Origin of the sequence: Mesobacillus thioparans (assembly GCF_965138835.1) — a bacterium.
GTDB classification, from domain to species: Bacteria; Bacillota; Bacilli; order Bacillales; family Cytobacillaceae; genus Mesobacillus; species Mesobacillus thioparans.
This window is the reverse complement of sequence record NZ_CBCSFH010000016.1, coordinates 1-57227: the sequence shown is the minus strand read 5'-3', so window position 1 is coordinate 57227 and position 57227 is coordinate 1. Positions and strand designations below refer to the sequence as shown.

The 57227-nt window shown below is 43.8% G+C and carries 59 protein-coding genes and 1 other RNA gene; 49 read left to right on the top strand and 11 right to left on the bottom strand.

Annotated elements, in window-relative coordinates; translation table 11 throughout:
• The first annotated feature begins 280 nt into the window (after positions 1-280).
• The 17 genes from ACNAZ4_RS20415 to ACNAZ4_RS20335 all read left to right on the top strand — a co-directional run bounded on the left by ACNAZ4_RS20415 (position 281) and on the right by ACNAZ4_RS20335 (position 15895).
• The gene (locus tag ACNAZ4_RS20415) at positions 281-1054 is read left to right on the top strand and encodes a CheR family methyltransferase (RefSeq protein ID WP_415817577.1); all 774 of its coding nucleotides are present in this window, start codon (positions 281-283) and stop codon (positions 1052-1054) included.
• A 230-nt stretch (positions 1055-1284) separates the two neighbouring features.
• Positions 1285-2457: a chorismate synthase gene (gene aroC, locus ACNAZ4_RS20410; protein ID WP_415817575.1), complete on the top strand. Its 1173-nt coding sequence runs from the start codon at positions 1285-1287 to the stop codon at positions 2455-2457.
• Positions 2457-3551, top strand: a complete 1095-nt coding sequence (gene aroB, locus ACNAZ4_RS20405; RefSeq protein ID WP_415817573.1) for a 3-dehydroquinate synthase — start codon at positions 2457-2459, stop codon at positions 3549-3551. Before aroC ends, aroB begins: the two co-directional genes overlap by 1 nt.
• Positions 3544-3900, top strand: coding sequence for a chorismate mutase (gene aroH / locus ACNAZ4_RS20400; protein ID WP_415817571.1), 357 nt, complete (start codon positions 3544-3546; stop codon positions 3898-3900). The genes aroB and aroH overlap by 8 nt, the downstream gene beginning before the upstream one ends.
• Before the next feature lie 104 nt (positions 3901-4004).
• Positions 4005-5108 (top strand): histidinol-phosphate transaminase, encoded by a 1104-nt coding sequence (hisC, locus tag ACNAZ4_RS20395; protein WP_415817569.1) that lies wholly within the window; start codon positions 4005-4007, stop codon positions 5106-5108.
• 13 nt (positions 5109-5121) lie between these two features.
• Positions 5122-6228 (top strand): prephenate dehydrogenase, encoded by a 1107-nt coding sequence (locus tag ACNAZ4_RS20390; RefSeq protein ID WP_415817567.1) that lies wholly within the window; start codon positions 5122-5124, stop codon positions 6226-6228.
• A gap of 17 nt (positions 6229-6245) precedes the next feature.
• Complete coding sequence (gene aroA / locus ACNAZ4_RS20385; RefSeq protein WP_415817565.1) at positions 6246-7538, top strand: 3-phosphoshikimate 1-carboxyvinyltransferase; 1293 nt, start codon at positions 6246-6248, stop codon at positions 7536-7538.
• Between the two features lie 135 nt (positions 7539-7673).
• The gene (locus tag ACNAZ4_RS20380; protein WP_415817563.1) at positions 7674-8579 is read left to right on the top strand and encodes a hypothetical protein; all 906 of its coding nucleotides are present in this window, start codon (positions 7674-7676) and stop codon (positions 8577-8579) included.
• 69 nt (positions 8580-8648) lie between these two features.
• A complete protein-coding gene (locus tag ACNAZ4_RS20375; protein ID WP_415817561.1) occupies positions 8649-9911 on the top strand; it encodes a tetratricopeptide repeat protein in 1263 nt (420 codons plus the stop codon).
• A gap of 39 nt (positions 9912-9950) precedes the next feature.
• Positions 9951-10505, top strand: a complete 555-nt coding sequence (locus ACNAZ4_RS20370; RefSeq protein ID WP_415817559.1) for a ReoY family proteolytic degradation factor — start codon at positions 9951-9953, stop codon at positions 10503-10505.
• A gap of 434 nt (positions 10506-10939) precedes the next feature.
• The gene (locus ACNAZ4_RS20365; protein WP_415817557.1) at positions 10940-11395 is read left to right on the top strand and encodes a YpiF family protein; all 456 of its coding nucleotides are present in this window, start codon (positions 10940-10942) and stop codon (positions 11393-11395) included.
• 155 nt (positions 11396-11550) lie between these two features.
• On the top strand, positions 11551-12057 hold the full coding sequence (locus tag ACNAZ4_RS20360) for a QcrA and Rieske domain-containing protein (protein ID WP_462937938.1): 507 nt from the start codon (positions 11551-11553) through the stop codon (positions 12055-12057).
• A 3-nt stretch (positions 12058-12060) separates the two neighbouring features.
• Positions 12061-12735 (top strand): menaquinol-cytochrome c reductase cytochrome b subunit, encoded by a 675-nt coding sequence (gene qcrB / locus ACNAZ4_RS20355; RefSeq protein WP_023627553.1) that lies wholly within the window; start codon positions 12061-12063, stop codon positions 12733-12735.
• 68 nt (positions 12736-12803) lie between these two features.
• Complete coding sequence (locus ACNAZ4_RS20350) at positions 12804-13562, top strand: menaquinol-cytochrome c reductase cytochrome b/c subunit (protein ID WP_415817555.1); 759 nt, start codon at positions 12804-12806, stop codon at positions 13560-13562.
• Between the two features lie 130 nt (positions 13563-13692).
• On the top strand, positions 13693-14295 hold the full coding sequence (gene lhaT / locus ACNAZ4_RS20345; protein WP_415817667.1) for a lipoprotein heptaprenylglyceryl N-acetyltransferase LhaT: 603 nt from the start codon (positions 13693-13695) through the stop codon (positions 14293-14295).
• Between the two features lie 69 nt (positions 14296-14364).
• A complete protein-coding gene (gene ypjB, locus ACNAZ4_RS20340) occupies positions 14365-15159 on the top strand; it encodes a sporulation protein YpjB (protein ID WP_415817553.1) in 795 nt (264 codons plus the stop codon).
• A 61-nt stretch (positions 15160-15220) separates the two neighbouring features.
• Positions 15221-15895: a zinc metallopeptidase gene (locus ACNAZ4_RS20335; protein WP_415817551.1), complete on the top strand. Its 675-nt coding sequence runs from the start codon at positions 15221-15223 to the stop codon at positions 15893-15895.
• Between the two features lie 203 nt (positions 15896-16098).
• On the opposite strand, the gene ACNAZ4_RS20330 is transcribed toward ACNAZ4_RS20335, so the two are convergent.
• Positions 16099-16971, bottom strand: coding sequence for a YitT family protein (locus ACNAZ4_RS20330; protein ID WP_415817548.1), 873 nt, complete (start codon positions 16969-16971; stop codon positions 16099-16101).
• Between the two features lie 327 nt (positions 16972-17298).
• On the opposite strand from ACNAZ4_RS20330, the gene ACNAZ4_RS20325 reads away from it, so the two are divergent.
• The 18 genes from ACNAZ4_RS20325 (at position 17299) to ACNAZ4_RS20240 (ending at position 33769) form a co-directional block, all read left to right on the top strand.
• The gene (locus ACNAZ4_RS20325; protein ID WP_415817546.1) at positions 17299-17628 is read left to right on the top strand and encodes a nucleotide pyrophosphohydrolase; all 330 of its coding nucleotides are present in this window, start codon (positions 17299-17301) and stop codon (positions 17626-17628) included.
• A 15-nt stretch (positions 17629-17643) separates the two neighbouring features.
• Positions 17644-18444 (top strand): 4-hydroxy-tetrahydrodipicolinate reductase, encoded by an 801-nt coding sequence (gene dapB / locus ACNAZ4_RS20320; RefSeq protein ID WP_415817544.1) that lies wholly within the window; start codon positions 17644-17646, stop codon positions 18442-18444.
• 10 nt (positions 18445-18454) lie between these two features.
• Positions 18455-18886, top strand: a complete 432-nt coding sequence (mgsA, locus tag ACNAZ4_RS20315) for a methylglyoxal synthase (protein ID WP_415817542.1) — start codon at positions 18455-18457, stop codon at positions 18884-18886.
• On the top strand, positions 18867-19583 hold the full coding sequence (gene bshB1 / locus ACNAZ4_RS20310) for a bacillithiol biosynthesis deacetylase BshB1 (RefSeq protein ID WP_415817665.1): 717 nt from the start codon (positions 18867-18869) through the stop codon (positions 19581-19583). The genes mgsA and bshB1 overlap by 20 nt, the downstream gene beginning before the upstream one ends.
• Complete coding sequence (bshA, locus tag ACNAZ4_RS20305; RefSeq protein ID WP_415817540.1) at positions 19580-20734, top strand: N-acetyl-alpha-D-glucosaminyl L-malate synthase BshA; 1155 nt, start codon at positions 19580-19582, stop codon at positions 20732-20734. The genes bshB1 and bshA overlap by 4 nt, the downstream gene beginning before the upstream one ends.
• Entirely contained in the window at positions 20715-21923 is a 1209-nt protein-coding gene (locus ACNAZ4_RS20300; protein WP_415817538.1) for a CCA tRNA nucleotidyltransferase, read from the top strand. The genes bshA and ACNAZ4_RS20300 overlap by 20 nt, the downstream gene beginning before the upstream one ends.
• Positions 21884-22879 (top strand): biotin--[acetyl-CoA-carboxylase] ligase, encoded by a 996-nt coding sequence (locus tag ACNAZ4_RS20295; RefSeq protein WP_415817536.1) that lies wholly within the window; start codon positions 21884-21886, stop codon positions 22877-22879. Before ACNAZ4_RS20300 ends, ACNAZ4_RS20295 begins: the two co-directional genes overlap by 40 nt.
• Positions 22880-23119: 240 nt before the next feature.
• Positions 23120-23956 carry a 3-methyl-2-oxobutanoate hydroxymethyltransferase gene (gene panB, locus ACNAZ4_RS20290; RefSeq protein ID WP_415817534.1) on the top strand — a complete coding sequence of 279 codons (837 nt, stop codon included), beginning with the start codon at positions 23120-23122 and terminating at the stop codon, positions 23954-23956.
• On the top strand, positions 23953-24801 hold the full coding sequence (panC, locus tag ACNAZ4_RS20285; protein WP_415817532.1) for a pantoate--beta-alanine ligase: 849 nt from the start codon (positions 23953-23955) through the stop codon (positions 24799-24801). The genes panB and panC overlap by 4 nt, the downstream gene beginning before the upstream one ends.
• Positions 24802-24824: 23 nt before the next feature.
• Positions 24825-25211, top strand: coding sequence for an aspartate 1-decarboxylase (panD, locus tag ACNAZ4_RS20280; RefSeq protein ID WP_079509528.1), 387 nt, complete (start codon positions 24825-24827; stop codon positions 25209-25211).
• Positions 25212-25528: 317 nt separating this feature from the next.
• Positions 25529-28321: an ATP-dependent DNA helicase DinG gene (gene dinG, locus ACNAZ4_RS20275; protein ID WP_415817529.1), complete on the top strand. Its 2793-nt coding sequence runs from the start codon at positions 25529-25531 to the stop codon at positions 28319-28321.
• 166 nt (positions 28322-28487) lie between these two features.
• The gene (locus ACNAZ4_RS20270; RefSeq protein ID WP_415817527.1) at positions 28488-29318 is read left to right on the top strand and encodes a ComEC/Rec2 family competence protein; all 831 of its coding nucleotides are present in this window, start codon (positions 28488-28490) and stop codon (positions 29316-29318) included.
• A 180-nt stretch (positions 29319-29498) separates the two neighbouring features.
• Positions 29499-29669, top strand: coding sequence for a YpmA family protein (locus ACNAZ4_RS20265; protein WP_415817525.1), 171 nt, complete (start codon positions 29499-29501; stop codon positions 29667-29669).
• Between the two features lie 77 nt (positions 29670-29746).
• Complete coding sequence (locus tag ACNAZ4_RS20260; RefSeq protein ID WP_415817523.1) at positions 29747-30232, top strand: cell wall elongation regulator TseB-like domain-containing protein; 486 nt, start codon at positions 29747-29749, stop codon at positions 30230-30232.
• 254 nt (positions 30233-30486) lie between these two features.
• Positions 30487-31668, top strand: coding sequence for a pyridoxal phosphate-dependent aminotransferase (locus ACNAZ4_RS20255; RefSeq protein WP_415817663.1), 1182 nt, complete (start codon positions 30487-30489; stop codon positions 31666-31668).
• A gap of 211 nt (positions 31669-31879) precedes the next feature.
• Positions 31880-32587, top strand: a complete 708-nt coding sequence (locus tag ACNAZ4_RS20250; RefSeq protein WP_415817520.1) for a DnaD domain-containing protein — start codon at positions 31880-31882, stop codon at positions 32585-32587.
• A gap of 159 nt (positions 32588-32746) precedes the next feature.
• Complete coding sequence (nth, locus tag ACNAZ4_RS20245) at positions 32747-33397, top strand: endonuclease III (protein WP_415817518.1); 651 nt, start codon at positions 32747-32749, stop codon at positions 33395-33397.
• Between the two features lie 36 nt (positions 33398-33433).
• Positions 33434-33769: a YpoC family protein gene (locus ACNAZ4_RS20240; RefSeq protein WP_415817516.1), complete on the top strand. Its 336-nt coding sequence runs from the start codon at positions 33434-33436 to the stop codon at positions 33767-33769.
• A gap of 49 nt (positions 33770-33818) precedes the next feature.
• Here ACNAZ4_RS20240 and ACNAZ4_RS20235 read toward each other — a convergent pair whose 3' ends face one another.
• Complete coding sequence (locus tag ACNAZ4_RS20235) at positions 33819-36461, bottom strand: PBP1A family penicillin-binding protein (protein WP_415817514.1); 2643 nt, start codon at positions 36459-36461, stop codon at positions 33819-33821.
• Between the two features lie 32 nt (positions 36462-36493).
• Positions 36494-37111, bottom strand: a complete 618-nt coding sequence (gene recU, locus ACNAZ4_RS20230) for a Holliday junction resolvase RecU (protein ID WP_415817512.1) — start codon at positions 37109-37111, stop codon at positions 36494-36496.
• 123 nt (positions 37112-37234) lie between these two features.
• Between recU and ACNAZ4_RS20225 the strand changes: the two genes are divergently transcribed.
• The 3 genes from ACNAZ4_RS20225 to ACNAZ4_RS20215 all read left to right on the top strand — a co-directional run bounded on the left by ACNAZ4_RS20225 (position 37235) and on the right by ACNAZ4_RS20215 (position 39417).
• Positions 37235-38221 (top strand): DUF2515 domain-containing protein, encoded by a 987-nt coding sequence (locus ACNAZ4_RS20225; protein WP_415817661.1) that lies wholly within the window; start codon positions 37235-37237, stop codon positions 38219-38221.
• 409 nt (positions 38222-38630) lie between these two features.
• Entirely contained in the window at positions 38631-38885 is a 255-nt protein-coding gene (locus ACNAZ4_RS20220) for a hypothetical protein (protein WP_415817510.1), read from the top strand.
• A 160-nt stretch (positions 38886-39045) separates the two neighbouring features.
• Positions 39046-39417 carry a YppE family protein gene (locus tag ACNAZ4_RS20215; protein WP_415817659.1) on the top strand — a complete coding sequence of 124 codons (372 nt, stop codon included), beginning with the start codon at positions 39046-39048 and terminating at the stop codon, positions 39415-39417.
• Positions 39418-39491: 74 nt separating this feature from the next.
• Here the strand turns inward: ACNAZ4_RS20215 and ACNAZ4_RS20210 are convergent, their stop codons facing one another.
• The gene (locus tag ACNAZ4_RS20210; protein WP_415817508.1) at positions 39492-39689 is read right to left on the bottom strand and encodes a YppF family protein; all 198 of its coding nucleotides are present in this window, start codon (positions 39687-39689) and stop codon (positions 39492-39494) included.
• Positions 39690-39881: 192 nt separating this feature from the next.
• Here ACNAZ4_RS20210 and ACNAZ4_RS20205 point away from each other — a divergent pair, with 192 nt between their 5' ends.
• Complete coding sequence (locus ACNAZ4_RS20205) at positions 39882-40427, top strand: YppG family protein (RefSeq protein ID WP_415817506.1); 546 nt, start codon at positions 39882-39884, stop codon at positions 40425-40427.
• A gap of 42 nt (positions 40428-40469) precedes the next feature.
• On the opposite strand, the gene ACNAZ4_RS20200 is transcribed toward ACNAZ4_RS20205, so the two are convergent.
• The gene (locus tag ACNAZ4_RS20200; protein ID WP_415817504.1) at positions 40470-40940 is read right to left on the bottom strand and encodes an Hsp20/alpha crystallin family protein; all 471 of its coding nucleotides are present in this window, start codon (positions 40938-40940) and stop codon (positions 40470-40472) included.
• A gap of 224 nt (positions 40941-41164) precedes the next feature.
• Between ACNAZ4_RS20200 and hcp the strand changes: the two genes are divergently transcribed.
• Complete coding sequence (gene hcp, locus ACNAZ4_RS20195; protein ID WP_415817502.1) at positions 41165-42466, top strand: hydroxylamine reductase; 1302 nt, start codon at positions 41165-41167, stop codon at positions 42464-42466.
• Between the two features lie 54 nt (positions 42467-42520).
• Here the strand turns inward: hcp and ACNAZ4_RS20190 are convergent, their stop codons facing one another.
• Positions 42521-43213 (bottom strand): Crp/Fnr family transcriptional regulator, encoded by a 693-nt coding sequence (locus ACNAZ4_RS20190; protein WP_415817500.1) that lies wholly within the window; start codon positions 43211-43213, stop codon positions 42521-42523.
• Positions 43214-43405: 192 nt separating this feature from the next.
• Here ACNAZ4_RS20190 and ACNAZ4_RS20185 point away from each other — a divergent pair, with 192 nt between their 5' ends.
• The 8 genes from ACNAZ4_RS20185 (at position 43406) to ACNAZ4_RS20150 (ending at position 50930) form a co-directional block, all read left to right on the top strand.
• Entirely contained in the window at positions 43406-45682 is a 2277-nt protein-coding gene (locus tag ACNAZ4_RS20185; RefSeq protein ID WP_415817498.1) for a DEAD/DEAH box helicase, read from the top strand.
• 14 nt (positions 45683-45696) lie between these two features.
• A complete protein-coding gene (locus ACNAZ4_RS20180) occupies positions 45697-47004 on the top strand; it encodes a ribonuclease H-like domain-containing protein (RefSeq protein ID WP_415817496.1) in 1308 nt (435 codons plus the stop codon).
• Positions 47005-47388: 384 nt separating this feature from the next.
• Positions 47389-47715, top strand: coding sequence for a CotD family spore coat protein (locus tag ACNAZ4_RS20175; RefSeq protein ID WP_415817494.1), 327 nt, complete (start codon positions 47389-47391; stop codon positions 47713-47715).
• Between the two features lie 114 nt (positions 47716-47829).
• Positions 47830-48390, top strand: a complete 561-nt coding sequence (locus tag ACNAZ4_RS20170; protein WP_415817492.1) for an SLOG family protein — start codon at positions 47830-47832, stop codon at positions 48388-48390.
• Positions 48391-48565: 175 nt separating this feature from the next.
• A complete protein-coding gene (gene gpsB / locus ACNAZ4_RS20165) occupies positions 48566-48865 on the top strand; it encodes a cell division regulator GpsB (protein ID WP_415817657.1) in 300 nt (99 codons plus the stop codon).
• Positions 48866-48948: 83 nt separating this feature from the next.
• Positions 48949-49337, top strand: an RNA gene (gene rnpB / locus ACNAZ4_RS20160) — RNase P RNA component class B.
• Between the two features lie 136 nt (positions 49338-49473).
• Complete coding sequence (locus tag ACNAZ4_RS20155; protein WP_415817490.1) at positions 49474-50625, top strand: THUMP domain-containing class I SAM-dependent RNA methyltransferase; 1152 nt, start codon at positions 49474-49476, stop codon at positions 50623-50625.
• Positions 50626-50762: 137 nt separating this feature from the next.
• Positions 50763-50930 (top strand): hypothetical protein, encoded by a 168-nt coding sequence (locus ACNAZ4_RS20150; RefSeq protein ID WP_415817487.1) that lies wholly within the window; start codon positions 50763-50765, stop codon positions 50928-50930.
• Positions 50931-51659: 729 nt separating this feature from the next.
• Here ACNAZ4_RS20150 and ACNAZ4_RS20145 read toward each other — a convergent pair.
• The 5 genes from ACNAZ4_RS20145 to ACNAZ4_RS20125 all read right to left on the bottom strand — a co-directional run bounded on the left by ACNAZ4_RS20145 (position 51660) and on the right by ACNAZ4_RS20125 (position 54480).
• Positions 51660-51965 carry a metal-sulfur cluster assembly factor gene (locus tag ACNAZ4_RS20145; protein ID WP_415817485.1) on the bottom strand — a complete coding sequence of 102 codons (306 nt, stop codon included), beginning with the start codon at positions 51963-51965 and terminating at the stop codon, positions 51660-51662.
• Between the two features lie 13 nt (positions 51966-51978).
• The gene (locus tag ACNAZ4_RS20140) at positions 51979-53223 is read right to left on the bottom strand and encodes a hypothetical protein (protein WP_415817483.1); all 1245 of its coding nucleotides are present in this window, start codon (positions 53221-53223) and stop codon (positions 51979-51981) included.
• Between the two features lie 5 nt (positions 53224-53228).
• On the bottom strand, positions 53229-53444 hold the full coding sequence (locus tag ACNAZ4_RS20135) for a DUF2249 domain-containing protein (protein ID WP_415817481.1): 216 nt from the start codon (positions 53442-53444) through the stop codon (positions 53229-53231).
• Between the two features lies 1 nt (position 53445).
• A complete protein-coding gene (locus tag ACNAZ4_RS20130) occupies positions 53446-53685 on the bottom strand; it encodes a DUF2249 domain-containing protein (RefSeq protein ID WP_415817479.1) in 240 nt (79 codons plus the stop codon).
• Between the two features lie 105 nt (positions 53686-53790).
• Complete coding sequence (locus ACNAZ4_RS20125) at positions 53791-54480, bottom strand: Crp/Fnr family transcriptional regulator (RefSeq protein ID WP_415817477.1); 690 nt, start codon at positions 54478-54480, stop codon at positions 53791-53793.
• Positions 54481-54700: 220 nt separating this feature from the next.
• On the opposite strand from ACNAZ4_RS20125, the gene ACNAZ4_RS20120 reads away from it, so the two are divergent.
• Positions 54701-57064: a nitric-oxide reductase large subunit gene (locus ACNAZ4_RS20120; protein WP_415817475.1), complete on the top strand. Its 2364-nt coding sequence runs from the start codon at positions 54701-54703 to the stop codon at positions 57062-57064.
• Positions 57065-57227 lie beyond the last annotated feature (163 nt).

The window sequence follows — 57227 nt, the reverse complement described above, 5'->3', positions numbered from 1 at the left end:
AGCCTGATTGGAGCACTGATTCTCCACAAACTGGGAATCCAGTTACCCAATACTCAACCTTGGAGCACTGATTCTCCAAAAACAAGGATCCCGTTTCACCAATAAGCACCACTAGTCCTCAAACCTGCATATATAGGTCATCAAAACATTTCGCGTCAGGGTTATATAAGAAAAGGAATCTATGCACGCACGAATATCAAAAAAATAGTGCACGCAACCTGATATTTTTCGCTATAATGAGATTGTCCAGATTTTTCTAGTATTGATAAGGAGCAAACTGATGCAGCAAGACTATGAAATGTTCACATCCAAAATCTATCAGAAGACAGGTATAAACCTCTCTCTATATAAAGAAGCCCAGATGAAGAGAAGGCTGACTTCCCTCTATCAAAAGAAAGGCTATGCATCTTTCCAGGAATTTTATCAGGCTCTCGACAGGGACCAGCAGCTATTGAATGAGTTTCTTGATCGGATGACCATCAATGTTTCCGAGTTTTTCAGAAATGCAAAAAGGTGGGATGTGCTGGATCAGACGATCCTTCCTGAGTTGTTGAGGAAAAATCCCAATCCGAAAATCTGGAGTGCCGCCTGCTCGACTGGAGAAGAGCCGTATACTCTATCGATGATGCTTTCTAAGCATATTCCGCTGTCGAAGATTCAGTTACTGGCAACGGATATCGACGATAATGTGTTGGCAAAGGCCAGGCTTGGTGTCTATTCAGAAAGGGCGCTAAATGAAGCACCAAAGGATATGGTTAACAAGTTTTTCAAGAAGGAAGGACCATATTATACAGTTGCTGATGAGATCAAAAGGACGGTTACCTTTAAAAAACAAAACTTGCTCGCCGACCGTTTTAGCGGTCCGTTCGATTTAATTGTCTGCCGGAATGTCCTCATTTATTTTACCGAAGAGGCAAAGGAAAGCATCTACCATAAGTTCAGCTCAGCATTAAAGCAGGGTGGTATTTTATTTGTAGGCAGCACGGAACAGATTTTTAACCCTGGTACATATGATTTTGAGACTGCAGAGACTTTCTTTTACAGGAAGAAATAATAGGAGGAGCCGGTTAACCGTGCTCCTTTTGCTATTTTCCAAAATAAAAACACCTGAAGAATGCAAACAATAGTCATACATGCTGGTTTTTTTGCGAGACTGCAGGGTTCATGATAAAATGGCTTCATTCTTTAAACGAATCATACATATTTCGAAATTTTTAATTTATTTATTGGATACTGTGTGATATAGTAAAACAAATCCTTTAGCGAGTTGAAGGGGGAAAGTGTATGAGATATTTAACAGCGGGTGAATCACATGGACCGCAGCTAACGACGATAATTGAAGGAATGCCAGCAGGAATGCCGCTGGTTGCAGAGGATATAAACAATGAGCTTGCACGCAGGCAAAAGGGTTATGGCCGCGGCAGAAGGATGCAGATTGAAAAAGACCAGGTCCAGATCACTGCGGGAATCAGGCATGGGCAAACTCTAGGCTCGCCTATTGCGCTCGTGGTTGAGAATAACGACTGGAAGCATTGGACCGGCATCATGGGTCAGGAACCGTTGGATGATCAATCATCCGAAGAAGTGAAGAGGAAGATTTCTAGACCGCGTCCAGGGCATGCCGATTTAAATGGTGCAATCAAGTATGGGCATCGCGACATGAGGAATGTGCTTGAACGTTCTTCCGCAAGGGAAACGACGGTTAGGGTCGCAGCGGGTGCAGCGGCTAAGAAATTGCTGTCTCTCTTAGGCATCGAATTGGTTGCACATGTGGTTGAAATCGGCGGGGTGAAGGCGATGAAGCAGGACTTTTCCTCGCTGGCGGAACTTAGGGAAGTAACGGAAGAATCACCTGTTCGCTGTTTCGACCCCGAAGCTGCAAAGGACATGATGGCTGCAATTGATGAAGCGAAGAAAAACGGCGATTCCATAGGCGGTGTCGTGGAAGTCATTGCTGAAGGAATGCCGTCAGGAGTGGGCAGCTATGTTCATTACGACAGAAAGCTGGACGGCAAGCTTGCTGGGGCAATCATGAGCATCAATGCTTTTAAAGGAGTCGAAATCGGTATTGGCTTTGAAGCAGCCCGGAAGCCCGGAAGCCAGGTACATGATGAAATTGCCTGGGAAGAAGAGCGTGGCTATTACAGGAAGACGAACCGGCTTGGAGGTTTTGAAGGCGGAATGACGACAGGTATGCCAATCGTTGTCCGTGGTGTGATGAAACCGATCCCGACGCTATACAAGCCATTGATGAGTGTTGATATCGATTCCAAAGAGCCTTTTGCAGCGAGTATTGAAAGATCGGATGCCTGTGCGGTACCGGCAGCTGCAGTCGTAGCAGAAAATGTGGTTGCGTGGGAGCTTGCATCTGCCCTGGTTGAGCAATTCTACGCAGACCGTTTTGACACGCTGAAGGCCACCATCGAAGAACAAAGAAGGACAGCGAGGGATTTCTGATGCAGCAGGTGAAAATCGTAACTGGCACAAATTCATATCCCGTCTACATCGGGAGCGGTGCGATTCATCTCTTGAACGATTTCATCCAGAACGCAGCTGACGGCTTTACATCGATCATGATGATAACCGATGAAACAGTAGCGGAACACCATCTGGTTTCTTTTCGTGAAACATCGGGACTGGATGAGTTTATAGTAAAAACAGTGCCTTCAGGTGAGAAAGCAAAAACGTTTGAGGTTTATTATGATTGTCTTTCATATGCCCTTGAAAATAAACTCGACAGGAAGTCGCTGATCATTTCCTTTGGAGGAGGAGCCGTAGGTGATCTAGCCGGATTTGTTGCCGCTACCTATATGCGGGGAATTCGTTTCATCCAGGCCCCGACCACAATCCTTGCCCATGACAGTGCGGTAGGTGGAAAAGTAGCGGTTAACCACCCATTAGGGAAGAATATGATCGGAGCATTCCATCAGCCAGAAGCTGTGATTTATGATCTCGACTTCCTGAAAACACTTCCTGCACATGAAGTCCGTTCCGGTTTTGCAGAAGTGATCAAGCATTCTCTGATTAGGGATGAGAATTTTTATAGATGGTTAAAGGAAGAAATCCACTCCCTGGATGCAATAACCGATTACCAGATGCTTGAATTCCTGACAAAAGGTATTTCCATTAAAGGTACATTTGTTGCCGAAGATGAAAAGGAGAAGGGGATTCGCGCCTTTTTGAATTTTGGACATACGCTTGGCCATGCAATCGAAGCCGAAGCTGGGTATGGCAAGGTCACACATGGTGAGGCTGTGGCGATCGGCATGCTATTTGCCATCGGTTTAAGCATGGATTTGCTGGGGCTTGAATTTAATATTGTTGAATTAAAGCTTTGGCTAAAAAAGCTTGGATATAAAACGTCGATTCCGAAGGGACTCGAAAGAGAGCGGTTGATCCAGAGAATGAAACAGGATAAAAAATCTGTGGGCGGAACCATTCATTACGTTCTTTTGGAAAAGGTCGGAAAACCTGCACTTATTGAAATAGATGAAAAAACATTGATGACATATCTTGAGATATTCGAAAAGGAGGTTGGGCTTGATGATTAGGGGAATTAGGGGGGCCATCACGGTAACCAGCAATGAGGAGAGTGAAATTATTCTTGGAGCTGAAAGGCTTTTAAAAGAAATGATCGCCTCCAACGAAATTGCTCCGGATGATGTTGCCTCAATATTCATCTCTGTCACTGATGATGTCGATGCCGCTTTTCCGGCAAAGGCATTAAGGAATCTGGACGGCTGGACCCTTGTGCCGATCATGTGCATGAAAGAGTTGGCCGTCACCGGCTCGCTTCCAATGTGCATCAGGGTGATGATTCATTTCAATACTGAGAAAAAACAGGATGAAATCAGGCATATTTATCTAGAGGGAGCTGCTGGACTGAGGCCGGATTTATAAATTCATACTTTTTCTGGAGCGCCAGACAGTGTATGATATACACATACTCTTTATCACTTTAATTAGATAGAGTATTAAAGAAATGGACAGATGAGGTGGATAAGATGAGATGGAAAGAGCAGCTTTTAAAGCTTAAACCGTACCAGCCAGGCAAATCGACCGGGGAAGTGAAGAGGCAATACGGTTTATCAGATATCGTGAAACTCGCATCAAACGAGAATCCATTTGGATCTTCAGAAAAGGTAAGGGAAGAAATCGCAGGCTATCCAGGAAAATTTTCGGTTTATCCGGATGGTTATGCTTCCGAGCTCCGTACAAGTCTTGCAGAGCATTTAGGTGTTAGCGAGGGACAGATTATCCTTGGCAATGGTTCTGATGAAATCATCCAGATGATTGCCAGGGGCCTACTTTCACCACAAACAAATACAGTGATGGCTGCTCCAACATTTCCCCAGTATAAACACAACGGAATTATTGAAGGCTGTGGAATCACAGAGATCCTATTGGTGAACGGTGCGCATGATCTGGAGGGGATGGCCGCAGCTATTGACGAACGGACATCCGTTGTTTGGCTATGCTCACCGAACAATCCGACAGGGATCCATATAACAGAAGAAGAGCTGACCGCATTCATGGCCAGGATTCCTGACGATGTGCTGGTCGTGCTTGATGAAGCCTACTTTGAATATGTGACTGCTGAGAATTATCACGATTCAATGCGTCTATTGCAGCAATATAAAAACTTGATCATTTTAAGGACATTCTCAAAAATCTATGGCTTGGCCAGTTTTCGTGTAGGATATGGCATTGCCCATGAAGATACCATCAGGGCATTAGAGCCGGTCAGGGAACCGTTCAATGTCAACTCGCTGGCACAGGCAGCCGCGATCGCTGCACTGAGTGACCAGGCATTCATCGATGAATGCAGGAGAGAGAACAGAGCGGGATTACAGCAGTTTTACGATTTTTGTGATCATGCCGGATTGAAATATTATCCTTCTGAAGGGAATTTCATTTTGATTGATTTAAACAGGAATGGCCAGGAAGTGTTTCAGTTCCTGCTGGAAAGAGGTTATATTGTCCGTTCAGGGACAGCTCTTGGATTCCCTACATGTATTAGGGTCACAGTCGGTTCGAAGGAACAAAATGATGGCGTGATCCGGGTTATCAAAGAATTTCTGAATGTCGACACTGCAATATCTAAATAAGGATGTGGGATTTATGGAAGGCCGCGTATTGATCATTGGCCTTGGATTGATTGGCGGCTCTCTGGCAATGTGCATTAAAGAAAAACATCCAGATTCAGAACTGGTGGGTTACGACCTGGACCAGAACCAGATGGATCTTGCCAAGATGCTTGGCGTGATTGACAGGCCAGCAGGAAGCATTGAAGAAGAGGCCACCGAAGCAGATTTGATCATCATAGCCACTCCGGTCATGATTGCTGGGAGGATCATCGAATCTTTAGCTTCCTTGTCCCTTAAAAAGGAAGTCATTGTTACAGACACAGGAAGCACTAAGGGGTATATCTCCCAAAAGGCTTCCGTTCTTTCCGGCAAAGGTGTTGCTTTCATAGGAGGCCATCCGATGGCAGGTTCCCACAAAAGCGGGGTGGCCGCTGCTAGGAAAATTTTGTTTGAAAATGCCTTTTATCTCCTCACGCCTGCAAGCAATGTCGATAATGAGACAGTTCATCGCTTAAAAGACTGGTTTTCAGGCACTAGAGCAAGGTTTCTGGATGTTTCCCCTGAGGAACACGATTACCTTACAGGTGTGGTCAGCCATTTTCCTCATATAATCGCTGCTTCGCTGGTACACCAGGCAGCGCGGGCAGACAAAGAAAGACCACTTGTAAACCGCCTTGCAGCGGGTGGATTCAGGGATATCACGAGGATTGCTTCCAGCAGCCCTAGGATGTGGAGAGATATCTTGCTTCAAAACCGCGATGTCCTGGTGTCTTTGTTGAGTGACTGGCAGGATGAGATGGAGCGGGTACAAGAGTTATTATCCACGAAGGATGAAGAGAAAATTTATAACTTCTTTGAATCTGCGAAAAAATATCGTGATGGTCTTCCGGTAAATAATAAGGGAGCGATTCCAAGCTTTTATGACTTGTTTGTCGATGTCCCTGATTATCCAGGTGTGATTTCCGAAGTAACCGGATACCTGGCAAATGAGAGGATCAGCATCACGAATATCAGGATCATTGAAACCCGGGAAGATATATATGGAGTGCTGGTGATCAGTTTTCAGACACCTGAAGATCGGGAAAAAGCAAAGAAATGCATCGGTAAGCATACGGAATACGAGATGTCTATTGCAGAGTAAACTGAAGGAGCAGAAATATGTCCACAAAAACACTTAAGACAAACAAAACCTCCCTTATGGGTGAAATTAAAGTACCTGGAGATAAATCGATTTCACATAGGGCAGTTATGTTTGGGTCCATTGCTGAAGGAACTACCCGCATCGAGAACTTCCTTCCCGGAGAAGATTGTTTGAGTACGATTTCCTGCTTTCGCAAACTTGGAGTCGAAATTATCCAGAATGGAAGCGAAGTCACCGTTAAAGGCAACGGGATCGATGGCTTGAAGCCACCGGAAGAAACCCTCTATGTCGGCAATTCCGGAACGACCATCCGCCTGATGATGGGGATCCTTTCTGGACTGCCTTTCGAATCCCGCCTGGAAGGGGATGAATCCATCGCTAGGAGACCGATGACAAGGGTGACCAGTCCTTTGTCAAAAATGGGCGCCAGGATAGATGGAAGGAATAGTGGTGAATTCACACCTCTGATCGTAGTAGGCGGAAAATTATCAGGAATTACATATCAATTGCCAGTTGCAAGCGCGCAGGTCAAATCGGCAATTCTCCTTGCCGGGCTCCAGGCCGAAGGGGACACAGTAGTCCTCGAACCAGTGAAGACAAGGGATCATACGGAACGAATGATCAAGCAGTTTGGCGGCAAAGTTGAACGAGAAGGAGATGCAGTAAAGGTAGCCGGCGGCCAAGGGCTGAAGGCTGCAGACATAAATATTCCTGGTGACATCTCCTCTGCAGCATTTTTCCTGGTAGCAGGAGCTGTCGTTCCAGGGAGTGAAATCGTACTTAAGAATGTTGGACTGAACCCGACAAGAACAGGTATAATTGATGTCCTTGAAGCAATGGGTGCAAACATAACCATTGAACCATATGATCAAGATGCAGCTGAGCCAGCTGGAGATATAACGATCAAATATTCGAAACTGAATGCAACAACGATCGAAGGGAACTTGATCCCGCGTCTGATCGATGAAATTCCGGTCATTGCTTTACTTGCTACACAGGCTGAGGGCAAAACGGTAATAAAAGATGCAGGGGAATTGAAAGTAAAGGAAACAAACAGGATAGATACAGTTGTAAATGAATTAAGGAAGCTTGGTGCGAATATCGAGGCAACAGAGGATGGGATGATCGTCTACGGACAACAGGATCTTTTCGGCGATACCGTTTCTGCCCACGGTGATCACCGAATCGGGATGATGCTCTCAATCGCTGCCCTCCTGTGCAAAAAAGACGTCGTCCTTGAACAAAGTGAGGCAGTCGCCGTTTCTTACCCTGGTTTTTTCGATGACTTGTATAGCTTAGTGCAAGAATAATATTAATAGCAGGAGCGAGGGCCAATCATGCAAAATGGATGGCCCTCCTTATTTTTAAAGGTAAAAGGAATACAAGCCGTTATATTCCCGGAGATTTAGCATAGTTTGTCATAAGACCGAAAAAGGAGTGGTTTTATGGCATACATTATTGAAAACGTCCACCTCATGAAGGGACAGGCCCTGATAAATACTAGCATCCTGGTTGAAGGTGAGCGGATTATTACGACCACCTCAAAACTCAATCGGCATCAGCATATGAAGATGGATGCTGACAAATATATCATGACTCCTACCCATGTCCTCTTTGATTCGAATTTACCTCTTGCGGGTTCTTTTAAAGACAGGAAGGAATATTACCTTGAGAATTTTATCATGAAGGGAAGCACTATCATATTTACACCTGTACGGGTCCAATTTGAACGGCAGCTTGAAGAAAAGCTGAAGCAGGCAAAAAGTGATTTGTTGGACAGTCCGATTGATTATGTCCTTGGGATCTCCATTCCGCCACGCCTGTTGAAACCGCAATTCATCCGCAAGTGCAAAAGATTGAAGATCCCGGCTATTTTTCTCGAAATCAATGAGATGGGCAGCCTGGAGAAAATGCCGTGGGGTTGGATAAAGGAAGCGCTGTTTCCCTACAATTGTCCAATCATCCCGTTCTTTTCAGGAAGCCTAAACAAAAAAGAGAAGCTGCAGCAGCTTAATGCTTGGAGCAATTTGATGAAAAAGGAGAAGCTTCCCGCATTATTGGATGAATTGAAGGATGGATTGCCTGTTTCAAGTTCGGTCTTGAAAAAGACGGGGATCTTTCCTGGAAAATCAAACCTTCACAGTGGCGGGGAAGTCAGCTATAACCTCTATAATATTGTTGCAGAAACAAAACATCGTGATGAGCATGGATTATTTTTTCAGTCCAGGCATTTAGTGGTGACTGTGGACAAAGGAAAAGTCATTCGTGCAGGAGATGAGGTTTATTATCGGCCAGGAAAGGGAGAGAATGTTATAATTAAGACACCAGGATTTTTTACTGATAACTACTGAAAAAAGTTAGGGTACTGTCGAGGGTTATGAAAACCTGCAGTGCCTAATTTTAAGGATAGGATGATAGCAATGGTCGCAGTTAATGAAATAACCAGTCTCATTGAAAATGGGCAGCTTGATGAGGCTATGTCTGCCTATAAGGAAATTCTTGAACAAGGCAATGATGAACAGAAATTCCTGCTTTCAGAGGAGCTATTCCGCTTTGGTTTTATGGAAGAGACGGAAGCTTTGATTGAAAGTTTATTGAAAAACTACCCTGATGAGGGAGAACTCCATGTCCTGCTTGCCGAAACCAGGATTGAACTCGGTAAAGAAGAAGAGGCTATGCTTTCTCTTGAAAAGGTAGATAAAGACGATCCAGCCTTTCCACAAGCGCTCCTGCTATTGGCTGATTTATACCAAATGGAAGGCCTCTATGAAGTCAGCGAAAATAAACTGCTAGAGGCTAAAAGAATTTTACCGGATGAATCGGTGATTGATTTTGCTTTGGGCGAATTATATGCTCATCAGGGAAAACTTGCGGAAGCGATCCAATATTACGAAACGGTCCTTAAAGTACATGAAGAAATCGGCGGGGCCAATATCAACCAGAGGCTGGCTGAAACGCTAAGCGCCGGAGGATCATTTGAAGAAGCGCTTCATTTTTACGATATAGCCCTCGAACAAAAGCTGGAAATCAATACTTTATTCGGTTATGCTTTTACAGCACTTCAGGCTGGCTATAATAAAACAGCGATCGAAAAATTCGAGGAATTGAAGACTCTTGACCCGGAATATCACTCACTATATCTCTATCTTGCCAAAGCTTATGAACGGGAAGAAATGGCAGAGGAAGCGTTTGAAGCTGTCAAACAGGGCATTGAGCAGGATGAATACAACAAGGATCTATACTTTTATGGCGGGAAGCTTGCCCTTAAGCTTCCGGATGAGGAATCTGCCGAGAAAATGATCCGTGAGGCCATTGCACTTGACCCGGGATTCATGGAAGGAGTTCTTGTGCTGAACAAACTTCTGTTGAAGCAGGAGCGGTATGATGATGTTCTGGAGCTGATCGGTGCAGCGGATTACAATGAAGAAGAGGAACCGCAAATCCTTTGGGATGCAGCTATAGCATATCAGCATATTGAAGATTATTCACAGGCATTAAACAAATACCAACTAGCATATACTTTCTTTAAAGACAACAAAGAATTTTTGTCAGACTACGGATATTTTTTGATTGAAGAAGGAAAAATGGACGACGCCGCCGAAATTCTAAGTATGTTAGTTGAAAAGGAACCTGGCAATGAAGAATTCCGTGAAATGCTGGAGCGTTTGACGGGAAATCAGTAACCGAAAAAAATTTGAGTTATGCAGAGGAGGGATTCAAAAATGACAACCCCTGTATCTGTCAACGAGAAAAAGGATTTTATCCGCTGGTTTTTGAACCATTATCAGCTGAAAAGGCGGGAATGTGTTTGGATCCTTAACTACTTGATGAGCCATGATCAGCTGATGGAAAAGGTACACTTTGTGGATAATGCCCAGCATTGCCCTAGAGGATTAGTGATGTCGACACATTGCGTGGATGAGGTGCCATTCCGGTTCTTCAAGGAAAATGTGATGACGACCGATGCTGAGAAGTCTTTTCATGATATTCGTTTGAACAGGGAAGAAGAAATCTACATCCAACTGAATTTCCATGCTTCAAACAAAGCCCATCAGTTTGCGGCCGTACTGGAAGAAAACCCGTTTATGCCAGGGCAGCTCCAAATCAGCGAAAGCGACAAAATGGTGGCAGAAAGATTTCTGGAGGAAAGCATCCACAATTTCCAGAAAGACAAATTGTTATCACTGATTGACCAGGCACTGGACAGCCAGGACCAGGAAGCCTTCGAACATCTTACAGAGCAATTAAAAAAATTAGGTGCAGTCAATTCTTTATAGCTTGCTTAAATTAGCAGGCTTTTTATTTTGCCTGTTTTTTAATGTTATTGGCATTTTGAGTATTAAGGGGGTGACCCTTGGGTAAGAGCTCGTTAAAAAGCAAGGGGATTGGCTGAAGTGGGAGTGACTTCGGACAAAGTTGCGATCGGAAGTCGAGATATTATCCGAACCCGGGGCAACTTCGGACAAAACTACGGGTAGTGGCCGTCAAATTGTCTGAAGTAGGATTGACTTCTACAGAAATGACTAACCCTCACCCTATTTCAGCCACAATCATAAGGTTATACCGGATAAATAATTAAACCGGCATACGATTCGAAAACTGTTTTTAATCATGATATTATAGAATGGATGTAAACAATGGGTTTTTGATTGCAAAAGATGGAGATCACATGTTTGCGATTCAAGCCTAATTGAAAGATGGAGTTGGTGTTATGAAATGGGTGGCAGCAGATGTTGAGATGTACCAAAAAGCTGCTGAGTACGTTGACACGGCAATCGTCCCGCTTTTGCCAGTTTCTTTTGGAGAGGACATGAAACAAAATGCTTCGATGGCTGAGTTCACTGGAATCCTTACATCTCAGCTGGAAAAGCAGTTTCGAGGGAGAATCTTCCTATTGCCTGATTTTGTGTACATAAAGGATGCTGAGGGAAGCCTTAATGGTTTGAAGGATTGGGAAAACACTTTATTGGACAAGCAGTTCAGCCATATCTTTTATGTCACGTGTGACAGCCGCTGGAGGCAGCGTGAGAAAGATCTTTCGGGCAATGTGCTATGGATCCCTTCCTTGTCATTGGATCAGATGCATGAACAGCAAAAAGTAGCGATTGTGGAGGATCAAGTAAAGCAATTATTATGTTTGTTTACTGAGAAATGGGAAGAAAAATAGCCCCTTGTTATTTTTATCACTGCGAAAAATGTTTTCAACATAGTATTATATTGATTTTGTAATGAGATTGATATATCATGGTTATGTCCTAGTTTTAAAATGTGTTTAAATTATGTCCGTTGGGGACTTAACTTGGGAATAGAGGGGGGAATAACGTGAGTAAGCATCGTGTTTCAAGACGTCAATTCTTAAACTATACTCTAACAGGTGTAGGCGGTTTCATGGCTGCAGGGATGCTGATGCCAATGGTTCGTTTTGCCGTTGATCCTGTACTTAAGGGTGAAGATGCGGGAGATTTTATCGCGACTCCATTGAAGATCGCAGATATCAATAATGAACCGCAAAAAGTCAACTTTAAATTCACTCAAAAAGATGCGTGGTATGAATCCGAAGAAACCGGAACAGCATGGGTATTTAAGAATGAAGAGGGTAAAATCGTTGCACTGTCTCCTGTTTGTAAGCACCTTGGCTGTGTTGTAGACTGGGGTACTGATGAGGAGCACCCTGAACAGTTCTTCTGTCCTTGCCACTATGGCCGTTATGAAAAAGATGGCACAAACGTCAAAGGTACACCGCCGTTGGCACCATTGGATGTGTATCCGACAAAAGAAAAAGACGGATTCCTATATGTAGGAAAAGCCGAACCACGAAAGGGGGCGTAATCATTGTTAAACAAAATTTACGATTGGGTAGATGAGCGTTTGGATATTACGCCTTTGTGGCGCGATATCGCAGACCATGAGGTACCAGAGCACGTTAACCCGGCGCATCATTTCTCTGCGTTCGTGTACTGCTTCGGAGGTCTGACGTTTTTCATCACAGTCATCCAGATTCTTTCCGGTATGTTCCTGACAATGTATTATGTTCCGGACATCAAGAATGCCTGGGAATCTGTTTACTATCTTCAAAATCAAGTAGCGTTTGGACAAATTGTCCGCGGAATGCATCACTGGGGTGCGAGTCTTGTCATCGTCATGATGTTCTTACATACGCTTCGCGTGTTCTTCCAGGGCGCTTATAAGAAACCTCGTGAATTGAACTGGGTTGTTGGAGTTCTGATTTTCTTCGTAATGTTGGCTCTTGGCTTGACTGGATACCTGCTTCCATGGGATATGAAAGCATTATTCGCTACAAAGGTTACATTGCAGATTGCAGAAGCTGTCCCATTGATTGGGCCATACATTAAGACACTGCTGTCCGGACATTCAACAATCGTTGGTGCCCAAACCTTGACACGTTTCTTCGCGATTCACGTATTCTTCCTGCCTGCTGCTTTATTAGGCTTAATGGGAGCGCACTTCCTGATGATTCGTAAACAAGGTATTTCTGGTCCATTGTAAAATTTGAATGAAAACGTTGTACGAATTGAGATTCGTTAAACGATACGGAAAAAGGAGGGGATCGCTCGATGCATCGTGGTAAAGGTATGAAGTTCGTAGGAGACTCACGTGTCCCTGCAGAACGCAAGCCTAATATTCCGAAAGATTACTCGGAATACCCTGGCAAAACGGAAGCGTTTTGGCCTAACTTCCTATTGAAAGAATGGATGGTTGGTGCTGTTTTCTTAATCGGATACTTGAGCTTGACCATTGCTCACCCGTCTCCGCTGGAAAGGATTGCCGATCCTACAGATACGGGATATATTCCATTGCCAGACTGGTATTTCTTATTCTTATATCAATTGCTGAAATATTCTTATGCTTCAGGTCCATATACTGTAATCGGAGCTATGGTAATCCCTGGACTAGCATTCGGTGCGTTACTTCTGGCGCCATTTATTGACCGCGGCCCAGAGCGCCGACCATCAAAGCGTCCATTTGCTACAGGGTTCATGCTTCTGGCAATCGCTTCGATTTTCTACCTGACTTGGGAATCAGTCGCTACCCATGACTGGGAAGCTGCAGAGAAACAAGGGATGATTGTGGATGTTGAAATCGATAAGAACTCTGATGGATATCAGATTGCACAGGCACAGACATGTACTTCCTGCCATGGCGGGGAGCTTGCCGGCGGTGCAGCAGCACCAAGCCTGCTCGAAACAAAATTAAACGCTGAAGAAATCGCAGATGTTGCCAAGAACGGACGAGGAAACATGCCTGCAGTCTTCAAAGGAACGGACGAGGAACTTAAGACATTGTCTGAGTTCATCGACAGCCTTAGCGAATAATCATGAAAAGAACCTGTAATGTAATTTGCAGGTTCTTTTTTATTTTCAACCAACCCTGAAGAACTTGGTTTATTTTCAATAAACTGTAATAATAGTGATAGAAAAATAAGTGAATGGAGTAGTATTGATGATAAAGTATATATATCCTTTACTTGCGAACAGAACCGTACTATGGCTGTTATTTTGGGTGAATGTCCTTGGCACCGCTTACGGGTACTATTGGTATAAATGGCAGCTGGTCGATACGCCGCCGCGCTTTTTGCTTTTTGTGCCTGATAGTCCAACAGCCAGCTTATTCTTTGTGTTCGTGTTGGGCGCATTTTTGATGGGACGGAATTGGCCGCTGATGGAAGCATTGGCGATCGTAAGCCTTGTCAAATATGGCCTGTGGGCAGTTGTCATGAATCTAATGGTCTACTTCGTCTCCGGACAGCTGGATTGGATCGGACTGATGCTGATGGCATCCCATTTTGCCATGGCAGTGGAAGGAGTCCTGTATGCTCCTTTCTATAGGATGAAAGCATGGCATTTGATTGTTGCTGCTGTGGTCGTCCTGCATAATGAGATCATCGATTATGTTTTCGGGATGATGCCAAGGTACCATACGCTTGATTTATATATGGACCAGATCGGATACTTTACTTTCTGGCTAAGCATTTTCTCGATTGCTGTTGGCTATTATTTCGGACTGCGTCCTGACCGCCTCTCCCTTTCGCTAAAAAGATCAAGATAACCCCTGAATTTTGGTCTAACCTTGTCCACCCCTTCATACATTTTAATAGTATTTAGAGGGGGGACAGGAATGAAAGCAAAATTTATCTTATTATTTTCGGTGCTCATCATGTTTGCGCCGTTCGCAGCATATGCCGAACCAAAGTCGCCTGTAGAAGAACTGGACAAGATATCGGACGAGGCATTGCAGATGGTCAAGCTTCATCGTTATGAAGATGCGAACCGGCTGCTGGAGCATTTTTCAGAAGAGTTTTTGCTGGTGACCGGGAATGGCCGTCCGTTCAGCATGGATGAGTTGCGCATCATTACCGTCGCGCATGATGAGGCGTCGGAGGCAGTAGCCAATGGCGATCTTGGACATGCTGAGAGGATGAACAGGGTAACCAAATTCCGGCTGGTGATTGATGCGATTGCGTCTACTCACCAACCTTTATGGGCTGAGATGGAAGACCCGATCATGACGGTTTTCAATAATATGAAAACTGCTGTCTATGAAGGGGACAACGACCAATTCCAGAGTAACCTGGATTCGTTCCTTGCGCTGTATAATGTCATCCAGCCAAGCATGAAAATAGATATCAACCCTGAAACAATCCAAAAGGTCGATGCTAAAGTAAGCTTTATTGACCAGTACCGGCCGCAAGTCCTTCAAGAAGCTTCAAGCAGGGAAGAACTGGAGGCACTTGAATCCGATTTGCAAAATATCTTTGATGATATGACCGAAGATGAAGCAGACCCCTCACTTTGGTGGGTGATGATTTCGACTGGCAGCATCATCATCCTTACATTGTCTTATGTCGGCTGGAGAAAATATAAAGGCAACAATGAGAAAACAAGGGATGTCCAAAAAGAACGAAAAAATTGACAGCCCATATAAGTATTAATAAAATGGTGTAAACAGCTAGAGTTGTAAGAGGAGGTAACAGATGTACCTGATTTATTTCGCGATCATCATCCTGATCCCGCTATGGGCTCAATTCAAGGTGAAAAGCGCATATAAAAAATACTCGCAAGTAGCTTCTTCATCCCATATGACTGGAGCTGAAGTCGCACGTAAAATTCTGGATGATAATGGGTTGTACAATGTAGGTGTGGAGGAAACCAGGGGTTATTTAAGTGACCATTATGATCCCCGCTCCAAAGTTGTCCGCTTATCATCAAACAATTTTTTTGGCCATTCCGTTGCAGCAGCCGCAATTGCTGCCCATGAGGTAGGCCATGCTATCCAGGATGCCGAGGATTACTCATTCCTTCGGTTCCGCCATGCGCTCGTTCCAGTGGCAAGTCTTGGTTCTAACTTCTCGTGGATCCTGATTCTAATTGGAATTTTTGCGAACTTAAGCGGAATGCTTCTGCTTGGAATTCTTTTCATGGCAGCCGCTGTTGTATTCCAGATTATTACATTACCGGTTGAATTCAATGCATCCAACCGTGCGATGGATCAAGTGGTTTCTGCTGGGATCATCCGCAATGATGAAGAAAGAGAAACAAAGAAAGTCCTGAATGCAGCAGCTTTGACTTATGTAGCAGCCGCAGCTGTAGCGGTTCTGGAACTGTTGCGTCTGGTGATGATATACACTGGGATGACAAGTGAAGACTAAAAAAAAATCCGGACATGTCCGGATTTTTTTTATGAGATAAGAAAGTATAATATTGACTTTGAGAATAGTCCAGCTCCAGCGCTTGTCGGAGTTGGGCAGTCGCCTCCGCTTTTCGAATTCGGTCCGCCCAATGAAGTCAAAAGAACGACTTCACTGGGCGGCCCTCCAACGCTTGTCGGGGCTGACCAAGGCGCTTGCGCTTTTTATCTCTCCAACGGCAGTTTGTTTTCATCAAGTGTAAATCCTTCACCGAGGACGTCATGCACGACAGTAACGGAAACGAATGCATGTGGGTCCACCGAGTTTATCACATTCTTCAAACGGACAATTTCGTTTTTAGCGACAACGCAGTATAGGACATCCCTTTCCGCTTTCGTATAGGAACCTACTGCTTTTAAGCTGGTGACTCCCCTGTCCATTTCTTTCATGATTTTCGCAGCGATGTCTTCATTTTTATCAGAAATGATCATCGCACCTCTTGCAGCGTACGCACCTTCCTGCATGAAATCGATCACCCTGGCTCCCACAAATACGACGACAAGAGTATACATCGCTTCGCGGTAGTTTAAGTATGTAATCAGTGACAGGGTAATGACGCCGAAGTCGAACATGAACATCGTCCGTCCCATGGTCCAGCCGAAGTATTTCTGTGCAAGCCTTGCGATTATATCAACTCCGCCAGTGGTTCCCCCATAACGGAAAATGATTCCAAGGCCGATGCCGATGAAGACACCTGCAAACAGGGCTGCTAAAAATAGATCTTCATATAAGGGCATCTCGATTTGATATTTTTGGAATATCCCCAGAAATATCGATACTCCTACAGTCCCGATAATCGTGTATATGAAAACATTCCGTCCAAGAAGCTTCCAGCCGATGAAGAACAGCGGCAAGTTCAGCAGCAGGTTCGTGATGGAAGGGGACCAGCCGAACACAAAATACAGCAAGAGTGTAATCCCTGTAAAACCCCCTTCTGCAAGATTGTTCTGCATATTGAAATGAACAAGGCCGAACGAGAAAATAGCGGCACCAAGCAGAATGAACAGGATGTTTTTAATTTTCAGGCCATTAAGCAAATGAATTCCCTCCTAGTGACAGCAGGAATAAAATCTCCTGCTAAAGCGCTTATATTATATAAAATATAGCAAGCAAGGGCAATCTTTTACAGGAGGGGTATTAAGAGTCGGAATTTTCGATGTTTGCCACATATTTAAGGGTGAATTCTCTTCTGGTAAAAGTTTGATTGTAAGAGAAAGCAATGCGCAGTTTTTTCAAAAGCAGTTTAACGGTTAATTTCCGATTGGTTCGAAAAAATTAACTCGAAATAAAAATATTTGTCAAAGCTTCGCCGTTAAGCTAACATCGATATAGAAAAGCATACATAAAAAGGTTGGGTGAGTTTCTTGAGTAACAAGACAATGAAAGAACTCCAGCAGGAAGTTGACGCTTATATAAGCCAGTTTAAAGAAGGGTATTTCAGTCCGCTTGCATTGACGGCAAGGATGACTGAGGAACTTGGCGAGCTGGCCCGGGAAGTAAACCATTACTATGGAGAAAAACCGAAGAAAAAAGATGAAGAGGAAAAAACAATTGAAGAAGAGTTGGGAGACATGTTGTTCGTAATGATTTGCTTTGCCAACTCGCTGAATATAGACCTTGAAGCAGCACATGACAGGGTGATGGAAAAATTCAATACAAGGGACAAAGATCGCTGGACAAGGAAAGACAGCTAAAGGAGAGGGATTATATTGGAAAAAGTTAAAATTGTCATTGCGGGTCCAAGGGGAAGGATGGGGAAAGAGGCCGTTAATCTCGTTCTTGGCACAGAAGCATATGAACTGGCAGCCGTCGTCGACCGTAAATTTGAAGGAATGAAAGTCGGGGAACTCGATGGATTTCCAACCAGCAACGCTCTAGTCTATACCGATTTTGAGAGATGCCTACAGGAAGTTGAACCAGATGTTTTGATTGATTTAACAACCCCGGAAGTAGGGAAGTTCCATACGAAAACGGCCTTGAAGTACAAAGTGCGGCCTGTAGTCGGAACAACCGGTTTTTCTGATGAGGACCTGGCAGAACTTGAGCAGCTTTGTGCAGAACAGGAAACAGGCTGTATCATCGCACCAAACTTTGCTGTTGGAGCAGTATTGATGATGAAATTTTCACAGATGGCCGCAAAGTATTTCAATGATGTGGAGATCATAGAGCTCCATCACGATCAGAAGCTTGATGCTCCGTCCGGTACGGCAATGAAAACTGCACAGATGATTTCCGATGTCAGGGAAGCGAAAAAACAGGGACATCAGGACGAAAAAGAAACCCTGCAGGGAGCCCGAGGTGCAGATTATGAAGGGATGCATATCCATTCGGTGAGGCTGCCTGGTTTGATTGCCCACCAGCAGGTTCTGTTCGGTGCTGATGGACAAACGCTTACCATCCGCCATGACTCCTATAACCGCAGCTCGTTTATGTCGGGAGTGAAATTGGCAGTAGACACTGTCATGAAGATGAATGATTTTGTTTATGGATTAGAGAATATCATCGAATAGGGGAGAACTTATGAATATTGCCTTAATCGCCCATGATAAGAAGAAGGATGATTTAGTAGGTTTTACGGTCGCATACAAGGATATCTTTGAGAATCATACATTGTTCGCGACAGGCACCACTGGCTTGAGGATCATTGAAGCAACCGGTTTGAAGGTTCAGAGATTCCAGTCAGGGCCGCTGGGAGGAGACCAGGAAATCGGCGCAAGGATTGCGAACGATCAAATGGACGCTGTTTTTTTCTTCAGGGATCCGCTGACTGCACAGCCGCATGAACCTGATGTCACTGCGCTCGTCCGTCTATGTGATGTATACGCAGTCCCACTGGCTACCAATATGGGGACGGCTGAAATATTGGTGAAAGGTATCGAACGGGGGGATCTTGATTGGAGAACCCTAGTGAAAGAGAAATCTGGTGATGAAAATGGCAGCAAGCAAGATTGATATTCTGGCTTTTGGCGCCCACGCGGATGATGTGGAAATCGGAATGGGCGGAACGATAGCCAAATATGCTGATAATGGAAGAATAATCGGAATTTGTGATTTAACCAAAGCGGAAATGTCTTCAAATGGGACAGTCGAAATAAGGAAGCAAGAAGCGAAACAGGCTGCGGAGATTCTTGGAGTCCAGGAGAGGGTAACACTCGGCCTCCCGGATAGAGGACTGTTCCTAAAGGATGAATACATAAAGGAAATCGTTAGAGTGATTAGGCGGAATCGCCCGGAATTGGTGTTCGCACCCTATTTTGATGACCGTCATCCTGACCATGGCAGCTGTGCGCGCCTTGTCGAGGAGGCGGTCTTTTCGGCAGCCGTACGAAAATATGATGAAGGATCGGGACTGGATGCACACAGGCCGAAAGCTTTATATTTCTATATGATCAATGGTTTTCATAAGCCGGATTTTGTTGTGGACGTGTCCGATTTCATCGATAAGAAAATTGATGCCCTCAATGCTTATGAAAGCCAGTTCAAAAAGGGTGATTCTACTTTCGAGACACCGCTTGTGAATGGTTATATTGAAACTGTTGAGGCGCGGGAAAGGTTATTCGGCAAGGAAGCTGGCGTGAGTTTCGCAGAAGGCTTCATGTCAAAAAAACCGCTTCTGATCCATCACGATTTGTTAGGGGAAGAAAAATGAAGAAACTTAAAATTGGCATCACCTGTTATCCGACAGTAGGAGGTTCAGGTGTTGTCGCAACTGAGCTTGGAAAGCTGCTGGCAGAAAAGGGCCATGAAATCCATTTCATATCCTCAAGTCTTCCTTTCCGGCTGAAAAAGATGTATCGAAATATTTATTCGCATGAGGTCGAAGTCAATCAGTACTCTGTCTTTCAATATCCTCCATATGATATAGCGCTGGCAAGTAAAATAGCTGAGGTGGCGGTATTGGAGAACCTAGATGTCCTGCATGTGCATTATGCCATTCCGCACGCTGTCTGCGCGATCCTGGCACGGCAGATGAGCGGAAGGGATTTGAAGATTGTCACAACCCTCCACGGTACCGACATTACCGTGCTTGGTTATGACCCATCACTTACGGACGCCATCCGATTCGGGATCGAAAAGTCTGATTATGTGACGGCTGTTTCTGAATCATTGATTAAGCAAACCTATGATTTAATCAAACCAAAGAAAGAGATAGACTGTGTGTATAATTTTATCGATACTCGCGTCAATAAAAGGGTGGACTCTTCCGACCTCAGGGATGAGTATGGGATTCTCCCTGATGAAAAAGTCATCATCCACGTTTCCAACTTCCGGCCTGTTAAAAGAGTGACCGATGTGATCAAGGCTTTTGCGGGGATTGCCGAGAAGCTTCCTGCGAAACTTTTGCTTGTCGGGGATGGTCCTGAAATGAAGAAGGTATGCAGCCTGGCAAGTGAGCTGGGTATACGGGATAGAGTGTTGCTGCTTGGAAAGCAGGAAAGGGTAGAGGAACTATATTCATTGAGTGACTTAATGCTTCTTTTATCAGAAAAAGAAAGCTTTGGCCTCGTAGCTCTCGAAGCAATGGCTTGCGGTGTGCCTTGTATCGGAACAAATGTCGGCGGCATTCCCGAAGTCATTGTCGATGGTGAGACAGGCTATATTTGTGAGCTGGGAAATATAGCTGAAATCACCGAAAAAGCGGTGGCAATCCTTTCGGACCAGGAGGCCCATAAACGTTTTGCGGCGAATTCACTGCATCGAGCGGAAAGGGATTTCAGCGCTGAACAAATCGTGTCAGAATATGAAAATATTTATTACAGCCTGCTGGAGAATGATGAAGATGATTCAAAATCCATTTAAAGAGGCAATACCAGTACTTGAATTGATTGAAGAAGCTGGATTTGAGGCTTATTTTGTCGGTGGATCTGTAAGGGACCACCTTCTTGGCCGTTCTATAGCTGACGTCGACATTGCTACTTCCGCTTTGCCAGAGGAAATGAAGCGTATTTTCCCGAAGACCGCTGATGTGGGGATTGAACATGGTACCATTCTGGTCCACCACGGGGGGAACCATTATGAAGTTACCACATTTCGATCTGAAGCAGACTATACTGACTTTCGAAGACCTGATAGCGTTTCTTTTATCCGCTCTCTGAAGGAGGACCTTCAGCGCCGCGACTTCACAATGAATGCCATGGCAATGGATAAAGATGGCCAGATCATCGATCCTTTCGCAGGAAAGGAAGCAATCGACCGAAAGATGATTGTCACTGTAGGGAATCCGGATGAGCGTTTTGGTGAAGATGCTTTAAGGATGCTGAGGGCAGTCAGGTTCCAGTCCCAGTTATCCTTTTCCATCGAGCAGCAGACGTACGAATCGCTGGCGGCAAACAGCCATCTGCTCAACAACATAGCTGTCGAACGAAAATTAGTCGAATTCGAGAAATTGATGATGGGACCGGCAAGAGTCGAGGCAATCCAGCTGCTGGCTAACAGCGGCATGTCACAGTTTTTGCCTGGCTTGAAAAGGAAGAATGGACATCTGATGAGTTTTTCATCACATGTAACCTCTGAACTTGAACTTGCGGAGTTGTGGGTACTGCTCTTATTTGACTTAGGGCTGTCAGGAAAAGAAATTGATAGTTTCCTGAGGGAATGGAAGCTCCCGGTGCAAAAAATCAAGAGGTATATACAGATCCATTCATGGCTTTTGTACCGTATGGAAAATGATTGGGATCTAAAATCAATCTATAAGGCCGGTTTGGATAAAGCCATCAGTGCGGAAAAAGTATTTGGCACCCTTCATGCCCTAGTCAATAATCCAGAGGGGCTGATTAAATTGTTTGACATGCTGCCTATCAAGAATCGTCAGCAATTAGTTGTCTCAGGGAACGATGTTATGGCATGGATGGATAAACAGCCTGGACCATGGCTGCGGGTAACCCTTGATGAAATCGAACAAGCTGTAATCTATGGCAAAGTCCCAAATGAGAAGGAGAAAATAAAGGAATGGCTGAACGCGTCCAATCAGAAATCAGGAAAAAATTGATCGATGCTTTTACCAATAATGAATCAGAGTATTTATCTGGACAAAAGTTGGCAGACATTGCCGGCTGTTCCAGGACAGCAGTGTGGAAACAGATCGAGGAACTTCGCAAGGAAGGGTTCCGTTTTGAGGCCGTAAGAAGGAAAGGCTACAAGATTGTTTCGATTCCTCCAGACATGACAGCAGATAAAATTACCCTTGGCTTGAAGACAGAGAAGCTGGGCAGGAATCTCCACTACCATGATAGCGTGGAGTCGACCCAAAAAATTGCCTATAAACTGGCTTATGAAAACGCCGTAGAAGGAACCGTCGTCATCGCGGAAGAGCAAACAGCGGGCAGAGGGAGAATGGACCGTAAATGGCATTCACCTAAATACACGGGAATCTGGATGAGCATGATCCTCCGCCCAAAAATCCCAATCCCGAAAGCACCGCAGCTTACATTGATCACTGCTGTAGGAGTCGTACAGGCCATAGAAGCAGTGACTGGTTTATTGCCTGAAATAAAATGGCCAAACGATATCATGATAAATGGAAAAAAGATTACCGGGATCCTTACCGAACTTCAGGCGGAGTCAGACCGGATCCATTCTGTGATTATCGGGATTGGCATCAATGTCAATTCTCAGGAAGAAGATTTTCCTGAAGAAATACGGCCAATCGCCTCTTCTCTGGCGATCGAGACAGACAGGATGATAGACAGGGAAGAATTGATCAGGGCAATTCTCGAGAAATTGGAGAAACTTTATTCTCTTTATTTGGAAAAAGGATTTTTGCCGATAAAATTGATGTGGGAAAGTTATGCGGTCAGTATTGGCAAACAGATCATTGCCCGCACGATTACGGGGGAAATCAAGGGAAAAGCCACAGGGATCACTGAAGATGGAGTTCTCTTGATTGAAGATTCTGCCGGAGAGCTCCACCATATTTATTCTGCAGATATCAAAATTGAGGGATAATTCCATTATGTAGCCAAAAAAGCACACTTTTGCTATAATCAATCTGGGCGGTATCGAGAGAACTGCACCTGGAGTGATGATAAAATAAGAATAGTTCTGCCTGGATCCAATTGCGGACTGGGACAGAGGGATGAAACAAGTGCAGGCTTTCAAAGGGTCCTTCTGGAATAGATGGGTCCTTTTTTAGTGTCTCGCATTGATGGATTGTTTTATCTCCTCTTCAGAAAAGGAGGAATGGAAATGAAACAAACAACAGATTTCTTGAAAATGAAGCAAAATGACAGCAAGATTGTCATGGTGACAGCCTACGACTACCCTTCAGCAAAGCATGCTGAACAGGCAGAAGCTGACATGATTCTCGTTGGAGACTCATTGGGCATGGTCGTGCTGGGATATGATTCCACAATTCCAGTGACGATGGAGGATATGATTCACCATTCAAAAGCCGTCAGGCGCGGAGCAGGCAATACATTCATTGTTGTCGATTTGCCATTTATGAGCTATCATCTGTCAATCAAAGACACATTAATAAATGGTGCCAGGATCATGCAGGAGACTGGAGCGAATGCTGTGAAACTGGAGGGTGCTGACGAGGTCATCGATCATATCAGCGCACTTACGAAAGCAGGAGTGCCGGTTGTTGCACACCTTGGCCTGACACCACAATCTGTTGGTGTACTTGGCGGATACAAAGTCCAGGGGAAAAGTGCGGACGCCGCCAAAAAGCTGATGGAGGATGCGAAAAAATGTGAAGAAGCAGGGGCGTTTGCCGTAGTGCTCGAGTGTGTGCCGAAGCAGCTTGCTGAACAGATCAGCAAAAGTCTTTCAATCCCGACAATCGGTATTGGAGCTGGCGCAGAAGTCGACGGCCAGGTGCTTGTCTATCATGACATCATCACGTATGGAGTGGACCGTGTCCCAAAATTCGTGAAACAATATACAAATGTGAATGAACAAATTACTGCGGGGCTTGGTGCCTATGTTTCCGAAGTGAGACTTAAAGAATTCCCGGAAGATAAGCATACATTTACGATGAAAGAAGAAGAATTGCAGGCATTGTACGGAGGAAGAGAATGAAAATCATCAGTACGATTACCGAAATGCAGCAAGAAATGCAAAAATTAAAGTCTGAAGGCAGCAGCATTGGCTACGTGCCTACCATGGGATTCCTTCATGAAGGGCATATGTCCTTGATGAAAAGGGCCAGGCATGAAAATGATGTAGTGGTCCTGAGCATTTTCGTGAATCCTCTCCAATTCGGCCCTAATGAGGATCTGGATGCATATCCGCGTGATTTTGAACGTGATCACAGGATTGCCGAAACAGAAGGGGTAGATTATATCTTCTATCCTTCAGCAGAAGAAATGTATCCGAATAATGCTTCGGTTAAAGTGTCCGTTGTTGACAGGACGAATGTACTTTGCGGCAAATCCAGACCCGGGCATTTTGATGGCGTTGCAACGGTGTTGATCAAGCTTTTCAATATCGTTCAGCCTTCAAGGGCTTATTTTGGCCTGAAGGATGCCCAGCAGGTCGCTGTGGTTGAAGGTTTGGTCCAGGATTTCAATTTCCCGATTGAATTGATTCCGGTCGATACTGTCAGGGAAGAGGATGGGCTTGCCAAAAGCTCACGGAATGTCTATCTGAGTGAACAGGAAAGAGAACAGGCACCAGAGCTTATCAGAAGTCTTCTTTTGGCAAAAGCCGCCGTGGAGAGCGGTGAGCGGAATCCAGCCAAGCTTGCCGATATGATGAAGAACCATATTAACGAAAATACGACAGGAATAGTGGATTATATTGAAATCTATTCCTATCCAGAGCTGCAGTCCCTAGAGACATTGACAGGGAGAGTCATCATCGCGATGGCAGTCAAGTTTACCAAAGCCAGACTGATTGACAATATCATTTTAAATGTAGAATAACTTTAATAGGGGGATTACATTCCATGTTCCGCACCATGATGAACGGTAAAATACATCGTGCAAGAGTAACTGAAGCTAATTTGAATTATGTAGGCAGCATCACAATCGACAGCGATATACTTGACGCAGTCGGTATGGTTCCTAACGAAAAGGTACAAATCGTCAATAATAATAATGGAGCACGTTTCGAAACATACATCATTCCTGGGGAAAGAGGCAGCGGGGTTGTATGTCTGAATGGAGCAGCAGCCCGTCTTGTCCATGAAGGCGATGTTGTCATCATCATTTCGTATGCGCTCATACCTGAAGAGAAGGTAGCGACCCATCAGCCAAAAGTTGCACTGATGGATGAAAACAACCGGATCGTTGAAATGATCCATGCTGAACCAGAGAAAACGGTATTTCTATAGAGCCAGAAAACTCCCGAGCATCGGGAGTTTTTTCATACATATACTCCTGATCCTTATTGCATGTAAACAATCTGTATTATGACATAAAGATATAATATTGGTGATACTAGGATTAAGAGGGACAAGGTGGATTAAAGAAAGATTGTTTCCACGTTGTAAGTTGATAATCAAGAACATTAAACATTTTTAACTATTAAATACTGAAAGCAGCGAAGTTTGCCAAAGCAACTCCAGAAAAACACGTAAGCTCCTGCTTTCACTTTCATATTTTTTGTGATACGGTTTTGTTTGACTGAATGTTAGAGGTGTATTGAAAAATGAGCCAAAAATTTGTTGTGGTCGATTTAGAGACTACGGGTAATTCTCCAAAAAAAGGTGACCGGATTATACAGTTTGGAGCAGTTGTGGTTGAGCATGGCCGAATTACAGGCCGGTTCTCTTCTCTGGTCAATCCATTGCAGAAAATACCCGTTTTTATTGAAGAGCTGACAGGCATTTCTGATTCCATGGTTAAGGAAGCTCCATTATTCGAGGAAATCGCTCCACAGGTTTCTGACATGCTTGAAGATGCATATTTTGTGGCTCATAATGTATTATTCGACCTTTCCTTTCTCCAGGAAGAATTATTAAATGCAGGCCAGGAAGGTTTTTATGGTCCTGTTATAGATACAGTGGAAATGGCGAGGATTTTGTATCCGACTGCCGACAGCTTTAAATTGACAGACCTTGCAGCGAGAGAAGATCTTAAACACGACCGTCCTCATCAAGCAGATAGTGATGCCCAGGTGACAGCGGAGCTTCTGTTGATTATGCTGGATGCTGTTAAATCGCTTCCTGTCGTAACGATCAGAGAGCTGGCAAAGCTTTCAGAAGGACTGAAAAGCGATCTCCATTTGATATTTGATGACACTTTGAATATCAAGGAAAGCCGGATCGAGCATTTGCCAGAGCATCTTGAAGTTTTCCGTGGGATCGCCATAAGAAAGAGACCAATCATTGAAAATACCGGGTCCAAGCCCATTGAATATCCTGAAACACAGGAAGAGAAAAAAGCCCTGCTTCAAAAAGCTTTTAGCGATTATGAAATAAGGCAAGGGCAATTTGAGTTGATGGATCTTGTGTATGATTCTTTCCGCAAGAGCGGGCATGCATTGGTCGAGGCTGGTACCGGAGTTGGAAAGACACTTGGTTACTTGATCCCCGCCGCTGTATTTTCACTTGAAAGCAATCAACGTGTAGTCATCAGTACATATACCACCCAGCTGCAGGAGCAGCTGCTTACGAATGATGTCCCTAAACTGAACAAAGCACTTGGAGCAGCAATGAAAATATCGCTGATAAAAGGGAAGAACCACTATATCAGTATGGCACGCTTTGAGCAGTCTCTGAGGGAAATAGAAGAAAATTATGATACAGCCCTAACTAAGATGCAAATTCTTGTCTGGCTGACCCAGACAGAAACTGGTGACTATGACGAACTGAATTTGTCGAGTGGAGGAACACTTTACTGGAACAAAGTGAAGAATGAGCGTTCCATCTTCATCAAGACAAAGCACTGGGAGACATATGACTTTTATCAAAGGGCAATCGAAAAAGCGCAAAATGCTGATCTTCTGATTACCAATCATTCGATGCTTCTTGCCGACCTGGTGTCAGAAAAAGGACCTTTGCCGGATTATGAACATGTCGTCCTTGATGAAGGGCATCAATTCGAAAAGGCAGCTGGCAAGTATTTTGGCAAGACGCTTGATTATATGTCTGTCAGGCTGGTGCTGAATCAAATCGGTCTGTACGAACAAAATCAGCTGTTTTATAAGCTTGAATCCCTGCTGAACGATGGTAGTGTACTCAGTGCCGATCGGCATCATACCTTCGAGATCAATCAATTGATATCCGATTTGCTCTACGAGACTGAGGATCTTTTCAAGCTTGCAGGTTCCTATGCTAGGAAAGCGATGAAGAATAAAAATTCAGGGAGTAAAATCCATGCCAGCATGATTCCTGACAGGGAAAATCGTACATGGATGGCATTGCGCACAACTGCAGAAAGATTTTATTTCCATCTTAGGGATCTTGTCGAAGCCCTTGAAAAAAGACTTGAAGATGCACGTAAAAGGCCGGATCGTTTTTCAACAGGGCAGATGGCATTACTCGAGGAAGTAGTTCAAGTCAAGGAAGATCTAGAACAGATCCGCAGCACGGCAAAAAGCCTTTTCACAGATGAAAACAGATATGTACGGTGGATTGAAGCGGATACAAGGTCAATGCAAAATTCAACGACCATCTTTTCCCGTCCGGTCGATGTTTCCGAGTATCTTGAAGGACAATTTTTCTCAAAGAAGAGAAGTGTGGTCGTAACATCAGCCACTTTAGCTGTTAACCATTCATTCAGGTTCATAAAAAGGGAATTAGGATTGAAGCAAGTACTGGTTGAGAAGCAGATTCCATCACCTTTCTCCTACCGGACACAAGTGAAGCTCGTGGTCCCGGATGACTTGCCGGATATCAAATCTGTTTCTGATGATGACTATGTTGCCGCCATTACTGAACATATAATCTCGATTGCTGAAGCAACCAAGGGCAGGATGCTGATTTTGTTCACTTCAAATGAAATGCTGAAAAAGACATACAATCTGATCAAGGAAAGCGGACTTCTCGAGGATTTTGTTTTGATTGCCCAGGGGATTACTGGAGGCAGCCGGACCAGGTTGACCAGGAATTTCAAGCGTTTCGATAAAGCAATCCTGTTTGGAACGAGCAGCTTCTGGGAGGGTGTGGATATACCAGGTGAGGATCTTTCATGCTTGATCATCGTCCGGCTTCCTTTTTCACCTCCGAACGAACCGCTTACTGCTGCAAAATCCGGGTTGATAAAAGAGAATGGTGGAAACCCGTTTTCTGAGCTATCCTTGCCGGAGGCGATTCTTCGATTCAAGCAGGGTTTTGGAAGGCTGATTCGCACTTCCGATGATCGAGGCCTTATTTTTGTATTTGACAGGAGACTCGTAACAACAAAATACGGGGATGCCTTTTTAAGTTCAGTTGCTGACGTACCGGTCGAGGAAAAATCAATAACTGAAATTGTCGATTTGATTCACCGCTGGCTGTAATCGCTACATCAATATGATATAAGTCTTCATTCATCAGACATGAGGGTTGCCGAGTGGCAGGAACGAAAAATCAGTTGCACAATCACCGAGATAACTTTTTAAAAGTCTTTTTATATTTTCAGCTAAATGAAGCACTCTAAAGCTAGAAGTAATTGGAGGAGTGTATATGAAGCTGATATTGGCAATCCTTGCCTTCATGAATTGGTATTATATCCCTTACGAATCTCCTTCAGCTCCTGTCGAGGTGGAAGGGGTTGATGTCAATCTCAAAAGGGACGAACTGGCATTCACTTTTCTGGCTTTGAGTGATGGTGAGGCTGCGCTGGTCCAGTATGCTACTGGCGAGAATATCCTGGTGAACACAGGTGGAAAGGGCACGATGAAAGAGCTTGAAAGGCTTCTCGCGCTCTTTCACGTAAAAAATATCTCTACAGTGATCTTGACATCTGGTTCGGGAAAGGAAAACCTTGGTGAGGTTGTCCGGAAATACAATGCTGGCAAAATTGTGACTGGACAAGCAGGCGCAACTGCCCTAATTGATATGGACATTCCTGCAAGCGTAAAGGTGGAAAAATGGGAACGGGGCGATTTGCGCAAGCTTTTACCGGGTTTGACCGCAGAAGTTATCTTCGATGGAAGTGAAGAAACTGAGGGGACAGATATTTCTTTTCAATTTTTCCACCATCAGATTTTTTATATCACTTCCACAAGCCATCAATCGGAGCAGGCTTTCCTTGGTGAACCCTTAAAGAATGTCAATATCATTAAAATGCCCGCTTATGCGGCTAGAGGATCATTCTCAGATTTATTGATCGAGCATATGGATCCCCAATTAGCCATTATTTTTAAATCAAATGTGATAAAACCTGATCCGGATTTAGTTGAAATGCTCCATGAAGCCTGGATTGATGTTTATTTCACAAAACAACATGGTACTGTTACAATAAAGTTCACACAGTCGACTTATGATGTGATTACGATTATGGGCGAAGAATAAAAACTGCGCATAAACTGCGCAGTCATTTTTGATGTGTGGGATAGAAAATTTTTGTTTGATTATGTTCTTATCCTTACAGTGCAGACCATCTCCTGATATAATGAGTGGTGTTAATTGTATTGTTTGCAGCTTATTGCTGTTCTATAATTGTCAAAAAATGTGCAGGGAGAGAGTAACAGGATGGAAAGCAAAATTGAAATCATTTCCACGGTTAAGGTCCAAAACAGTCCGGATCTTTATAAAATAGTCGATGCCCTTAACAGGTCCTTGAAACGTGATGACCTTATGTTTGGTCTGGCTTTGGACCAGGAGGATAACGAGAAAGCAGTCTTTACCATTTACCGTACCTAATTAAAACAATATCTTTTATTTTGCCGTTTGTTCAATAGAAGAGCGGTGAAGTGAGCTTACATAAAGAAGGGATACATGTGAAAAAGTGGATTTTACTAAGTGTACTCTTTGTGGCAATCATCATGGGAATCCTGGTGAATGTTTACTTGAATGCGATAGAGCCAGTAAATGCAGCAGAAAACAAGGCTGTTGAAATTGCAGCGAAGGAAACGAACCTGTCTGATTTCACTGACTTCAACCTGTACAGTGGTGAGGAAACCTATTACGTCTTGACAGGGAAAAATGCAAAGCAGGAAGACGTTTATGTCTGGATCAATGAAAAAAATGGTGAATTGATCACGAGAAATGCCAAAAATGGAATCACGAAAAAAGAAGCTTTAAATAAACTATATCAGGAAAAGAATCCTGATGAAATCATCGCTGTAAGGCTTGGCATGGCCAGAATCCAAAAGACGGACAGGCCGGCCTGGGAAATTTATTACCGCAAGAACAGTGGAACCATCAATTATTATTATGTCGACTTTGAGACAGGTGAGAAACTGAGGGCGATTGATAATTTATAAGGCTCTTTTCTCAAACTTTGTTGCTATTGGCTACAAAATAGGATTGAATTACCTAAGATTGTTTTCACAATGCACGACTATTATGAGAAAAGAGCTTGCAAACTTAGTACCGAAACACACAATGGCTATTATCACGTTAAAATCGGCTTTAGGATTTTAACAACAATCTTTACGAAAACAGCCATTTATAAAGTGCCAACATCATGTTGAATTTTATGAAACACAATTTACTTATAGGAGGAAAAAGGATGGAGATTCAGTTAGCCGGCAGAGTGGGAGCACTCACACCTTCATCAACTTTGGCGATAACCGCTAAAGCAAAGGAATTGAAAGCACAGGGAAAAGATGTGATCGGACTTGGAGCAGGAGAGCCTGACTTCAATACACCACAGCATATTATCGATGCTGCCGTGAAATCCATGAATGAGGGATTCACAAAATATACTCCGTCAGGCGGGCTTCCTGAATTGAAGAAAGAAATCGCAGCGAAACTGAAAGCGGATCAAGACCTGGATTACAAGCAGAATGAAATCATTGTCACCAGCGGGGCCAAACATGCGCTGTATACCTTATTCCAAGTCCTTCTCGATGAAGGAGATGAGGTCATCATACCGATCCCATACTGGGTCAGCTATCCGGAGCAAGTGAAGCTGGCAGGAGGGAAACCTGTCTATGTAGAGGGTCTTGAACAGAACAATTTCAAGATTACACCAGCGCAACTGAAGGAAATGGTATCAGAAAAGACGAAGGCAGTCATCCTCAATTCACCAAGCAATCCTACGGGGATGGTTTATTCGAAAGATGAGTTGCAAGCTCTTGGGGATGTTTGTCTTGAAAAGGGAATCCTGATCATTTCAGATGAAATCTATGAAAAATTGATCTATGGAGATGCAGAACATATCTCGATCGCACAGCTTTCAGAAGAGTTGAAAAAGCAGACCATAATCATCAATGGTGTATCTAAGTCCCATTCAATGACAGGATGGAGAATAGGCTATGCAGCCGGCGACAGCAAAATCATCAAGGCCATGACCGACCTGGCAAGCCACAGCACCTCCAACCCGACGACTCCGGCACAATATGCGACAATCGCTGCATACTCCGGGTCGCAGGACGAGGTGGAAATGATGCGCTCGGCTTTTGAAGAAAGGCTTGAAGTCATTCACCTTAAATTGAATGAGATTCCAGGGATCAGCTGCATTAAGCCTCAGGGAGCATTTTATTTGTTCCCGAATGCTAAAGAAGCTGCACTGATGACAGGCTGCAAAGATGTCGATGAGTTTGCGGAAAAACTTCTGACTGAAGCGAATGTTGCGGTTGTACCAGGCTCTGGCTTTGGGGCTCCGGACTATATGCGCCTCTCATACGCCACATCACTCAGCCAGTTGGAAGAAGCAATCAGCCGAATTCATGACTTTGTTAATAGGCATGCATAATCTGCGGACGGAGAACTGTGAATCGGTTCTCCGTTTCTCTTAGCAGGTTTTAGGCCTTTTTATCCTGCTTTGTGAATGAAAGTGAAATGCCTGCAGCGTTAAATCTAAGTCACCTTTTCGATATTTTTCGACTAATTTCCCTTTTTAATCTTTTTCTATTTTATTACCAGCCGGGCTTGTTCATGCTATACTATGAAAAGAGGTGTCCGGAATGAAAAAAGCAGATATGTTAGATTGGCTGAAAGAAGGGAATGTTACAATTCCTGCAGTATTGCTTACGCAGTACAAAGAAATGAGATTGAGCGAACAAGAATTGGCATTATTACTCCATGTTTTCTATTTTTCCGAAAAAGGAAATGATTTTCCTACTCCCACTGAACTTGCAGCCCGAATGACGATATCCGCTTTCGAATGTACTGATTTGCTCCGAGCACTGATCCAGAGGGGGTTTATCTCCATTATCGATGGAAACTCCACAGAAGGAATCAGGTATGAAAAGTACTCCCTCGAGCCGTTGTGGGACAAGCTGTTTGACCAGTTCATGCTTAAACGTAAGCAGGAAAAAGAGCTTATGGAGCAGAAGGAAGAAACAGATTTATATACCGCGTTCGAAAGAGAATTCGGCCGGCCTTTATCGCCGTTTGAATGTGAATCCCTCGCCATGTGGATGGATGATGACCACCATGACCCGATTATCATAAAAGCAGCATTGAGAGAAGCTGTGATATCAGGAAAATTGAATTTTCGGTACATAGACCGGATTCTTTTTGAATGGAAAAAGAATGGAATCAAAACAATCGAACAGGCTAAAAGTTATGGAAGGAAATTCAGGCAGCATCAGAGCACGCAAAGGGCAGGGAAGGAAGAGCCTAAAGTTTCCGCCAACCCAGTACCTTTTTATAACTGGCTTGAACAGTAATCGTTCAGAGAGAATACAATCATTCTCTCTTTTTTCATTTCATTATCTTTATCGGGGCTGGTTACGACATGGTTCCGTTTCGTAATGTGAGAGCAGCAAAGTATGCGAAAAACCTAAAGCAAAGTAAGCTAGCAAAATTTGAAATGTGGTGAAGGAATCATGTTAAATAAACAGCAAATTAGGTTCTGTCTGGATGAAATGGGAAGGATGTTTCCGAATGCACACTGTGAGCTTGTCCACTCGAATCCATTTGAACTTGTAATTGCGGTTGCATTGTCAGCTCAATGCACCGATGCGCTAGTCAATAAAGTGACGAAGAACTTGTTTCAAAAATATAAAACTCCTGAGGATTTTTTGGCCGTGTCATTGGAGGAACTGCAGCAGGATATCCGCTCGATTGGTCTTTATCGTAATAAAGCGAAGAATATCCAAAATCTATGCAAGCTGCTTATCGATGACTATGGTGGAGTAGTGCCTGCAGACAGGGATGAATTGACAAAGTTTCCTGGTGTAGGCCGGAAAACAGCTAACGTCGTTGTTTCTGTTGCCTTCGGAGTTCCCGCCATTGCAGTGGATACCCATGTCGAGCGAGTCAGTAAACGGCTTGCTTTTTGCCGTTGGAAGGATTCGGTACTTGAGGTCGAGAAGACGTTGATGAGGAAAATTCCTGAAGAGGAATGGTCAATCACTCATCACCGGATGATTTTCTTTGGCCGCTATCATTGTAAGGCGCAGAATCCCAAATGTGAAACCTGTCCACTGCTTGATGTTTGCAGAGAGGGCAAAAAAAGGATGAAGGACAAATTGTAGGAAAAACACTATTTTCATTGGGAGAGGAATGCTGTAATGGAAAAGATCCTCAGTGAATGGAATCAATACAATAAAGAACTAAGCCTTCATTTTACTAACAGGGATCGTGACCGGGCACTTCCGGTAATGAGGAATGCAATTGAGTTATTCAAACAGTTTCTTTTCGAGTCGAATGGATTGGATCAAGACTCCAATCGCATTGAGGATTGTAAACTTAAGCCTGTGAATGTCCGTGAAAGATTGGAGTTTGTTTCGTCGATGCCTGCGCTATTCCAATCCTATAAGCAACTGGCAGAATTATTCGCTGAACAGGAAAAACAATATGCCAGAAAGGCAGCTTTAATACAGGTAAAAAATAAACGCCCTGACTGATTAGGGCGTTTATTTTTATTATTTTTTAACTAATGGAAAGGGGAGAAGGTTAATTGCCGTCTCCATTGCCATTGCCGCCACTGTCGTTGCTGCTTCCAGTTCCGGTGCCATCGCCAGTGCCATCGCCAGTGCCTTCCCCAGTGCCATCACCAGTGCCTTCCCCAGTGCCATCGCCGGTAATATCCCCGGTGCCATCACCGTTACCTTCGCCGTTTCCGTTTCCGTTGTTATTGCCATTACCATTACCATTTCCGTTCCCAGTTCCGTTCCCATTGCCACTCCCGTTATCATTTCCATTGTCGCCTTCTTCAACGTCACCGTCATCAGGCAATGAGAAATCTGGAACTTCAATTTTAAGCGTAGCTGGATCGGAAGTCTGGTCACCACGGACCGCAGTTACTTTAAAGGAATAGATTCCGCCTGGAACCGCGTTGGCGATTTTTACGCCGGTATCCGTTGTTTTCGTCAATTCCTGCTCAGGGCCTTCATCAAGGGAGGCGCTGACCACGAATTGGACATCTTCCTTATTTTCCTGTTTGAATTCCCATGTCAGGATGATTTCATTTTTTACTTCATCATACGCGGCTTTAAGCTTTGAAGGAGCTTCAAGCTTTTCGAATTTCTTGGATGTTTCCTTAGGCACATTTCCTTTAACTGCCCACTCATAAAGAATCTGATCCTTTGGAGTATATTCACTGGCAAGCTTGGCAGGCATCGTGCCTTTTTCAATTTTAACTCTTTCAACACTCTTAGGAACAGTGAAATCTGGTGTATCGACGTCTTTAGATACATAGGTCATCAGATCCTTGAATAACATCTGTGATATTTTTTGTTCTGTACCGTAAAGTGCTGTTTTACGATTACTGTAGCCGGTCCAGACAGATGCAGTATACCTTGTTGAATACCCGACAAACCAGGAATCTGGCACTCCGCCTTCTTTGATTCCAAATTTATCGATATCCTCTTGCGTGTAATTCGTTGTCCCTGTTTTACCGGCAACATGAAGGTTGGAGATATTGGCGTATGTTGCACCAGTTCCTTGAGTTATTGCCGTTTTCAACATATCGGAAATCATGAAGGCTGTATAATCCTTCATGACCACTTCGGTCTCAGGTGTCAAATCAATTTCTGTCTTGTCACGAAGGACGATCTTTTTGACTGAATATGGCTTTGTGTAGAATCCATTGTTACCAAAGGCTGCATATGCACCAGCCATCTCAATTGGAGCTATTTCTTTGGAACCAATTGATGCTGATTCATAGAAAGGATCATCCAGTGTCAATCCAAGATTGGTGCCGAATTCCCTTGCTTTTTCAAGACCAACAGCCTGGAATGCCTGTAGGGCAGGGATGTTGATAGACTTTGCCAGGGCCATTCTCATTGTCATGACGCCGTTATACTTGTTGTTCCAGTTCCTGATCGGGTCACCCGTTGAATAGGTTATAGGTTTATCTTCAAGCATGTGGTAGGTACCCCAGTGCAAATACTCTATCGCAGGACCATAGTCTAGGATAGGCTTGATTGTTGAACCTGGCTGCCTTTTTACATCAATAGCGTAATTCAGGCCGCGTTTGACCTGTTGGTTACGGCCGCCGCCAATCGCACGAATTTCCCCGGTTTTTGTATCGAGAAGGGTGATGCCTGCCTGCATTTCATCATTAGGGAATTGAACGGCAGCATCCGTGTTGAGGATATTCTCAACATGCGTCTGGGCGTTTTGATCAAGTGTAGTATAAATCTCTAGACCATCGGAAAAAATATCAAAATCGGTTTTGTCTGTTACTTCCTCAATGACCATATCGACAAATGCATCGAAAGGCTCTTCGTCCTTGCTCTTCCTGTTTTCTTCCTTGACGAGACTGGATTCCACAGGAATCTTTTGTGCTTTTTCCATTTCTTCCTTTGAGATGATCCCATGCTGGTGCATCAGGGATAAGACAATATTCCTGCGCTTTTCTGCTTTTTCTGGATTCGTAAAAGGATTGTAGTTATTCGGACTTTGAGGCATTCCTGCGAGCAGAGCTGCTTCATGAAGCTCAAGCTGATCCAAATCCTTGCCAAAATATGTCCTTGAAGCGGTCAGGACACCATGCATATTTTCAGACATATAAATTTTGTTCACGTACATCTCAAAAATTTGATGTTTCGTATATTTCTGTTCAAGCTGGTAGGCCAGCCATGCTTCCTGTGCTTTCCTGGAGATTGTTTTTTCAAAGCCCAGGAAATAGTTTTTTACGACCTGCTGTGTGATGGTGGAAGCACCCTCAGATCCAAATCCATTCGTTACATTGGCAATAACTGCTCCGCCAAGACGGATGACATCGATACCATTATGTTTGTAGAACCTTACATCTTCAGTTGCCAAAAAGGCGTTTTCCACTAGTTTGGGTATATCCTCATATGCAACATAATCCCTGTTCTGTGAGCCTACTTCAGTTACAAGTTTCTTGTCTTTATCATAGATTTTTGATGAGATCGGGTCTTTGAGCAATGACTCATCAAGCTTTGGTGTATCCTGTACCATGAATGCAAATGTAGCGATACCAGTCAGCATGCCAATGATACCAAGGGCGATAAGCGTGAGGAAAATTTTCTTGAACATTCCTTTTTTTGCTTTCTTGCCTTTCGGCTTCTTTTTCCCGGCTGCATGCTGTCTGCGTCGCTCCTCTCTTGTTTGAGGTTTTTGTGCCATGTATAGTTCCTTCCTTTCTCGCAATAGAAAAACTAACTAAGTTTATAAAGATAATCGATTACCTTGATATAGTCAATCCTCGGGTGAAAGCCAAGCGGGATTTTATGGCCGCATTCGATGACTTCTTCCTTTGTGATCGACTTTCTGCCGCCAGAGATCATTCTCTCCCAAAATGAAAGCAAATAGCTTGCTTCAAGCAGGTAGATCTCCTCCTCGGTCGAGAACCGGAGGATGACAAAACAGATTCCTCCTTGCTCAAGTACGGCTTTCATATGGACGATTTGGTGCTCATGAAAGTTCTTTAATGGAAAAGATGTGGAAAACTTCGTCTCCTTTGCTTCAAAATCAATGTATTTCCCTTTATATACACCATTATAGTCTGTAGTAGAAGCTTGTTTAAAGTATGCCTCTTTGATGACCGCTGCACTCCTTCGCGGATAATCCACATTCACAATCTGGACGGGCGTAGGCTTTTTATGGATAACCGCAATGTTCCGGTCAAGATAGAAGGAGTTTGAATCATTGAGGTCCTCCTCCAGTGTCATCCCTCTGTTGCTATAAGCAGCATTCTTCTGTTTTTTGATTTTTGGTGCTGCCTCTATTTTTGCAGCAGGAATATACTTTTTTCCGTTTGGATAATTGAATACCAAGCTGACCACCTCGCAGACTACTCTATATCATACCAAATTTAAACCTCTTTTGGTTGAATAAAAAGCCCCATTTCACTTCACTCTAAGAACATCCTAAAGAAAAGGAAGAGAAACGGTGTGTCAATGACCCATAATCCTCAATTTTATCAACTGCCAGATGGAGAAGCAGAGCTGATTCAAAAGATCAGGATTGAAACGGCAAGCAAGAACCTGGACAATATTTCAAGAACACAAACCTATCTGGACTTCTATCTGGAATATCCCGAGATGATTTGGGCCTTCCTTGCAAGTATGGTATCCCGGAATGGAGGCTATAACATGTGTGACCTGGAGGGCGACTGGTTTCCAAACATGCTTGCCCCTGCCATCCGCAAACGATTATTCCTCACATACGAAAGGGCAAATTGGCTGATTTTTCGCGATGCCTACGCTCAGCTTCTTTTGTACTCTTATTCGACGAAAAAAAGCACACCAATGTTTCATTTGCTGAAATTCCTTGATGTTTCAACCTTCATGGAAAAAGAGTGGCAGGAATTTTGGGAGAATGGAGATAAAAGAAGGTTGTTGACGGCACTGATTATCAATGAACAAAATGTGATACAGGAACCGGTGATGTTGGAGCCTGTTTATAAAAAAAGAGTTTTCAATACTTTCATGTTTTCTTTTGAAGATCATCTGCATTTCAGTACGGTCCTCTTTCCTACATGTGAGGGCGAGCTGTACGGTGCAAGCGTGAATGGCTTCAAATCGGTAACCAAAAGGATCAATCTGGGTAAACGGCTGGCGTCCGTGCTATTTGACCCTCGTCTTTACCCATCATTCCTCGAATTCGCGGTCAATACAGAACATACGGCTTCCAGACGTGATTATGAAAAATATTTCCCGATTCCCAAAAGGAGGGACACGCCATTTCTAAGGTGTACCTATCCAATCATCCACCACCACTACCGCCATCAGGGAGATTGGTATAAGCAGCGAAAGTTTCGCCAGGAGTGGTTCAGTTCCCATACAAATCACCGGCATCCTATTCATTTGACAAAATGGTATAAGAAAAAACAGAAACAGTTGCATGCCTTGATTAAGGTTAAAAATCTATTTACATCAGATTGATGCGGGCAAAACAAAAAAGCAAGGAATTTCCTTGCTTTTTGTTCATCATTCAGCCGGGCGGTTAGGTCCTTCAAGCTTTTTATCGCCATACCCAGCTTTTTTATCTGCCATTTTATTAGGCTGCTGCGCGGTTTTACGTTGTTTTTTATTCATCTGAACACCTCCCGAACTTAGTTTGTTCATTTGTTGGCTTTTCATACGATTAGTCCATGTCGAAGAGTGTAAGGATTGCTGCCGAAAAACACTTTGTTTGGCGAATCCCTTCTAGTTTTGTCAACGATGAAGGAGGTTGCAGCCCGGAATAGAATGTTACAGTAAAGAGACTGGAAATCCATTAGAAAAGATTCGTTGTCCTGTCATCGGGGTTCATTCTGCCAGACCTTAAAATACCAAGTTAGGAGAGATGATCATGAAACCAGGAATCGAAAGAGAAGAGTTTTTAGGGATGTTGACTGAAATGGCCCATTGCCTTGAAGAAACAGAGATGAACTTACATGAATCTTTGGTGGGAGTCCGAGAAAAGATGTACATTGCCCATTCAGCGCATTTGGAAAAAACAAGCCTCCTTTTGGACAGGATGGAAGGGAAATTCCCACTAGGCTTGAATACCTCTATACAATCTAACAACGAGCATGCCTCTTTGAAGCTTGAAATGAGTTTTTAATATATAATAGAATAGATTCAACATGAAGCAGCTTTTTACACTGAAAGCTGTTTTTTGTTTTTTATATAAGCAAGATCTCCACCGGAAAAGAAAAGATGAAAATAGCAGCGGACTGGCTGCATCATAAAATAGACCACGAGAAAGTGTGATAAATTTGGAAATGGACCAAAAACTTATAGGATTATCTGAAGGGCTGCTGGAGAACCTCGAGTTTGCTCATAAGCGATTCCAGTATTCAAAGGAAAAGGGAGTTAGGGGAGATTTCCATGAAGAAGTAAAACCTTTTGCTGATCAGGTCAAGGGGGCAACGGATTCCTGGAGGGAAGCTGCTTCAAATTGGGTTGGCGAGAACCGGCCGAAAAACCTTCATGTTAACCAGATTGAAACAGCAGCAGACTATCTGGAAGTCCTATCTGTACATGCATTTTTTCCCGAAACAAGCAAAAAACGATTCCTTGATCAAATACAGTCAGTGGAATACATCCTTAATAGCCTGATTCTTGCTATTCAGCAAACAGGCGGCCAGAAATAAAGAAGCACCAGAGCATTGGACTGCAACTCCTCTATATTGGGGGTGGAGTCCAGGCATTCTGGTGCTTCAACTGTTTAGATTGTCATTTCTTTCTGATCCTCGGGAATGAAAGCTCCTTGCAATTCCAGCTCACGAACAAGATTCCGGTATTCCAGAATGGTGATTTCATTCTGAATATACGACTTTTTGGTAAAATCGAGCAATTCATTTACATGTTCCGGAGTGTATTCTTTTGTCTCGGCAAATAGATTTTTTAGTTCGTGAACGTTCATTTTTCATCCTCCTTCATCATTTGAATCCATACTATCATGAAAATGGAAGGGTCATTTATTTTTCAAAAATTGAAACTTCCGACAACATCTTTCATTCTTAGACAAAACCGGAAGCCATTTCCATGCCTTTCACCCATTGGGCGGTTTGATCATATACTATCGTAATGAATTTACCGGAGGAGGATGTTCGCCATGTTTGGCCGCAGGAATAAGACGAATGCCTATCAGCCACAATGGTGGGTGGATCAATACACTCAGGACCCTTACTTATATTATGGGAATTATCAACATTTGAACCGGCAGCAACCGATCCCTCAACAATATAATGCGCCATATTGGAATGCCATGCCGGGGAACTGGCAAAACCAATATTCTCCGCAGGGATACCCTGTGAATCCATATATGCAGGGGAATCCACAGTGGAATCAGGCTTACCCAGTTGCTGACAGCAAAAATAATTACACGAAAATGCTCTTTCAAAATCCGCTAGAACCTGAGGATGACCCTATTTATGGATACTATAACCCGCAGGCTGATTATCAGAATTACAACCCATATCCCCAAAATGCCTTCATGCCAAAGCAGCCATCAGGCGTGCAGTCGATCATGAATTCGTTCAAAAGCCAGGATGGCAACCTTGATATTAATAAGATGGTTGATACGGCAGGACAGATGATGAATGCGGTGACACAGGTATCTTCGCTGGTCAAGGGACTCGGCGGAATGTTTAAAGTCTAAAAAAACAAGCAGGCGATTAAGCCTGCTTGTTTGCGTTATTTTCTATTCATCAATGAAAATATCAATCTTTTTGCCCTGCTTTTTAGCGATTTTGATTTCAAGCAATCCATTTCGATAGGATGCTCGCACCTTTTTATCATTAATAGGGTGGGCAAAGGGAACTGTCCGGCTGTATTGCCTGGAAGAGGCCATATGCATTTCCGTTTTTTCGATATCGTTTATTTCGGAAACCATTTCGGTTTTGTTTACAAGGATCGTTAGCGAATTATTGATGACATCAATCGAGATATCTTCCTTCTTGATCCCAGGCAATTCTGCTGTCACCACATATTCATTAACATTTTCATTTACACGGACACTGAAGGAAGACTGGGGAAAGGGTTGCCTGAAAAAATCATCAATGCTTTGCAGGAAACCTTTGACAGGCTTCTCCTGCATCAGCTGGTTCATTGATTTGAACCACTGTTCGAGAGTTTCATGTTTTTTTGGGCGATCAGGATGGTTGGTTGCCATCTTCTCATATCCTCCTCTGCAAAAATACTTATAATAGTCTATGTAGTATGGAATGTCCCTGTTCAAGATGAGGGTATCTTTCAAATATTTGCACTTTCAACAGTTCGCCGTACTTTTTTGAACACTTTGTGAAAAATGCCTTTAGTGTGATTTAGGTCACATAACCATTTTTTCAACCTCTGTATGCTGAAACAGTAAATAAAGCAGAAAAGGGGAATACACATATGTTTTGTTACCAATGTGAACAAACGCCAACAGGAGGATGTAAAGTTGTTGGTGTATGCGGAAAAGATGAAACAATCGCAAGTCTCCAGGATACAATCATTTTTGCACTGAAAGGCATTGCAGCCTATAGAACCCATGCGAATCAGCTTGGATTCACGGATCCGTTCGTAGATGCAACTACACACGAAGCATTATATATGACGTTGACTAATTCAAACTTCAATGTCCAGGAACATATTGATATGGCGATGAAGGTTGGCCAATCAGCTGTTCGCGTGATGGAAATGCTTGATGAGGCGCACACTAGCCGTCTTGGCATCCCTCAGCCTGTAAAGGTAAGCCAGAACAAGATAGAAGGCAAAGCGATTGTTGTTACGGGGCATAACCTGTTCGCGCTTGAGGAATTGTTGAAGCAAACAGAAGGCAAAGGTATCAATATTTACACGCACTCTGAGATGCTCCCTGCTCACGGATATCCAGCATTGAAAAAATATCCGCATCTTAAGGGTAATATCGGGAAGGCATGGTTCGACCAGCGCCGCCTGTTTGAAAAATTCCCTGGCGCAATCCTGGCAACGACTAACTGCGTGATGCCAATCAAGGGTTCCTATGCAGACCGTATGTTTACATACGAAGTTGCCGGTCTTGAAAATGTAAGAAAAATTGAAAATGATGATTTCTCCATGCTGATCGAAAGAGCATTGGAGCTTCCAGAGGCTAACATGGAATCGGAAGAAACATTGGTGACTGGCTTCCATCACGAAACAGTGATTGGTCTGGCTCCTGAAGTCATAGAAGCAAGCAAATCAGGAAAAATCAAGCGTTTCTTCGTCATTGCCGGTTGTGATGCACCTGGAAAAGGCGGAGAATACTACCGCGAGCTTGCAACATCCCTTCCTCCAGAAGCAGTCATCCTGACAACTTCTTGCGGCAAGTTCCGTTTCAATGATGTCGATTATGGGGTAGTGCCTGGAACGAACATCCCTCGATATCTGGATCTGGGACAGTGCAATAACTCCGTATCTACGGTTAAAATTGCCAAGGCACTTGCTGATGCTTTTGAATGTGATGTAAACGAATTGCCGGTGAGTATTGTCCTTTCGTGGTTCGAGCAAAAAGCGGTCGCAATCCTGCTTGGACTTTTCAGCCTTGGAATCCAGGACATCCGCATCGGGCCAAAGCCGCCTGAATTCATTTCCAATGGCGTAATGGAGGTTCTGCAGGAAACCTTCAACCTGAAGCTGATCACATCTGCCCAGGAAGACTTGGAAACAATGATGGGTCTAAGCAAGACAGAATGACAGATTTAACGCCCGGGGCTAACTGCCTCGGGCGTTTTCATGCAGGTGAACTTATTAGACTAGCTCGTCCAGCAATACATCAGGATCCAAGATCAAATTTCCGGCTGCATCAGTGGAAATAAGATTGTCTTTTTTCATTTTGGTCAGCGTCCTGCTGACCGTTTCCCTGGTAGTGCCAATCATATTGGCCAGGTCCTTGTTCGTGAAATCCGTCTTTAACAAAACAGTGCCATTTTCCTGCTTGTCTCCGTGAAGCTCACCCATTCTTATCAAAAGCTTGATGATTTGTTCATAGGTGTTATTAAGGATTTGGGCTTCAAGTCTTTCCTGGAGGTCAACGATTTTCTCGCCAAGCACCTTGAATACCTTGATGCTTAAATGAGGGTTATCGACCAGTACCTTTTCGAATTGTGAAATTGGGACAACGACAAGGCTTGCTTCCTCCAATACCTCGGAATACCCTGGATAACCGCCCTTCCTGAAAAAGCCTACATGAGGGAACATTTCACCTTTCTTAAGGATGGCGACGATTTGTTCCCGGCCGTTGGCATCACTTTTATAGACTTTCACCTTGCCTTCATTGATGAAGTAAACATTTTCCAGCGGGTCACCCTGCATGAAGATATGGCTATGTTTCTTCCATTGCCGCGAAATGGATATATCGACAATCTTTTCTAATTCATGGTCCTCAAGGTCCCTGAACAATGAGAATTTTGCCAGAACATTTTTTATTTCATTCTTATCCAAAAGAAACACCTCTATATAAGCTGTAGTCCATTCTATTATTTTAGCAAAACGGGACTGTAAATAACATAAGGGATTTTCACAGCCGGACAGTGGATGGAAACGTGAATGCCAAAAACTAGCAGTCTGGTCACAATAATTTTTCTTTTGTAACGAACATTTATTCGCTAAAATAAAGTTAACGAGGTGAACGCGATGAAATTCAGGAAAAACATGCAAGAGATTTTGCAAGATTTAAAGGTTAGTGAATCGGTAAAGAAAAATATTGTCCACTGGCACACGATTGAGGAGAAAGAAGCCAGGACGGAAGACATGCCGGAAAATTTAAGCGGGATCCTGGAAAATGCGCTCCAAAGGCGCGGGATATCCCGATTATATACACACCAGAAATCATCTTACGAACAAATCATGAGAGGACAAAGCATCGTTGCTGTCACACCGACAGCTTCGGGAAAAACGCTGTGCTATAATCTGCCCGTCCTGCAGTCAATCATCGATGATCCGAATGCAAGGGCTCTATACATGTTCCCGACAAAAGCTCTGGCACAGGACCAAAAGAGTGAAATCAATGAATTGATCCAGGAGGCTGAACTTTCGATTAATAGCTATACATATGATGGCGACACACCAGCCAATATCCGTCAGAAGGTGAGAAGGGCAGGACACATCGTCATTACGAACCCGGATATGCTCCATTCAGCAATCCTGCCGCATCATACGAAATGGGTCTCACTTTTTGAGAATCTTAAGTATGTGGTCATCGATGAACTGCATATTTACAGAGGAGTTTTTGGCAGCCATGTGGCAAATGTCATCAGGAGGCTGAAAAGGATCTGCAAATATTATGGCAGCGACCCTGTTTTTATCTGTACATCCGCGACCATAGCCAACCCGTTGGAACTGGCAGAAGGCTTGACGGAAAAAGAGATGGTTTTAATCGACAATAATGGAGCGCCTTCAGGAAAGAAGCACTTTTTATTCTATAATCCGCCAGTTGTCAATATCCCGCTGAATGTCAGGAGGAGTGCGACACTTGAAACGAGAAAACTTGCGGGAGAATTCCTGAAGAACCGGATCCAGACCATCGTCTTTGCGAGAAGCAGGGTGAGGGTGGAAATCCTGCTTACCTACCTTCAGGAGCTGGTCAAGCATAAGCTTGGCCCAAAGGCCATCAGGGGATACAGGGGCGGCTATCTGCCTACCGAAAGGCGTGAGATAGAAAAAGGTCTGCGTTCCGGCGAGATTTATGGTGTTGTCAGCACCAATGCGCTTGAACTGGGGGTCGATATCGGACAGCTTCAGGTATGTATCATGAACGGATATCCGGGTACGATCGCAAGTGCCTGGCAGCAGGCAGGCCGGGCGGGCAGGCGGCACGGGGAGTCCGTGGTCATCATGGTGGCAAGTTCAAGCCCGCTGGATCAGTATGTCATCCAAAATCCCGATTACTTCTTCAATCGCAGTCCAGAGACAGCGAGAATCAACCCAGACAACTTGATTATCCTGATCGATCACATCAAGTGTGCGTCTTATGAATTGCCATTTAAAAAAGGGGATACTTTCGGAGCGGCGGAAATTGAAGAAATCCTTGAATATTTGACAGAGGAGAGAATCCTTCATCAGAATGGCGATAAATGGTATTGGATGAATGACGCCTTTCCTGCCCATAACATAAGTCTCCGCTCGGCGTCACAGGAAAATGTCGTGATCATCGACCAAACAGATGTTGCAAATGTTAGGGTAATCGGCGAGATGGATACATTCTCTGCCATGACATTATTGCATGAAGAAGCGATCTATCTTCATCAGGGAATACAATTTCAGGTGGAGAAGCTTGATTGGGAAGAAAAGAAGGCGTTTGTGCGTGAAGTCGATGTCGATTATTTTACCGATGCCAACCTCGCCGTCCAGCTCAGTGTTCTGGAGGAAGATAAACACAGGGGCAATGAAGAAACAGAAATCGGTTATGGAGATGTAAGCGTAAGGGCTATGGCCACAATCTTCAAGAAAATCCGATTTGAGACGCATGAAAATATAGGGTCGGGGCCGATTTTTCTTCCGGAAGAAGAGCTGCATACTAGCTCAGCCTGGATTTCCCTGAATAAAGAGCTTTCCGAGTTTGCTGATGACCGCCTGGAGGAAGGGTTGATCGGTACATCCCAGGCCCTGAAGCATATCGCTCCATTATTCGTGATGTGCGACCCATCTGATGTCCATGTCGTCCCGCAGGTGAAGGCGGCGCATAATGAAAAGCCAACGATTTTCTTTTATGACCGTTATCCAGGCGGAATAGGCCTGAGTGAAAAAATTTATTCAGGGATCGAGGAAATCTTGAATCAGACGAAACAAATGGTCCTTAACTGCCAGTGCTCAGATGGATGCCCATCATGTATCGGGACGGATACAACATCAATCCATTCAAAAAAAGATGTGGTGAAACTGCTGAATCTTTTCCTTGAAGCCGCAATATAGGAAGGAGGGGGAAAATGAGTTTAAAAAACAAATTGAACAGGCTTAAGCCACATATCAAGAGTGGGACCGATAACCCTGGACCGCCTGCAGCAAGCAGCACCATCCCGGGGAACGAAAAAGTGGACGTTAAATCAGTACCAGACATCCCATTTCTAGATATCTGGGAGAAGGAACATGTATCCCCCTTCTATTTTGATGACCAGTACTGTCTGGTCAGGGAGGTCGTCTATCCGCTCGACCACAAGCATGGCCACTATCAATTCAGCGATTTGCTCGAGGCTGTCTCCCTGTGGAATCAGGAACAGACCAAACACCCGCTTTCCGCTTCAGGCCATGCCGCAGGCGATCTTGTGTTTTTCGATACTGAAACAACAGGACTGGGCGGGGGAGCAGGGAATACAATATTCCTGCTGGGCCATGCCAGTGTTTCAGGGGAGCATGTAAAACTCAAGCAGCATATCCTGCCAGGTCCAGGTGCAGAAGTCGCTCTGTATCAGAGCTTTTTGCAAGATGTCGATTATACGACATTGGTTACCTACAACGGGAAGGCATTCGATTGGCCACAGGTCAAGACGAGGCACACTCTTGTCCGGGACCATGTCCCTAAGCTGCCATCCTTTGGGCATTTTGACTTGTATCATGCAGCGAGAAGAATGTGGAAGCATAAGATTGAGCGGATGAAACTCAGCATCGTTGAACAGGAAGTATTGGGTCTTGAGCGGAAAGATGATATACCAGGGTTCCTGGCGCCGATGATTTATTTTGACTTCCTCGAGAGGAAGGACCCTGAGGGATTGCTTGGTGTCATCAGGCACAATGAAACAGATATTCTTTCATTATTGACACTTTATACGCATTTGACTTTCCAGATACTTGGTCGTGATCAATCGCAAACAGCTAAAGAAACCTTTGAAGTCGGACGCTGGTTTTCCTATCTTGGCGATACGGAAAAAGCAAAGCAGGCTTTCAATGGACTAATAGCCGAGGGCAATGATCAGGAAATTTATGCGAAGCACGCACTTGCTTTTGAACATAAGAAACATAAAGAATGGCAGAAAGCCGTTCCCTTATGGAAAGAAAGTGCGGAGAAAGGCAGCGTGAAGCAGAAGAAAGAAGCCTGCATCGAGCTTGCCAAGCATTATGAACATCGGGAACGGGATCTTGAATTGGCTTTGAGATTTTGCCAACTTGCCGATGATCTTGTCAGGGAAGGGAAGCAGGCAACAAAAAAAGACATGGTTTTTAAGCAAGAGCTCGAAAAAAGGATCCAGAGAATTTCCCAGAAAGCATTTCCCGGGCAAGCGCAAAATTCGTCAAAATGATTCTATTTCAACAAGTTTCGCCATGTTATTTTTAATTGTAACAAAATTTTAACATTTAAATGCTCAAATCCTGTATTATCCTGTTGTATGTATGGTTCCGACATTGTAAAATGTAAAATTGTATGGTGTTAAAATCAATATAATTTTACGGGGCTGGTAAGATGTATAAAGCGGTTTTAGTTCTCTATTTTGTTGTCATCACACTTATTGCTGTTATATTCAGCGGTTTGAAGGACAACTTTTACACATTCCTTTAAGTGTTCAATAGTCGCATGCACTGCAAAGAATCTTGAAAAAATAGGTGTTTTCATTAGTACAAGACGCATGACTTCTTCATAGGCTGTTAATGTAAAGAATAAGTCTAAACGAAAGGAGTTATGCACTATGCACTGCAAGCCAACTAATGTTTTGCCAACAGTAGTTCATCCTACTAAATGCTGTGTTAACCATAATTTCATCAACAATGTGGTTCCGCATGTTCATCCATCACATACTACAAATGTAAACCACATCAATTATGACCATGTCCATTACTTCCCGCATACACAGTCGACAGTGAACCAGGTTACAAACCAGAACTTTTATGGCGGACCTGGTCCGGTTCCAGGCGGAGTAGCTCCAGGTGGTCCTAGGCCGCGCCCAGGATTTGGCGGCCCAATGGGATATGGCCCAGGAATGGGATACGGCCCAGGAATGGGATTCGGCAGATAAAGAAATGCAACAAGGGCTGAACAGCCCTTGTTTTTTTAAAAGTTAAAAGAAGTTATATAAATCATTAAAAGGGAATAACTTCAATATGACAAAGAATATTCAAAGGAGTCAACAATGGTTAAAGTAGCGGCGATATCCGGGTATAAACCTTTTGAAATCGGGATATTCCAGCATGACCATCCGGCAGCTGAATACATAAAAACAGCAATAAAGAAGACCCTTGTGCCACTAATCGAGGATGGCCTGGAATGGGTGATGATCAGCGGCCAGCTCGGTGTCGAATTATGGGCGGGAGAAGCCGTATTCGAGCTTCAGGATGAATATCCCGATCTAAAACTGTCAGTATTCACACCTTTCCTCAACCAGGAAGAAACATGGAAGGAAGCCAACAAGGAATGGTATGAATCTGTGTTGGCTGGAGCTGACCACGTGGATTCCATTACTAAAAAGCCATATGAGAAACCGTGGCAATTCAGGCTGAAAAATCAATTTTTCATTGAGAAAAGCGACATGCTCGTATTGCTCTATGATCCTGAAAAAGAAGGCAGTCCCAAATTCATTTATGAAACCGCAAAAAAATATCAGGAATCCCATCCATATGATACACAGTTGATCACTTTATACGATCTGCAAATGGTCGTGGAAGAGGAACAACTGAGACAGCAGGGATTTTAATAATAATGCTTGAACCAAATTAAATTCCCTGTTGAATGTGGCTGCTCCCGCGGAGAGCGAAGCGCCTGGAACGAAAATCAACAGTCATATTCAACAAAAAAAACAAGAAAATTGACAAATCCCCTTGTTTTTGAAAAAATAAGTGTGAAGATAGGGGTATATTGAGGTGAATGGAATGCTATCCGATAAAATACAGTTAACCGCTAAAGATATTTTAGAAAAAGAATTCAAACAAGCAATGCGTGGTTACAAGCCTGAAGATGTAGATAAGTTCCTTGATATGATCATCAAGGATTATGAAATCATGCAGCAGGAAATCGAAGAACTGCAGCAGGATAATCTGCGCCTGAAAAAACAGCTTGATGAGGCATCACGCCGCCCAAGTACGCAGGCAGCTGGCACAACTAATTTTGATATCCTTAAAAGGTTATCGAATCTAGAAAAGCACGTATTTGGAGATAAACTTTACGATTAATCCAGATTCTGCCAGTTTTTGAAATGTATTACCATTGCTTTTCAGCAGGAACTTACATATAATATTTTTTGTAGCTGTTAATAACGTTCGGGTAATCGCTGCAGTTCTGCTGCAGAGGAAAGTCCATGCTCGCACAGGCTGAGATGCCTGTAGTGTTCGTGCCTGGCCAATTCATAAGCCAGGGCAGTCGGGCTCATGCTCGGCTGACGGCCGGGAAAATGCCTAAGTCGGTAACGATATGGCATGAATACCTATAAAAGTGCCACAGTGACGGAGCCTTCCAAGAAATTGGAAGGGTGGAACGAGGTAAACCCCACGAGTGAGAAACCCAAACGATGGTAGGGGCACTTTCCTGGAGGAACTGAACGAAGGGAAGGACAGATGATTCTTCATCTGTAGATAGATGATTACCGCCGGAGTACGAGACTTTTGGTCGTTTGCAGTACAATGGTACAAAACATGGCTTACAGAACGTTATTAATGGGTTTGTATGAGTGTTTTTTTAAAGCTCTCCTTTTGCCAGGAGAGCTTTTTTTATGTATATTAAAGGTTATTGGGCAATTTAATAATGGGATACATAAGTATAATTGGACATAAAGGGTGAAACGATGAAGAATTTTGATATAATAGCCACCTCTGCAATGGGACTGGAAGCCATTGTCGCTAAGGAAGTGCGTGACCTTGGATACGATTGCCAGGTCGAAAATGGGAAGATAATCTATAAAGGTGACGCTCGCGCGGTTGCGAGAAGCAATATGTGGCTGCGTACTGCTGACAGGGTTAAAATCAAGATCGGGGAATTCAAAGCATATAGCTTCGATGAGCTCTTCGAAAAAACGAAGGCCCTTCCTTGGGAAGAATTCTTGCCGGAAAACGCGGAATTCCCTGTTTCGGGTAAATCAGTCAAATCCAAACTGTTCAGTGTTTCAGACTGCCAGGCAATCGTTAAGAAAGCAGTCGTCGAACGCTTGAGAACATCTTATAAGAAGACTGGATGGTTCGAAGAGAACGGCCCATTGTTCAAGATCGAGGTCGCTCTCCTCAAAGATGTTGCCACATTGACGATCGATACGAGCGGCAGCGGTCTTCATAAGCGTGGATACAGGACTGGCCAGGGCGAAGCTCCGCTAAAGGAAACATTGGCCGCGGCCCTGATCATGCTGACAAATTGGAATCCGGACAAGCCTTTCGTCGATCCGTTCTGCGGATCTGGGACGATTCCGATTGAAGCAGCACTGATTGGACAGAATATCGCGCCTGGCTTCAACCGTGAATTCATTTCGGAAGGCTGGGATATCATTCCCGATTCTCTCTGGGAGGAAGTTAGGATGGAAGCCGAGGATCTGGCGAATTATGACCAGCACCTCGATATCAGCGGGATGGATATAGACCACAGGATGGTGAAGATTGCTGAGGAAAATGCTTTTGAAGCAGGTCTCGGTGATTTGATTAACTTTAAGCAAATGCGAGTCCAGGATTTCACGACAAAAAAGGAATACGGTGTCATTGTCGGGAACCCTCCTTACGGTGAGCGACTCGGTGAAAAGAAGGCTGTCGAAGAAATGTACAGTCAAATGGGCAAAGCGTTTGCTCCGCTCGATACATGGTCCATCTATATGTTGACATCAAACGAGGATTTTGAACAAGTGTACGGAAAACCGGCAACGAAAAAACGCAAGCTTTTCAACGGGTTCATCCGAACAGACTATTACCAGTACTGGGGTAAACGACCGCCCCGGATTGATAAAGAAGAAAAATAACAACCACTAAACCAGATTTCCTCCTGTTATCAATCAGGAGGATTTTTTTTACGTTCATTTGGGGATTATTTTCAGGAATAATTGAGCGTTTTTGTGAATACAATAAATTCATATTTGCAAAGAATGGAGGGATGGCAATGAATTATTCTTTTGTTGATTTCCAGCGTATTTCAAAAGCACTTTCTTCTAGTACAGAGGCTTTGCGTAATGAATTCCCTTCTGATGATGTCCAATTGGCGGAATTGCAGGAAGCAGAAAACAATTTTCGTCGAGCATTGTCATTTGGCCTTTCAACTTCTAAATAAAATGCTAAAGAAACGCTTGGAATTTCAAGCGTTTCTCAGACTGTAGACAAACTCGATGAAAATCTAGCTTGTCTACAGTTTTTTGAGTTTGTGCTGAAATGGGGCTGTTGATTTCCGTTCCAGGCGCTTCGCGGACCTTAGGGGCCGGCGCTGAGCCTCCTCGTCGCCTCTGGCGCCTGCGGGGTCTCACCTGTCCTTCTGATCCCGCAGGACTTTGATTAAGCTTCCTTGAACCCGCCCACGCACGATGGAAATGCGTTAGCATTTTCGGAGGAGTCTACGCGCCTTCCACTCCAATCAACAGGATTCCTCAACATAGTGTGGAACTAACCATAAGTCTCATTAAAATAGATACATATAACGTTTAAGGTGATGAATAAGCTTTTGAGAAATAATCCAATCCAACGAGACCAATTAGAGAAGTTGCTTTAGAACAACTAGTACCTCAGGACCATTTAATCAGTAAGATGGAAGCAGCCCTTGATTTTTCTTCCATCTAAAACACTTGAAATGACAAGCGTTTCTTTTTTTAGGCTCTTTTCTCAAACTTTGTTGCTATTGCCTACAAAATAGGATTAAATTACCTAAGATTAGTCAAAAATTTACGCTTATTATGAGAAAATAGCTTGCAGACTTAGTACCGACATAGAAAATGACGATTATCACGTTAAAATCGGCTTTAGGATTTTAACAACAATCTTTACGAAAACAGCCTTTATTTGTCCCCAATCAAAATCCCTGAAGCCGTTTTTTTCCTTCCTCTGTCATCCGGTCCGGTGACCAGGCTGGCTCCCATGTCAATTGGACATCAGCGTGGTCTATTTCCTCCATGCCCTGTACACAATATTTAATGCCGCTGGCGATACTGTCATGCAGAGGACAGCCTGGAGTCGTCAATGTCATCAAAATTCTTGCTGTGCGGGGTTCTGGAACTTCAATATCATAAATCAGTCCTAAATCCACAACGTTGATGTTTAATTCAGGATCATATACTGTCTTTAGATTTTCCCTGATTTTATTTTGTAAATCTGTCATCTTGAATTCCTCCTTAAATCGTTAACACTTTGGCTATGATGTAGCTGAACAGGATTCCTGCCATTAATATCAAGCTTTGGCCAATATAGAAAATTGGCATCAGCTGGAGGAGGAATGAGATGATTAAGAGTACGGTTCCACCTGTGAACAAAATGAAGAGTGGAAGTGCCAGCTTTTCATCCATCAAATCTTTTAAGGCAGGTACTTTCTTTTTGCCGATTTCCTTGCTGTATTTATGTGTCCACCAGAGAAATGGCACGATTTTGTACAAGTATCCGATGATGCTGTAAGCAATCCAGGCGATCAAATACAATAAAAGGATAGGACCAGCCGTTTTTGCCAGCAGATGGGCAGAACTTGCTGCGAAAGCAGCCAGATGGATTGCTGCCCCGCAGCCAATCGCAAATAACGCGAACATAAAAGGGCGGTCCAGTTTCTTTTTCACGCGCTTTTCAATGATTATTTTGACATGCCAGCTAAAAATGATGAATCCTGTGAGCAGCAGAAAAGTTCCGGCGACTTCAAGAAAATGGCTGCCTGAAAAAAAGGAAGAAACCATCAGGATGATTCCGCTAAAGTATACGGTGAATACATAAGCAGCTGGCTTCATGGTAAACCCATGCGCAAGTGAGAACATCGGTACCATTTTATAAGAGAAGCCGAAAATCAACAGCGAGAACCATCCGACAGTCCCCAAGAGAATATGCGTCTTGAAGATGGCCTGGTAATAATCTTGAGCGAAGCCTGTTTTCATGCTTGTCACCAGTGTGATTCCTAATGTTATGGTCAAAAGGAGAGAGAATAGAGCACTGCCGACAAACAATGTAAGTATATTGGGTTTGGCCTGGCTTCGCAGCGTCATGAACATTTGAACAAGGAACATCAGTATGCCGGCTAATGTCAGGATTCCAGGAACAAGGGCATCCTGAGGACGAAGGTATAGCGCAGCTGCAAAGGTCAGAATTCCCAGGGCTGTAACGGTAAATTGCCAAAAACCGAATTTTTCGCTCCAGATGGGCGTCAGGAAAGCGACAGGGACGAGCTGGTACATTGCGCCCATCGCAACCATCAAGGCCCATCCGAGGACAAATAAATGGGCAGCAGACCAAATGGCTGGCAAGCGAAAGGTGCCTGTTATCAGCAAATCTCCGTTCAGCAGGATTAGCATCTGGGAAGAAATCAGCGCAAGCATGCTGAAAAGGATGAATGAAAATGGAAGTTTAATATTTGTCTCGTTGCCGCTGCTTTGCTGAAACATTTAAATCACCCCGCTTTTCGGGAAATCGTCACACGGTAACTTCCGTCTTCTTGTTGTTCTGTCAAATACAGATAGCCGAGTTCATCCAGCTGCTCGAACAGAAACATTGGTCTCCTGTCATTGATGATGATCAGTGTCTGTCCCCCGTCTAGCTCCTCCAGTGCAGCGAGCGTCCGCATCATTGGCTGTGGCGGCTCAAGCCCCCTATTATCAAGCATCATCTTATTTCCCTCCCGTTTTGGTGAAAGTGATTTTATAGTGCTTTGCTTCAATTTTTTCAACCTCATGTTCAAAGCCTTTTGCCTTTAGTACACCGTAAAGGGGCACAGGCTTGAATGGGGCGTGAAGGACGAGCACATCATTCACTTTCAACTCCCCGATTGCTTCCATGATTTTCTGGAAAGGCTCCAGTTTGTTATTGATATCTTCTCTGACATCCAGTTCGATCGTTCTTTTGTCCATTGGATTCAACTCCTCGATACGATAGTTGGTATAGATAAATGATAATCATTTTCAATATTTTCTTCCGTGATGTGAATCACTTAACAAGAGATTTTTTATCTGTGGTCAGAATAACTCCTGATGCAACTTTTCATGGTCAATCAGGTAGCATCCATCATGATCAACACTTATAAAATCTTTCTTCTTTAAATAATTGATCGTTCTGCTGACAGTTTCACGAGAGGTTCCAATCATGTTGGCAAATTCCTTATTGGTGAAATGGGTGGTCAGTTTAAAGCCATGTTCCAGCTTTTCACCATTCGTTTTGCAGAGCCGCAGCAAGAGCATGATGATTTGTTCGTACGTATTATGAAGGATTTGTTCTTCAAGCCGGGCTTGCAGATCAATGATTTTTTCTCCTAATACCCTGAATAATTTGATGGATAGCTCTGGATAGGCGACCAGGATTTCTTCGAATTTGGAAATTGGGACGACAATCATCTGTGTGTCTTCCATCATTTCCGCATGTGCTGGATATTGGCCCTTTCTAAAGAAGCCGGCATGAGGGAACATTTCTCCTGTCTCCAGAACGGAAACGATTTGTTCTCTTCCGGATGAATCTGTTTTATAAATCTTCACCTTTCCTGAATGGATGAAGAATACACGGTCAAGCGGGTCGCCCTGCATGAACGCATACATCTTATTTTTAAAGAACCGGGGCTGGGCAATTTCAATGATCGGATCGAGCTCCTCCGGGGATAATTCTTTAAAGATCGGAACGGCCTTTAACTGCTGCCTGATTTGTGATATATGCATATTAATCTGCTCCTTATATGTGTTTAAGTTTCTACTATAGATTTTATCAACTGTTTCTGGACCGCTAAGTGACCTGAATCATATTTTGACGTTTTTATGAAAATAATTCTCAGTACTGTGGGAAATATCACACCTGCTACATGAGGTAGTTCACAAACTCTAATTTCGTTTCGCATTATGATTAGCTTGTAAATCAAATTAGGAAGGGGATGCAGGGAAGATGGAAATCCAGCATGGGACATCCACAACGGCAGTGGTCAAGAAAAATAGAAATTCACTGCTCAAATCTGTACTCATTATTACTTTATTATTAAGCTTCACAGTACTCCTGACAGGGGGTTACTGGATTTTTAAAGAAATGGCTCCGAGGCCGCTTGAAGTCACCAGCGAAAAAGGGGAGGTCATTTTAACGAAGAAAAGCATTGTCGGCGGGCAGGCAGTATTCCAGAAATATGGCCTGATGGATTATGGAACAGTACTTGGACACGGATCCTATATGGGTCCCGACTATACTGCAGAGGCCCTCAAAATTTACACAGAAGGGATGCAGGACTTCAGGTCACAGGAGAAATTCGGGAAAGGCTTCAGTGATTTGAACAAGGATGAACAGAACATCATCCGAGAACGAGTCAAGAAGGAAATGCGGGAGAATCGCTATGATCCCGATAAGGATCATCTGGTGTTGACTGATGCGCAAATATACGGACACCAAAAGGTGAAGGAATTTTACCATACTATTTTTACAAAGGGTGACAATTGGGGTCTTAAGGCAGGCTTGATCCAGGAGAAGCATATGCCGGACGGAAATCGTGCCTGGGTTGCTAAAGGGGACCAGATTGAACAAATCTCTGATTTCTTCTTCTGGACCGCGTGGTTATCAAGTACACAAAGACCAGATGATAATATCACTTATACAAACAACTGGCCGTATTATGAAGACGCAGGAAACACGATGTCATTCTCAGCCGTCTGGTGGAGCGGTGCAAGTGTTACCTTATTGGTTTTATTTGTAGGCTTGATCCTGTTTGTATTCTACCGCTACCATCTTGGTATGCAAGAGGCATATACTGAGGGCAACTTCCCTCGAATTGATTTGAAGAAGCTGCCGCTGACTTCTTCGCAGAAGAAAACAGCCAAATACTTTGCGATTGTATCAGTACTATTCTTTGTACAGTCGATGTTTGGGGCATTGCTGGCACACTATTATATTGAACCTGAGAGTTTCTTCGGAATGAAATGGATCCATGAGATCCTGCCTTTCAACATAACAAAAGGTTTCCACTTGCAGCTTGCGATTTTCTGGATTGCGACAGCGTGGCTTGGAATGGGAATTTTCGTGGCACCGCTTGTAGGAGGACATGAGCCGAAACGCCAGGGATTGCTTGTCGATATCCTGTTCTGGGCATTGGTCGTCCTTGTCGCAGGCAGCATGATCGGCCAATGGCTTGGTGCTAACGGATACCTGGGCAACAATTGGTTCCTGCTTGGCCATCAGGGCTGGGAGTATCTCGAACTTGGCCGTATCTGGCAATTCATACTCGCTGTCGGCATGCTGATCTGGTTGTTCATCGTATTCCGTGGCATCAAGAGCGGATTGAAGCGTGAGTCTGACAAAGGTGGTTTGATTCACCTGTTATTCTACTCAGCAATCGCTGTCCCAGCATTTTACTTCTTTGCCTTCATGATCAACCCGGGTACACACTATACCTTTGCCGATTACTGGCGCTGGTGGATCATCCATCTATGGGTAGAAGGGATTTTTGAAGTATTCGCAGTCGTTGTCATTGGTTTCTTGATGGTCCAAATGAAGCTTGTGACAAAGAAATCGACTGTAAGGGCTTTGTACTTTCAGTTGATCCTGCTGATGGGAGCAGGTGTCATCGGAATCGGCCACCACTACTATTACAACGGATCAGCTGAAGTATGGATCGCTCTGGGCGCAGTCTTTTCAGCACTTGAAGTCATTCCATTGACTCTGTTGATTTTAGAGGCATATGACCAGTATAAAATGATGCGTGACGGCGGAGTGGATTTCCCTTACAAAGGCACTTTCTGGTTCTTGATTTCCGTAGCAATCTGGAATCTGATCGGTGCAGGCGTGATGGGCTTCCTGATCAACCTGCCGGCTGTCAGCTTCTTTGAACATGGACAGTTCCTTACTCCGGCTCATGGCCACGCTTCAATGATGGGCGTTTACGGCATGTTTGCAGGAGCGGTATTGATCTACTCACTGCGCAATATCGTCAAGCCTGAAAAATGGAGCGATAAATGGGTTAAATTCATCGTCATCATGCTGAACGTCGGATTGGCAGGAATGGTATTCCTATCCTTGCTTCCGGTAGGTTACCTTCAGATAAAAGAAGCCTTCTTCAATGGATACGCTGCTTCCCGTTCAGCTGCATTCCTGCAGCAGGATACAGTCCAAATGCTGCTGACTTTGAGGGCCATTCCGGACACGATATTTTTGATCGGTGTTGCTGCCCTGGCGGTATTCAGCGTTAAGGCACTATTTAATCTTAGAAGTGTAACCCACAAAGAAGAAGAGAAGCTTCCGGTCAAAGACCTGGCAGTCGAAGAGGAATAAACAAAGAAACCGCAAAGCGAGCCGGCATTGCGGTTTCTTTACTGTTTAGCGTACAATGTCAAATACTTTTTTAAGTTTTTTGGGTAACTCAAACACACTTACCGTAAATTCTATTTTTTACCAGTAACAATTAACCAAGTTTATTAAAAACAGATGCCATCTT

Excerpts from the sequence above, each read along its gene's own strand:
- ACNAZ4_RS20120 (WP_415817475.1), top strand. The coding sequence starts at position 54,701 with ATGGAAATCCAGCATGGGACATCCACAACGGCAGTGGTCAAGAAAAAT.
- ACNAZ4_RS20365 (WP_415817557.1), top strand. The coding sequence starts at position 10,940 with ATGAAATGGGTGGCAGCAGATGTTGAGATGTACCAAAAAGCTGCTGAG.
- ACNAZ4_RS20135 (WP_415817481.1), bottom strand. The coding sequence starts at position 53,444 with ATGATGCTTGATAATAGGGGGCTTGAGCCGCCACAGCCAATGATGCGG.
- ACNAZ4_RS20300 (WP_415817538.1), top strand. The coding sequence starts at position 20,715 with ATGATTCAAAATCCATTTAAAGAGGCAATACCAGTACTTGAATTGATT.
- ACNAZ4_RS20180 (WP_415817496.1), top strand. The coding sequence starts at position 45,697 with ATGAGTTTAAAAAACAAATTGAACAGGCTTAAGCCACATATCAAGAGT.
- ACNAZ4_RS20335 (WP_415817551.1), top strand. The coding sequence starts at position 15,221 with ATGTACCTGATTTATTTCGCGATCATCATCCTGATCCCGCTATGGGCT.
- ACNAZ4_RS20250 (WP_415817520.1), top strand. The coding sequence starts at position 31,880 with ATGAAAAAAGCAGATATGTTAGATTGGCTGAAAGAAGGGAATGTTACA.
- ACNAZ4_RS20350 (WP_415817555.1), top strand. The coding sequence starts at position 12,804 with ATGCATCGTGGTAAAGGTATGAAGTTCGTAGGAGACTCACGTGTCCCT.
- mgsA (WP_415817542.1), top strand. The coding sequence starts at position 18,455 with ATGAATATTGCCTTAATCGCCCATGATAAGAAGAAGGATGATTTAGTA.
- ACNAZ4_RS20240 (WP_415817516.1), top strand. The coding sequence starts at position 33,434 with ATGGAAAAGATCCTCAGTGAATGGAATCAATACAATAAAGAACTAAGC.
- ACNAZ4_RS20380 (WP_415817563.1), top strand. The coding sequence starts at position 7,674 with ATGGCATACATTATTGAAAACGTCCACCTCATGAAGGGACAGGCCCTG.
- ACNAZ4_RS20205 (WP_415817506.1), top strand. The coding sequence starts at position 39,882 with ATGTTTGGCCGCAGGAATAAGACGAATGCCTATCAGCCACAATGGTGG.
- panD (WP_079509528.1), top strand. The coding sequence starts at position 24,825 with ATGTTCCGCACCATGATGAACGGTAAAATACATCGTGCAAGAGTAACT.
- aroA (WP_415817565.1), top strand. The coding sequence starts at position 6,246 with ATGTCCACAAAAACACTTAAGACAAACAAAACCTCCCTTATGGGTGAA.
- ACNAZ4_RS20295 (WP_415817536.1), top strand. The coding sequence starts at position 21,884 with ATGGCTGAACGCGTCCAATCAGAAATCAGGAAAAAATTGATCGATGCT.
- ACNAZ4_RS20215 (WP_415817659.1), top strand. The coding sequence starts at position 39,046 with ATGGACCAAAAACTTATAGGATTATCTGAAGGGCTGCTGGAGAACCTC.
- ACNAZ4_RS20270 (WP_415817527.1), top strand. The coding sequence starts at position 28,488 with ATGAAGCTGATATTGGCAATCCTTGCCTTCATGAATTGGTATTATATC.
- ACNAZ4_RS20200 (WP_415817504.1), bottom strand. The coding sequence starts at position 40,940 with ATGGCAACCAACCATCCTGATCGCCCAAAAAAACATGAAACTCTCGAA.
- nth (WP_415817518.1), top strand. The coding sequence starts at position 32,747 with ATGTTAAATAAACAGCAAATTAGGTTCTGTCTGGATGAAATGGGAAGG.
- ACNAZ4_RS20415 (WP_415817577.1), top strand. The coding sequence starts at position 281 with ATGCAGCAAGACTATGAAATGTTCACATCCAAAATCTATCAGAAGACA.
- ACNAZ4_RS20235 (WP_415817514.1), bottom strand. The coding sequence starts at position 36,461 with ATGGCACAAAAACCTCAAACAAGAGAGGAGCGACGCAGACAGCATGCA.
- dinG (WP_415817529.1), top strand. The coding sequence starts at position 25,529 with ATGAGCCAAAAATTTGTTGTGGTCGATTTAGAGACTACGGGTAATTCT.
- gpsB (WP_415817657.1), top strand. The coding sequence starts at position 48,566 with ATGCTATCCGATAAAATACAGTTAACCGCTAAAGATATTTTAGAAAAA.
- hcp (WP_415817502.1), top strand. The coding sequence starts at position 41,165 with ATGTTTTGTTACCAATGTGAACAAACGCCAACAGGAGGATGTAAAGTT.
- ACNAZ4_RS20220 (WP_415817510.1), top strand. The coding sequence starts at position 38,631 with ATGAAACCAGGAATCGAAAGAGAAGAGTTTTTAGGGATGTTGACTGAA.
- ACNAZ4_RS20175 (WP_415817494.1), top strand. The coding sequence starts at position 47,389 with ATGCACTGCAAGCCAACTAATGTTTTGCCAACAGTAGTTCATCCTACT.
- panC (WP_415817532.1), top strand. The coding sequence starts at position 23,953 with ATGAAAATCATCAGTACGATTACCGAAATGCAGCAAGAAATGCAAAAA.
- aroH (WP_415817571.1), top strand. The coding sequence starts at position 3,544 with ATGATTAGGGGAATTAGGGGGGCCATCACGGTAACCAGCAATGAGGAG.
- ACNAZ4_RS20370 (WP_415817559.1), top strand. The coding sequence starts at position 9,951 with ATGACAACCCCTGTATCTGTCAACGAGAAAAAGGATTTTATCCGCTGG.
- ACNAZ4_RS20140 (WP_415817483.1), bottom strand. The coding sequence starts at position 53,223 with ATGTTTCAGCAAAGCAGCGGCAACGAGACAAATATTAAACTTCCATTT.
- hisC (WP_415817569.1), top strand. The coding sequence starts at position 4,005 with ATGAGATGGAAAGAGCAGCTTTTAAAGCTTAAACCGTACCAGCCAGGC.
- ACNAZ4_RS20170 (WP_415817492.1), top strand. The coding sequence starts at position 47,830 with ATGGTTAAAGTAGCGGCGATATCCGGGTATAAACCTTTTGAAATCGGG.
- ACNAZ4_RS20125 (WP_415817477.1), bottom strand. The coding sequence starts at position 54,480 with ATGCATATATCACAAATCAGGCAGCAGTTAAAGGCCGTTCCGATCTTT.
- bshB1 (WP_415817665.1), top strand. The coding sequence starts at position 18,867 with ATGGCAGCAAGCAAGATTGATATTCTGGCTTTTGGCGCCCACGCGGAT.
- ypjB (WP_415817553.1), top strand. The coding sequence starts at position 14,365 with ATGAAAGCAAAATTTATCTTATTATTTTCGGTGCTCATCATGTTTGCG.
- ACNAZ4_RS20130 (WP_415817479.1), bottom strand. The coding sequence starts at position 53,685 with ATGGACAAAAGAACGATCGAACTGGATGTCAGAGAAGATATCAATAAC.
- ACNAZ4_RS20145 (WP_415817485.1), bottom strand. The coding sequence starts at position 51,965 with ATGACAGATTTACAAAATAAAATCAGGGAAAATCTAAAGACAGTATAT.
- bshA (WP_415817540.1), top strand. The coding sequence starts at position 19,580 with ATGAAGAAACTTAAAATTGGCATCACCTGTTATCCGACAGTAGGAGGT.
- aroB (WP_415817573.1), top strand. The coding sequence starts at position 2,457 with ATGCAGCAGGTGAAAATCGTAACTGGCACAAATTCATATCCCGTCTAC.
- panB (WP_415817534.1), top strand. The coding sequence starts at position 23,120 with ATGAAACAAACAACAGATTTCTTGAAAATGAAGCAAAATGACAGCAAG.
- ACNAZ4_RS20150 (WP_415817487.1), top strand. The coding sequence starts at position 50,763 with ATGAATTATTCTTTTGTTGATTTCCAGCGTATTTCAAAAGCACTTTCT.
- ACNAZ4_RS20265 (WP_415817525.1), top strand. The coding sequence starts at position 29,499 with ATGGAAAGCAAAATTGAAATCATTTCCACGGTTAAGGTCCAAAACAGT.
- ACNAZ4_RS20185 (WP_415817498.1), top strand. The coding sequence starts at position 43,406 with ATGAAATTCAGGAAAAACATGCAAGAGATTTTGCAAGATTTAAAGGTT.
- ACNAZ4_RS20225 (WP_415817661.1), top strand. The coding sequence starts at position 37,235 with ATGACCCATAATCCTCAATTTTATCAACTGCCAGATGGAGAAGCAGAG.
- ACNAZ4_RS20375 (WP_415817561.1), top strand. The coding sequence starts at position 8,649 with ATGGTCGCAGTTAATGAAATAACCAGTCTCATTGAAAATGGGCAGCTT.
- aroC (WP_415817575.1), top strand. The coding sequence starts at position 1,285 with ATGAGATATTTAACAGCGGGTGAATCACATGGACCGCAGCTAACGACG.
- ACNAZ4_RS20390 (WP_415817567.1), top strand. The coding sequence starts at position 5,122 with ATGGAAGGCCGCGTATTGATCATTGGCCTTGGATTGATTGGCGGCTCT.
- ACNAZ4_RS20155 (WP_415817490.1), top strand. The coding sequence starts at position 49,474 with ATGAAGAATTTTGATATAATAGCCACCTCTGCAATGGGACTGGAAGCC.
- ACNAZ4_RS20210 (WP_415817508.1), bottom strand. The coding sequence starts at position 39,689 with ATGAACGTTCACGAACTAAAAAATCTATTTGCCGAGACAAAAGAATAC.